This is a genomic window from Cupriavidus sp. 01L45 (genome assembly GCF_056399885.1).
This window is the reverse complement of record NZ_JBFTSG010000019.1, coordinates 57,672-114,857: the sequence shown is the minus strand read 5'-3', so window position 1 is coordinate 114,857 and position 57,186 is coordinate 57,672. Positions and strand designations below refer to the sequence as shown.

Genomic DNA, 57,186 nt, shown 5'->3' with positions numbered 1-57,186 from the left:
CAGCTGTCGCAGCAGATCCGCGCGGCCGAGGTAGACCTGGTAGCCGAATTTGCCCACGTGGAAAGCACCGTAGCCGATGTGCTGGCGCTGCGCGTCGGCGATGTACTCCCCATCGAGTTGCCCGAGCAGATCTTCGGCAAGGTCGATGGCGTGCCCGTGATGCAGGCTGGCTTTGGCACCATGAACGGCCAGTATGCGTTGCGGGTAGAACGGATGATCAATCACCAAGAAATCGATTCCAACAAGGAAACCGACCATGACTGACGGCAAAGAGGACATCCCGGCCGACCCGATGGACGACTGGGCCAGTGCCCTGGCGGAGCAGACCAGCGCCGAGGATCTCGCCGCTGCCGCCGCGCCTGCCCAGGCCGTCGCCACGCCAGCCACAGCAACGCCGGCCGCCTCCAAGGTCTTCCAGCCGCTGGAGAAGGACACGCCCAGCGCCTTCCACAACGATATCGAGATGATTCTCGATATCCCGGTCCAGCTCACGGTAGAGCTCGGTCGCACCAAGGTGCCGATCAAGACCCTGCTGCAGCTGGCCCAGGGCTCGGTGGTGGAACTCGACGGCCTGGCCGGCGAGCCGATGGACGTGCTGGTCAACGGCTACCTGATCGCCCAGGGCGAAGTGGTGGTGGTGAACGACAAGTTCGGCATCCGCCTGACAGACATCATCACRCMGTCCGAACGCATCCGGAAGCTCAACCGATGAACGCCAGCCCGCGCCGGACCGCCACCGCCGCGCTAGCCGCCGGCGTGGCCCTGGCGCATGCCGCGCCCGCGGCCGCGCAGGCCAGCGCGGTTGCCGCCAGCCCTGCCGGTACCGGCACGGTCGGCAGCGGCGTCGGCGCCGGCAGCCATGTCGGCGTTGGCGCCGCGTCGGGACTGGCGCAGGCCGGCCTCGGCCTGTTCGCCGTCATCGCGCTGATCCTGCTGCTGGCCTGGCTGGCGCGCCGCGCTGGCCTGGTGCGCCATGGCCAGGGCGGCCAGATGAAAGTGATAGGCAGCACCATGCTCGGGGCGCGCCAGCGCCTGGTCATGGTGGAAGTCGGCGACACCTGCCTGGTGCTGGGTGTCAGCGCCGGCGAGATTCGCACGCTCCACACTTTGCCCGCGCAAGCCGCGCACAAGCCGGACCAGAATCCCGGCGGCGCGGCAAGCCAGGTTCCGGCCGGCAGCTTTGGACAAAAGCTGCTGCGCGCCATGCAAGACAACCTGAAGTCATGAATTTCCTGCCTGACGCCCCCCGGCGCTCCCTGCAACACCACCTCCAGTCCTTCCGCGAATACCTCAGCCAGCCCGCCCGGCTTGCGCTCGCGGCCCTGCTGGCCTGCGCGTGCCTCGCGCTGGTGCTGTTGCCGGCCATGGCGCATGCGCAAGCGCTGCCGGGGCTGACCAGCAAGGCGGGTCCGGGCGGCAGCCAGACCTGGTCGCTGTCGGTGCAGACGCTGGTACTGCTGACCTCGCTGTCCTTCCTGCCGGCGGCCATGCTGATGATGACGGGCTTCACGCGCATCATCATCGTGCTGGGGCTGCTGCGCAATGCGCTGGGCACGGCCAGCTCGCCGCCCAACCAGGTGCTGGTGGGACTGTCGCTGTTCCTGACCTTCTTCGTCATGTCGCCGGTGTTCGACCGCATCTACACCGACGCCTACAAGCCGCTGTCCGAAAACAAGCTCAGCCTGGAAGACGCCGCCGCCAAGGCCGCCGCGCCGCTCAAGGCGTTCATGCTCAAGCAGACCCGCGAGAAGGACCTGGCGCTGTTCGCCCAGATGGCCAAGGCGCCCGAGATGCAAGGCCCGGAAGACGTGCAGATGCGTATCCTGGTGCCCGCCTTTGTCACCAGCGAACTCAAGACCGCGTTCCAGATCGGCTTTACTGTCTTTATCCCCTTCCTGATCATCGACCTGGTGGTCGCCAGCGTGCTGATGGCGATGGGCATGATGATGGTGCCGCCGGCCACCATCGCGCTGCCATTCAAGCTGATGCTGTTCGTGCTGGTGGACGGGTGGCAACTGCTGCTTGGCTCGCTGGCGCAGAGCTTCCTGAACTGATCACGGGGCGCCTGCCCCACCCTAGGCCTATTCGCCATGACTCCGGAAACCGTAATGACCATCGCCACCCAGGCGATGAAGATGACCCTGATGCTGTCGGCGCCGCTGCTGCTGGTGGCGCTCGTGGCCGGCCTGGTGGTGAGCCTGTTCCAGGCCGCCACGCAGATCAATGAAATGACGCTGTCCTTTATCCCGAAGCTGCTGGCGCTGTTCGCCACCATGGTGCTGGCCGGCCCGTGGATGATCAACACCTTCGTCGACTACATGCGCGAAGTGTTCCAGGGCATTCCCGCCCTGGTGCACTAAGCCCGGCGCCGCGACTGACCGCGCTTTAGCCAGGCCCGCCGCCGTGCTCTCCGTCACCTCCGCCCAGCTCTACGCCTGGATCGCCGCCTTCCTCTGGCCCATGTTCCGGATGCTGGCGCTGATCGGCACCGCGCCGCTGTTCGGGGAATCGACCATCCCGAGGCGGGCCAAGGTCGCGCTGGCGGCGCTGATGGCGGTGATCATCTCGCCCACCATCGACAAGCTGCCGCTGGTGCCGGTGTACTCGCTCGAGGGCCTGCTGATCATTCTCAACGAGGTCGGCATCGGGCTGGCGGTGGGATTCAGCATGCGGCTGGTGTTCGCCGCCGTGCAGTTCGCCGGCGAAACCATCGGCCTGCAGATGGGCCTGTCGTTCGCCTCCTTCTACGACCGCTCCTCCGGCGGCCAGACCATGGTGCTGTCGCGCTTTCTCAACGTGGTGGCCATGCTGATGTTCCTGGCGATGGACGGCCACCTGATGCTGCTGGCCACCGTCGCCGACAGCTTCGCCGCGCTGCCGATCGCCGCCCAGCCGCTCACCGGCGCGGGCTGGGCCGCGGTGGCGGGCGCCGGCGCCACGGTGTTCTCGTCCGGGCTGCTGCTGGCGCTGCCGCTGATCGCCGCGCTGCTCACCCTCAATCTCGCCATGGGCATCCTGAACCGCGCCTCGCCGCAACTGTCGATCTTCGCGGTCGGGTTCCCGGTCACGCTGGGCGGCGGCATCTTGATGATGATGCTGATCATGCCGCAGATAAGCACCTACATGGGGCGGCTGATCGAGGGCGGATTGAGTACGGTGGGGATGGTGCTGGGGCAGTTTGGACGCTGAGGGCCGGGGCCTCAGGACACCACCACGCGCGTACACCCGGCCAGGGTTTCAAACCCGATCTCCACCGGCAGGAACTTGCCAATCACTTCTGCATTGCTGCGCAGGTGATCGGTTACTTCGTCCACCGTAAAGCTCCCGCCACCCGCCAGCGCCATCGGCAACAGCAGTTGATCGGCCAGGTGCGGGCCCACCGCGCCCTTGCCGGCCAGGTAGGCGCGTGCCTGGCGGCAGGCGGCGCCCGCCACGCTCTCCGCCGTACGGCCCTTTTTGCCGGACTCGCAGAACACCTCGGTAACGTGCTGGTGCGGCAGCGTCAGCAGCACCGCATTGCCCGGCCCTTCCTCGTGCCGCAGGCCGCCCACGTGCAACTGGCTCGCCTCCCATCCCATCAACTCGCCCACCAGGTCAAGCTCGCGCCGCGCCACGTGAAGCGGCACGCCGGCGATCAGCGCACGCGCGTCGGCCACGCCGGGCGTGCCGCGCTCTTCCAGCGCAAGCGCGCACCATGCCGCGCCGGAGCATCCGCTCACTGTCAGTTGGCCCCCGCCCGCGGGATAAAAGCCGTGGCGGCGCAGCGTCAGGTCAGCCGCCGCGCCCATGCGCGCCATCAGCGGCAGCCACGCATCGCGCAGGAAGGTCGCCGAGGGTGCCATGGGGTTGTGGGTGCCGCCCGACAGGGTCAGGGTGAAGCTCTCATCGCCGGGCGCGCTCCACAGCGCGGGCAGCAGCGTCTGCAGCACCAGCGTGCAACTGCCGGCGGAGCCGATGGCGAAGTCGTAGTTGCCGGCGCGCACCGGCCCCGGCGCGAAAGTCAGCGCGGTCGAGCCGATCGCCGCGCCTTCGGTGCGCGCACCGCTGATCGCCTGCGCCGCGACCACGGCGGTCAGGTGCTGGCGCATCAGCCCCGGCTTGCTGCGCCGGGCGCGCACATTGGCGATATGCACCGGCGTGCCGGTCACCATGGCCAGCGACAGCGCGGTGCGCAGGATCTGCCCGCCGCCCTCGCCGTAGGAGCCGTCGATTTCCATCATTGCGTTTACTCGTCTGTTCTTGTTGTTATGCCGGCGCGGCCGGGGACGTTTCCCGTCCCGGTCCGCGCCGGTGGCTTCGGCATCGCTCAGCCCTTCACGCACACCACCTGCTTGAGCGTGTGGACGATTTCGACCAGATCTGACTGCGCCGCCATCACGGCGTCGATATCCTTGTACGCCATCGGGATCTCGTCGATCACCTCGGCGTCCTTGCGGCACTCCACGCCTTCCGTGGCGCGCCGCTGGTCGTCCACCGTAAAGTGGCGCTTGGCTTCGGTCCGGCTCATGGTGCGGCCCGCGCCGTGGCTGCAGGAGCAGAACGACTCTTCATTGCCCTTGCCGCGCACGATGTAGGAGCGCGCGCCCATCGAGCCCGGGATGATGCCGAGTTCGCCGGCCTTGGCGCTCACCGCGCCCTTGCGTGTCACCAGCACGTCTTCGCCGAAGTGGCGCTCCTTCTGCACGTAGTTGTGGTGACAGTTCACTGCTTCCATCTCCGCCGCGAAGGGCTTGCCGATCACGGCGCGGGCGGCGTCCAGCACATTGGCCATCATCAGTTCGCGGTTGCGCCGCGCATACTGCTGCGCCCACTCCACCGCGAACACGTAGTCCTCATAGTGCTGGCTACCTTCCACCAGATAGGCCAGGTCGCGGTCCGGCAGGTTGATGAAGTGGCGGCGCATATCCGCCTGTGCCAGCTCGATGAAGGTATTGCCGATGGCATTACCCACCCCGCGCGACCCCGAGTGCAGCATGAACCAGACCGACTGGCTCTCGTCCAGGCAGACTTCGATAAAGTGGTTGCCGGTACCCAGCGTACCCAGGTGGTTGCGGTTGTTGGTGCGCGTCAGCTTGGGGTACTTCTGCGTGATCCGTTCGAAGCCGCCGGCCAGGGCGGCCCAGCTGGCATCCACCGTATCCGGTACTTCGCCCCAGGCGCCCTTGTCGCGTCCGCCGCGGTTGTTCGAGCGCCCGTGCGGCACGGCTTTCTCGATGGCGCTGCGCAGCGGGCCCAGGTTATCGGGCAGGTCGCCGGCGCACAGCGTGGTCTTGACCGCAATCATGCCGCAACCGATATCCACGCCCACCGCCGCCGGGATGATGGCGCCCTGCGTCGGGATCACCGAACCGATGGTCGAGCCCTTGCCCAGGTGCACGTCCGGCATCACGGCCAGGTGCTTGAAGATGAACGGCATCTGGGCGGTGTTGGCGAGTTGCGCGCGGGCGCCCTCGTCGACCGGCACGCCGTGGGTCCACATCTTGACCGGACGGCCCTTGCCGGTCCGGAATACGTCGTAATTCTCCTTGGAGGTCATCTCTGCTTCTCTCTTTGCCTTGCGGCGGGACTACGCTGGCAGTGGCCAGCAAGATACCAAAATAAGTGGGCGACTAGTGGTTGTGGAACCGGCGCTCTATCGTTGAGCTACGCTGCCCCGGCCAATCCGGTTTAGCGGCGGGACTCGCACCCGCAACCTCCTCATTACCAGTGATGTAGTTCCACAGGCATTCGCCCGTCAACCTGAAAGAATGCGGCTCCGCCACGACGAGGATCGGCCGGATTGACGCTGCCGTCCTGCGCAGCAGCCGGAATCGAACCGGCAATCACCAGATGTAATCCTGGCCAGCATTCGTGGCAAGTCCGCATACCGCAGGCGCCGCGCGGGGCGCTTGGGGTATGCAGGCTCGGGGGCGGCAACCGGCGACAAGGGTCAGGACAGACAAGCCTTGGATGTAGTCTGCCCGGCATTCGCCGGCCACCGCCGAACTTCACAACCTCACAATTTCACAAGCTTTCGACTTCACAGGTTGAGCGCCGAGATCTCGCCCACCCAGTGCCCGGCATGCAACTGCCCGGCGGCGAAGGCGGCAACGATCGGGCGGCCACGCTGGCCCTGGAACAGATTGGTATTTGCCATTCGCATTCTCCCTGGAGACTAGTGTGTTGCCGGTGCGGGCGGTGGCGTCTTGCGCCTGGTTTGGCTGCCGTTGGCTTTCGGCCCGCACCGTATTCGATGGTCTCTATTCAGCAATCGGTGTGCCAGGGCACGGCCGGCTTGGGCACAAAGCCGGCAAGCCATTGATATAAATAGATTTTTCTTCGACAGATGGAAAATGAATGCCGGATTTTGGCTTGTTGAAGTGCCTCTATTTATATATATTTATCTAGCTATATATAAATTAAGAGAACATGAAAAAAGTCGTCATCGGCTTCATTGGCACGCAACTCGACCGCGGCAAGGGCTCCGCGCGCTGGGAGAAATGGCGGCCCACGGTCGCACTGTGCCAGCACGAAGACCTGCTGGTAGACCGCTTCGAGCTTCTCCATACGGCCCGCCACCGGACGCTGGCCGAACAGGTCGCGGCCGATATCGCCAAGGTTTCGCCGGAGACCGAGGTCAGGCTGAACCTGCTGGCGCTGGAGGATCCCTGGGATTTCAGCGAGGTCTATGCCTCGCTGCATGAGTTCGCGCGCGGCTACCGCTTCGATACGGAGCGCGAGGATTACTGGGTGCATATCACCACCGGCACGCACGTGGCGCAGATCTGCCTGTTCCTGCTGACCGAGGCGCGCTACCTGCCGGCCTGCCTGCTGCAAACCTCGCCACCCTTGCGGCAGGCCAGTGGCCAGCCGGGCAGCTATGCCGCCATCGACCTCGACCTGTCCCGCTACGACCAGCTCGCCGCGCGCTTCTCGCGCGAGCAGCAGGACGCGGTATCGCTGCTCAAGTCCGGCATCGCCACCCGTAATCCCGCCTTCAACCGCATGATCGACGAGATCGAGCGCGTGGTGCTGCGCTCGCGCGCGCCGGTGCTGCTGACCGGCCCCACCGGCGCCGGCAAGTCCTTCCTGGCGCGGCGGGTGTTTGAACTGAAGAAGGGCCGGCATCAACTGAGCGGCGGCTTCGTGGAGGTGAACTGCGCCACCATCCGCGGCGACGGCGCCATGTCCGCCTTGTTCGGCCACGTCAAGGGCGCCTTTACCGGCGCGCAGGGCGAGCGCACGGGCTGGCTGCGATCGGCCCACCAGGGCCTGCTTTTCCTGGACGAGATCGGCGAGCTGGGGCTGGATGAGCAGGCCATGCTGCTCAAGGCAATCGAGGAGAAACGGTTCTTTCCCGTGGGCGGCGACAAGGAGGTGCAGAGCGATTTCCAGCTGATCGCCGGCACCAACCGGGACTTGCGCGTGGAAGTGCGCGCGGGGCGTTTCCGCGAGGACTTGTTCGCCCGCATCAACTTGTGGACTTATCGCTTGCCGGGGCTGGCCGAGCGCCCCGAAGACGTGGAGCCCAACCTGGATTACGAGCTCGCGCGCCAGGCACGCGAGCTCGGCAGCCAGGTGCGCTTCAACAAGGAGGCGCGCCTGGCGTGGCTGGATTTCGCGGTGTCCCCGCAGGCCTGCTGGCGCGGCAACTTCCGCGACCTCGCGGCTTCAGTGACGCGCATGATGACGCTGGCCGACAGCGGCCGCATCAATGCGGCCGCCGTGGACGCGGAGATAACGCGCCTGAGCGAATCCTGGCAGGACGGCGGCGACGAACAAGAGAACGGCAAGGTGCCCGGCCAGCCCCTGGCACAAGCGCTGCTGGACCCCGCCGTGCTGGCCGCCACGGACCCTTTCGACCTGGTCCAGCTCGACTACGTGCTGGGTGTGTGCCAGCGCAGCCGTAGCCAGGCCGAGGCCGGGCGCCAACTGTTCGCGGTTTCGCGGCTGGGCAAGAGCAGCAGCAACGACAGCGACCGGCTGGCCAAGTACCTCGGCAAGTTCGGCCTGACGTTCGCCGCCGCCAGCCGGGCCTGAGGGGCGGCCCCCGTCCTCTGCGTGAGGAAACGAAGCACGAAGCCCGCTCAGGCCATGCCGGCCTGGCCAATCGCATCGGCCACGATCCGCGCGGCCGTTGCCAGCACGTCGTTCCGATATGCCGCGTCCTTGTCGCCTTGCGTGAAATAGATCGCCATCACGACAGGCGGCTTTCCGGGGGGCCACGCCACGGCAATATCATTGGCCGCGCCGTAGTCGCCGGAACCGGTCTTGTCCGCCACCTGCCAATCCGCCGGCACGCCGGCGCGGATGCGCGTCGCGCCGGTCGTGTTGCCGCGCATCCATGCCACCAGCCTGCCGCGTTCCGCCGCGCCCAGCGCATCGCCCAGCGCGAGCCGTTGCAGGCTCCGCGACATCGCCGCGGGTGTCGACGTGTCGCGCGGATCGCCCGGTATCGCCGTGTTGAGTTCGGTCTCCCAGCGGTCGAGCCGGAACGCGTCGTCGCCGATCGAGCGGGCAAACGCCGTCACGGCGGCGGGACCGCCAAGTATCTTCATCAGCAGGTTGGCAGCCGTGTTGTCGCTGTACTGGAGAGCGGCCGCGCAGAGCTCCGAAACCGTCATGCCTTCGCCTGCGTGCTTTCCGGTGACCGGTGAATACGCAACGAGTTCGTCTTTCGTGTAGGCGATGCGTCGTTGCAGCAGTCCGCTTTCCGCCGCGCTGCGCTGCAGGATGGCGGATGCCGCGAGCACCTTGAATGTGCTGCAGAGCGGAAAGCGTTCGCTGGCGCGGTGGCTGATCCGCGCGCCGTTGGCCGTATTCAGCGCCGCGACCCCAAGCCGCCCGCCCGCTGCGGACTCGAGAGCGGCAAGGCGGTCTTGCGCCGCGGCGCTCCCCCCGGCTCTGCCTGCCAACGAGGTACAGGCGCTGGTAAAAGGAACCGAAGCAGCGGCAAGCAGCAGCGTGCGGCGAACGGGTGAGTGTCTCATCTGTCTTTTCCTGTGATGTTGGAACGGATGCCATTTGCCATTCCGGCTGACATGGCATCCGTCGGATGCGGCGGCCTTAGCGGGAGGCCAATAGTCCCGGCAGCTCCTGCATGAACGCTTCCCGCGTGCGCAAGCCGGCGCCGACCGACTCCTTCTTTTCATCCTGGGTCAGGCGGGCAAACACCACGCTGCGGCCCGCCTTCGTCGCCCAGCCGACAAACCATCCATAGCCGTGGTTCCAGTCCTCGGACCCATTGGCCAGGATCGGAGCGCCGGTGCCCGTCTTGCCGTGCACGGCCCATCCGTCCGGCAGCACGCCGATCGCCATGATCCGGCTCGTCATGTCGTAAGCATGCGCGGAGACGGGCAATTTGCGATTGACCACCTTCGCCAGGAAGGCGACCTGCTCCAGCGGCGAGATCCTCAGCGACGAGCTGAGCCATGAGTGCGTCAGCCCATTGTGCTTCCCGGGGTCCCCCGACACATCGCCGTTTCCATATTGAAACTCGCCCACATAGCGCCGGAAGCGCGCTTCGCCAAGCTGTTGCGTCAACTGCTGCGAGTACCACACGACCGAAGTCTTCATCCAGCGTTCGGGATCCGTTGTGACGCGCTTGGCGGGATTGCTCTCGCGATACTCCGCACGAAACGGCATGGCCGGCGCATGCTCGTCCACCAGCAGCCCCGAGTCGAAGCCCATCAGGCTCAGGGGCACCTTGAACGTCGATGCGGCGGTCACGCGCTGGCCGCAGGTGCCCTCCTGTTTCAGGATCTTGCCGCTGGCGGCGTCCGCCATTACCGTGCAGAGCACTTCCGCACGGGCCGTTGAGACCGAGAGCGCCGCGCATAGCGCGGCCAGGATTGCGGTTTGCTTCAAGATTCTCTCCATTGTTCTTAGTAGTGATCGGAGCCACCCCGCGCCGCCGTCGCTGCGAAGAAGTGGCGGTCCCTGCAGCCGTGCCGGTGACGTGCCGGGGTACGAACATCGGCAAGGGAGCACGGGATTGCTGGCCAGGCCTGGCGAACGAAGCGGAGCATAGGAGTCCGGCGGCACGCCGCCAAGAGCATTTGCTGTAACCTGTGTAACCTGCGCGTTCCGGCGGTGCTCGCCGAAGGCGCCCACGGCCCTCCAATCGATCCGCGAACGCATGCCCCAGCCCTCCCTCACCATCGAGTTGTCCGCGCCCTTTCGCGTCAATGGCGAGCCCGCGCGCTACCAGAGCCTGTGGCTGCTCGCCGCGGTCTGCCTGGCCGCGCGCAAGGGCGCCACCGGCGTGCCAGCGGTTCTGTTGCGAACGCGCTTTCCCGACGCCGCCAATATCCGCATGCTGGTCTCCCGCGCCTTTGCCGATTTCGCGCGCTGGGACATCCCGGTGGGCTGGGGGCCGGATCGCAGCCAGTGCGCCGCCGGGCTCAACCCGGCGCACCGCAGCCGCGGGCCGTTCTGGATCACGCCGGCGGCCTGCAAGCGCCTGCGTTTCACCGTGGACGGCCGCCGGGCCGGCGATGCGGCGCTGGCGCGCTTCGTGGGACCGGCCACGGGCGCCGCGCAGCGCGCCGGCAAGGGGGGCGATGGAAATCCCGGCAGCCCCGGTAATCCTGCCGTCGACTACGTGATGCGCGACATCAGCTACTGGAGCCACCTCACGCAAGCCATGCGCGGCATGCAGGACGGCGTGGGCGTTGCGGGGGGTAGCGCCAGCAACGGCGTGGCCAACGCCCTGCGCGCGGCACAGCGCTGCGCCACCGACGATTTCCAGCACGCCTTCGCCCTGCTCAAGGAGAGCCTGGCGTGGCGGCGTGGCGACGACCTCGCGCGCAGCCGTGCGGCGCTGCAGCGCTTTGACCGCATCGTCGGCACCGGCACCGTGGATACCGCCCTGCCGACCTTCGCCGCCATGGCGCGCGTGGTGCGCGCCTGGGAGCGCTATGCCGGCAACCAGATGGAAGCGGCGCAGGCCGAGCTGGAGAGCCTTGCCGCCGACCCCGCGCTGCAGCCGGTGGTGCGCTACAACCCGCGCGTGCGCTTTGAAACCCTGAACCTGGGCGCGCTGATCCACAAGACCGTGGCGATCCGCGACATGGCCACGCAGCCGGAGGCAGCCCGGCAGGCCGCCGAAGCCGCCGTGGCAGGCTTCTCCGGCGCGCTGCAGGCCGCGTACGAAGCGGACTCGGTAGATGCCGCGCAGCACGTGGCCGCCAATCTCGGCCTGTGCCTGTGGCTGTTCTGGAACCATGCCCTGATCGACCCGGCGCGCCAGTGGCCCGCCGGCCAGGTGCAGCGCCAGTCGGTGCGCTGGCTGGGCTTGTCGGAGTGGATCTGCGACCGCTTCGGCGCAGGCGGCGGCTCGGCGTGGAACATCATCTTCCTGCTGCGTATCGCGCGCGGCAACTGCGCGCAGGACGGCGGCGGCACGCTCAAGGCGTTCCGCGCGCAGCGGCCGCTGCTGCTCGACGAAGCCGTGGACGCGCTGCGCCCCTTCCATGCGCCGTTTGCCCGCGCCAAGGGCTTTATCAGCTGGTCTTCGCTGGCCGGCTTCGCGCTGAACGAGCACGATGCCGGGCACGTGCATTACGGCGCCCTGCAACTCGCCAACCTGCTGCTTGAAGCCAGCTGGTTCCACACCTTCGAGCACGGCGACACCCCCGCCGCGTTTGCCACCGTGGAGCGCCTGGCCGGCCTGCTCGGCAAGCTGCGCCCGGCGGAGCGCCGCTTCTTCCATGCCGCCATCACCGCGCTGCCGCGCGAACTGCAGCTGGCCGCGGCTGAAGCCACGCGCGCCGCCCGCCGCGGGGGGCCAGGGCCGCGGCGCTGACACATAACGTTCATCGCGCCGAAACATCCCTTCCGTATATTTCCGCCTCGCTAACAAAGCGGACAGGGAGATATAACAATGGGCAACCCCAAAGCGAACCGGCGCGCCGGAGCCGCCACACGTGTCGGCATCGGCGCGATCCTGGCGGTGCTGGCCACGGCAGCGGTACTGCACGGCTGCGGCAGCGACAGCACCGACGCGGCAGCCGCGCCGGTGGCTCCGGCCGCCCCCGCCGCTCCCGCCGCGCCGGTCGTGCCGGCCGGCGATGCAGCCAGCACCAGCGCCAACATCCAGGCCGCGTGGGTAGAGATCGGCGACAGCAACCAGGCCATCGCCCGCGTCATCACCAGCTATGTCGCGCCGGCCGCCGCCGCGGGCAGCGCACTGCCGTCGAATGCGCTGTGCCCCTTGCTGACGGTAGATGGCGTGCAGCAGCGCATGGCGCTGCGCGTGGTCGCCGGCACCATGCCGCTGCGCACCACCGCCAGCGCCGCTGCCGACTCCAAGCCATCGGACTTCCCGGTCTCGGTGTGCGAAGCGACCCTGCCGGCCAATGCGGCCGCCGCCAGCGTGGCGGGCCAGACACTGCCGCTACCCAAGGCCCAGCCGCAGCGCGTGCTGGTGCTGGCCGACACCGGCTGCCGCCTGAAGAAGGCGGATAACGCCTACCAGCCTTGCAGCGACGGCACCGCGTGGCCGTTTGCCGCGCTCGCCGCCACCGCCGCCGGCATGAACCCCGACCTGGTCCTGCATATCGGCGACTACCACTATCGCGAAAACCTCTGCCCGCCCGATATCGCCGGCTGCCAGGGCACGCCGTGGGGCTATGGCTGGGATACCTGGCAGGCCGACCTCTTCAAGCCCGCCGCCGCGCTGATGGCCAAGGCACCGTGGGTGGTGGTGCGCGGCAACCATGAGGAATGCGCGCGCGCCGGCCAGGGCTGGTTCCGCTTCCTCGATCCACGCCCGTACTCGGACGCGCGCTCCTGCAACGACCCGGCCAACGACGGCAACGCCAACTACTCCGAGCCCTACGCCGTTGCGCTCGGCACCGGTTCGCAAGTCATCGTCTTTGACTCGGCCAAGGCCGGCAAGACCGCGCTGCCCACCAACGACCCGCAGTTCATCGCTTACCAGAAGCAGTTCCAGACGGTGGGCTGGCTCGCCGCCAGGCCGGGCATGAGCACCACCCTGTTCACCAACCACCATCCCATCCTGGCCTTTGCGCCGGTGGCGGGCAACAACCCCGCGCCGGGCAACCTGGCGCTGCAGTCGGTGATGAGCAACGCCAACGCCCAGGCTTATTACCCGGTCGGCGTGCACGTGGCGCTGCACGGCCACGTGCATGACTTCCAGGCCATCAATTTCGCCTCCGGCCACCCGGCCACCATCGTGTCCGGCAACGGCGGCGACAACCTGGACGTAGCGCTGCCCGATCCGCTGCCGCCCGGCACGATTCCCGCGCCCGGCACCGTCATCGACAAGATCACCCATCACAGCAGCTTCGGCTTCGTGATGATGGAGCGCAACGCATCGCCCGCCACCGGCTGGACCTTCAAGGCCTATAGCGTGGCCGGCAAGCTGATGGCTACCTGCGTGCAAACCTCCAATACGCTGGCTTGCGACAAGACCGGCTTCCTGGCGCCGTGAGCGCAGCCACGCGCGCCGCCATCGCCCTTCTGGCCTGCGTTGGCGGTGCCTGCCTGGCGGCGCCGCCGCCCGGCGTGGCGCTGACGCCGGGCGCCCCGCCCGCGGGCGTGGTGGCGACCATCGGCAACGGCACGCCAAAGGTCACCGCCAAGGTGGACCCCACCGCCGCCGTCTTCCGCCCCGATCCTGGCCTGGCCGCGCTGGGCAAGCGCATCTTCTTCGACGCCCGCCTGTCGGAGCCGCGCGGCACATCCTGCGCCGCCTGCCACGACCCGGCGCGCGCCTTCGCGCCAACACTGTCGCCCGCCGCTCTGGCCGGGCCGCACGTGCCCCAGGGCAGCCGGCCCGGCCGCTTCAGCCTGCGCAACGCGCCGTCGCTGCTTTACGTGCGCTACATTCCACGCCGGCACTTCTACCAGGACAACGACGCGCCCTACGCGTCGCCCTTCGGCGGCCTGTTCGCCGACGGCCGCGCCGACACACTCGCCGAGCAGGCGCGCGGCCCCTTGCTCGATCCCAACGAGATGAACAACGGCACCCCCGCCAGCCTGCTGCGCAAGGTCAAGGGGACCGGGCTGGCACCCGCGCTGGCCCGGCACTTCGGCGCCGCGGTACAGACCGATCCCGAGCAAATGGTGAGGGCGCTGGGCAAGGCGCTGGAGGCCTACCTGCAGAGCGATGAGATGGCGCCCTTCAGTTCCCGCTTCGATGACTACCTGCGCCACCGCACGCCGCTGGCACCGCAGGAAGCGCGCGGCCTGGCCTTGTTCAAGAACCCGGACAAGGGCAATTGCATGAGCTGCCACACGCTGGCGGACACCGCCAGCCGTCCCGAGCGCTCGCTGTTTACGGATTTCGGCTACGACGCCATTGCCGTTCCGCGCAACCGCGCGCTGGCCGCCAACCGCGACCCCGGCCATTTCGACAACGGCTTGTGCGACAGCGCCCGCCGCCTGCGCTGGCCCGAGCCGGAGCAATGGTGCGGCTATATCCGCACGCCCGGCCTGCGCAATGTGGCGGTGCGCCAGAGCTTCATGCACAACGGTGTGTTCACCACGCTGCGCGATGCGGTGGCGTTCTACAACACGCGCTCGACCGATCCGGGCAAGTGGTATCGCGGCGCCAGGACCTTCGACGACGTGCCGGCGGCCTACCGGGGAAACATCAACATCAACTCCACGCCGATGAACCGGCGCGCGGGAACAGCCCCGGCCATGACCGAAGCGGAGATCGACGATCTCGTGGCATTCCTGCGAACGCTGACCGATGCGCCTTATGCCGGCCTCATGCCGGGCGCGGCGGCGGCACAGCGCTGACCGGCCCGGCTACACGCTGCGCCGCGGCAGCGCCAGGCTGCCTCACGGCGCCGCGCAGACCGCGTCCGCTTCAAAGCCGCGAAAGACCTGTTGCGTAGGATCGGGCGTTGTTGCGATGGCGCCGCCCTCTGCCCGGACCAGCCGCAGCACCTGTCCGCCGCAACTCTTCGCGGCGGCATTGCGCTGAAAGCGGAACTCATACTCCCAACCTGGCAGCGGCACAAAGGAAATGCCCACCGCGCAGCGGTAAGGCTGGTCGTCGGCGGCCGATGCCGCCATCGCGGTCAGGTAGATCCGATGGCCTGCCAGCAACCACCGTTCGCGCGTGCGGCCGGGGGGCTCCGGCGAGATCCCCACCATCGCCAGGCCGGGTTCCCTCCCCATCGCCGTGATCTGGTTTCCCGTCGCGGCCAGCAAGAGCGGCTTGGGCGGCTTGGGACATTTACCCGCATCCACCACGCTGAAGGTCGTGTTGTCTTCCGTGTTGGTCAGCAACCGCACACGGGCGGCGGGTGCGCCGGTCTCGACCCGGTAGTGGGACACGCAGCCGGTCAGCGCGAGCGCCAGGAGCGATGCCGGGCCCAGAGGGATAACGGCTTTGCAGACTTTCGACATGGGAATGCGGGAAAGTTGGCTGTTGGCAGAGCATACGCGCATTGATTCGCCATGCGCGTCCACCGGATGCCCGATGGCGCCAGCCGCGATCCGCCAGGTACAGGCATGTTTGACTTAGCGCTTCCGCAGCGCGACGGCGTCCCGACGATCACGAACTGCGCGTCGCCGGGGATGCGGTCAATGGCGCCGCGATTGTCCGGTCCGGGGGCCCGGCCGCCATTCCGGGAGGACTTGCCGCAAGTAAAGACCTGGCGCAAAGTGAGCGACACGCACGGATGCCCGCGCCGCAAGCGCAGCATCGGTCACCGTGCGCAGCTCTCGCCAACGGAGGTTCCCATGGCCGGTTCAGCGCAATCCTTCCAGGAATTCGAACGGGCTGGCTGGGAGGACCCCGCCACCGTCTCCGGATACGACGAAAACCTTTCGGGCGTCACCATCCAATCCATCGGCGCACTGCTGGATGCGGCGGCCGTTGGCGACGGAACACAAGTGCTGGATGTCGCGACCGGCGCGGGCTATGTGGCCGACGCGGCGGCGCGGCGCGGCGCGCATCCGGTGGGCATCGACTTCGCGGCCGCGCAGGTCGGGATGGCACGCCAGCGCTATCCCGCGCTGCGCTTCGAACAGGCCGATGCACAGGCGCTTCCGTTCGAACCGGGCACCTTCGATGCGGTCGTCAACGCCTTCGGCATGTGCCACCTGCCCGATCCCGACCTGGCGCTGCGCGAGGCCTTGCGCGTGCTCAAGCCCGGCGGGCGCGTGGCATTCACCGTGTGGGACGTGCCGGAGCGCGCCGTGGGATTCGGGGCGCTCTATGCCGCCGTGCGCGCCCACGGCACATTGGATGTCGGCCTGCCGGCGGGACCGAACTTCTTCCTGTTCAGCGATCCGGATGCGTGCGCAAAGGCGCTGCTCGGCGCGGGCTTTGTCTCCCCCTCCTGCCGCCAGGTGCCGCAGAGCTGGCGCATGGCGACGCCCGACCAGCTCTTCCAGATGGTCGCGGCGGGAACGGTGCGCGCATCTGCCACCCTGCGTGCGCAAAGCCCGCAAGCCAGGGAAGCCATCCGCGCAGCGCTCCGGGACACCGTTGCCGCCTATGTCAGCGGCGACGCCTTCGACGTGCCGATGCCGGCCCTGCTGGCAACCGCAGTCAGGCCATAGCGCGAACGCCGGCGCCGCGCAAAGGGTCGCTTAAGCAGATCCAAATTGACTTCGATTTCGTTCGGAACTACCCTCGGTTGAGCCATTGACCCAGCCCTGAGCGGCTGTTCACGTGTGTTCGCATCTGTTCGCGGCTGCCCAGGGCGAGCCGGCATAAGAGAACAACAAGACAAAGACAACAATAGAGACAGCCCCACCGTGCCTCCCCGCCTGACCGACCTCCGCCCCGTCCTGCCGATCCTGCTCGGCRCCTCCGTGATGCTCAGCCTGGCCATGGGCCTGCGACAGAGCCTGGGCATCTTCATGCCGCCCCTGACCAGGGACATCGGCATCTCGGTGTCGGACTTCACGATTGCGATTGCGGTGCAGAACCTGGCCTGGGGCCTGCTCCAGCCGCTGGCCGGCGCGTGGGCCACGCGGGTAGGATTCCGGCCCCTGATGATGAGCGGCTCGCTGCTCTATGTGCTGGGCCTGGTGCTGCTGGCCACCGCCCACGGCATCGTGGGCGTGACGCTCGGCGCCGGCGTGGCGATCGGGGCGTCGATGGCCTGCACCGGCAGCGCCATTTCCATGGCGGTCGCGGCACGCCCGGTGCCGGCCGCCTTGCGCAGCACGGTGCTGGGCATCGTGTCGGGCGCCGGCTCGCTCGGGGCCCTGGTAGCCGCGCCGATCGGGCAAATGGTGGCGCAATCCTACGGCTGGCGCGTGGGCCTGGCGGCCTTTGTCGTGCTGGCGCTGGTGATGCTGCCGGCCGCCTGGTTTGCCGGCAAGGTGGATCGCCTGCCGCTGCCCACGCCGCCGGGCGGCGTGCAGCAAAACGCGCGCGAGGCGCTTGGCACGGCCTTGCGGCACAAGGCCTTCCTGGTCATGGGCGCCGCTTATTTCGTCTGCGGCATGCAGCTGGTTTTCCTCACCACGCACCTGCCCTCGTATCTCGACGTCTGCGGCATGGACCCCATGCTCAGCGCCAAGGCCCTGGGCGTGATCGGCGGCTTCAACGTGCTGGGCAGCCTGTTCTTCGGCTGGGCCGGCGGCCGGGTCAACAAGCTCATGCTGCTCGGCACCATCTACACCGTGCGCTCGCTTGCGCTGACCTGGTATTTCTCGTCCGCGCCCACGCCCGGCAGCACGCTGGTGTTCGCCGCGGTGATGGGTTTCCTGTGGCTGGGCGTGGCACCGCTGGTGGCAGGCTGGATCGCCGAAACCTTCGGCCTGCGCTGGCAGGCGATGCTTGGCGGCGTGGCATTCTTCAGCCACCAGATCGGCAGCTTCGTCGGCGCATTTGGCGGCGGGCTGGTCTACGATGCGCTGGGCTCTTATACTCTGGCGTGGCAAATCGGCGTGGCGCTGGGACTGTCCGCGGGACTGACGCAGATCGCCTTCGCGTTTGCCACCCGGCCGCGCCCGCCGCAGGTGGTCGCCACGTAAGCGGCCCCGCCCGGCAGCCCGCCACGGGCGCCGGCATCCCGGCTGCGGCCGGAACGACAAGGAGGCAACCATCATGGCCCTGACGCTCCATGCTCATCCGCTGTCCTCTTTTTGCCACAAGGTGCTGATCGCGCTTTACGAGAACGGCACGCCGTTTTCCACCCATCTGGTCAACCTTGGCGAGCCGGACTCCCGCGCCGCCTTCCTGGCGCTCTGGCCCATCGGCAAGATGCCGGTCCTGCGCGACGACAGCCGCGGCCTGACAATCCCGGAAAGCACGATCATCATCGAGTATCTCGACCGGCATTACCCCGGCGCGCGCCCGTTGCTGCCCGCCACGGACGACGAGCGCCGCGAGGTTCGGCTATGGGACCGCACCTTCGACCACTACGTGCACATCCCGGTGCAGAAGATCGTGGGCGACCGGCTGCGGGCCGATGGCGAGCGCGATCCGCGCGGCGTCGCGGACGCGCAGGCCACGCTGCGCACTGCCTATGACATGATCGAGCAGCACATGGCGGACAGGACCTGGGTGGCGGGCGAGCATTTCACCCTGGCGGACTGCTCGGCGGAGCCGGCGCTGTTCTATGCGGGCATGGTGATGCCGTTCGCGCAAACGCATCCGCGCCTGGCCGCCTATGCGGAGCGCCTGTGGGGCCGCCCGTCCGTGCAACGTGTCATCGCCGAAGCCCGCCCCTACTTCCACCTGTTCCCGGTCAAGGGCGCCATCCCGGCGCGCTTTCTCCGGGACGAGCCGCCGGTTGCCTGATCTTCCCTGGGGACGCCATTCGATGTCGGCTGCCGCAATAAGACGCGAGTCCGGGAGCCGCGGGCCGGGCAATGCGTCGGCGCGGCCGGCCGGCCGGAGCCGCCTCCCGAGACCGCAAGTGACGTGTGCGACAGGCAGGCCTGCCCAGCGCTAGGCCATGAGCACCGCCCTGGTGCCTAAAGCCGGGATAGGGCCGCAATGGCCCTGCTACTCCGGGCTTTGATCCGCTGCTGTGCTCCTTAATATGCGGGCACGTGTTCTGCGGCGCGTGATCCGTCCCGCTTGCTGACTCTCCGATTTTTCGATTTGCTGGGTGGCGGCGCCTCGTGGGTACCGCCAATTCGTCCTCATCGCCCCGAGTGCGCTCCCGCCGCCCGGGGCGTTTTTTTTTTCGGCGCGGCCTGGTCGGCGCGGCGAGCCGGTATTACGGACCAGGTGGTCTACAATCATGGTTTCCACTCCTGCCGCACGATTCCATGGCACGACCGCGCGAATTCGACGAAGACGAGGTTCTTGACCTGGCGCTCCGGGCATTCTGGGAAAACGGCTACGAGGGGACTTCGCTGGCCGACCTGCTCGAAGCCACCGGCCTGACAAAGTCGAGCCTTTATGGCGCGTTCGTCAACAAGGAGACGCTCTTCAGGAAAGTTCTCGAGCGCTACCATCAGCGCTATCTGGCCTTCCGGCAGGCTGCGCTGGCCGAGCCAACGCCGCGCCGGATCGCCGAGCGATTGCTGCATGGCATGGTCGAACTGCACACTGGCGCGGGCACGCCGCACGGCTGCCTCGAGACCAATGCCGCCCTGGCTTGCTCGCCCGGCAACGAAGCCATACGGGAGGCGCTTGCGTCGAACCGCAACGCCATTTGCGACCTGCTGCGCGATCGGTTCGAAGACGTCCTGGCCAGCGGGAATGGCCAGTTGCCGAAGGGGATGACGGCCGGCGGCGCCGCGCACTACATTGCCACCATCATCCAGGGCATGGCGGTGCGGGCCAAGAGCGGCGCGACGCGAGAGGACCTGCAGGCCGTCGTAGAGGCCACATTGCTGTCCTGGCCCAAGCGCTGAACGCACGCCAGCCTTGCCTGCCGTGGGCCGCGGCAGGCTTCTCGCTGGCCGCGCTTGCGATTGCCTGGATGGCGATGCAGCGCGGCCCGGCATGCATGCTTGCCGAGGAGACCGCCTGATTACACCGGGTCCCGCCAGTGAGCGGTCTCGGCAACGAGCGCATCGATCAGTGCCGCCATGGATGGCCGCTTGAGCGCCGACTGCCGGACCAGCACGCCGATCTCGCGAAAGACCGGTTCGCCCGGCAGCGGTATTTCCACGACGTTGCGCGCTGACTTGAGCGGGACCAGTTCCGCCGGAATGATCGCGCAGCCCAGCCCCTCGCCCACCATCTGCAGGATCACCGCTGGCTCGTCCAGCTCCATGCTCTCGTCCACCCACAGCCGGTGGCGCCGGAGATAGCGGTCCACCAGCTGGCCGCCCATGGAATGCCGGTTGTAGCGGATGAATGGCAACGCCGCCAGCGCCGCCTTCAGCTCGCGCGGCGAGCCGGAGGGCGCGATGCCGACAAAGCGCTCCCGCATCAGCGGCACCCATTTGAGTTCCTGGGGAATGCCAAGCCTGGGCCTGATCAGGACGGCTACGTCAAGCTCGCGGGCATCCACCTGGGTAAGCAACTGGGTGGACATGCCGGGAACGATATTGACGTGCGCCTTGGGAAAGCCGGCGCGCAGGCGCTTCATGGCCTTGGGCAGCAGCGTGGCCTGCACGGTCGAGACGGCGCCAAGATCCAGCGGCGTGGTATCCGGGGCCGAATGCACGCGGCCCTTCATCGACTCATAGAGCTCGACAAAGCGCATGGCCTCCGGAAGCAGCTTGCGGCCCTCCTCGCTCAGTGCGACCGACTTGCCGGCCCGGTCGAACAGGGCGCATCCCAGGTCTTCCTCCAGCCGGCGGATCTGCGTGCTCACAGCGGACTGCGTGAGGGCCAGGCGCGCGCCAGTGGCGGAAAAGGACGAGGTTTCGGCGGCGACCAGGAAGGTACGGAAATAGCGGATCATCCGGTGCGGCTCATGGTCCGATCATGGTTTTATATCGAAAATTTCTATGCTGAGCACAGAAATCATTCGTTTCATATTACGACTTCTGCTGATTACAATCAATGCGGACGCACTGCCGATACCCCCAACCCACAAGAGCCCCTCCCATGAGCGCAACGCCGTTGTTCCACCTGGCTTTTCCCGTCAACGACCTGGCGGAAGCCCGCCGCTTCTACGGCGGACTCCTCGGCTGCCCGGAAGGCCGCAGTTCCGATGCCTGGATCGATTTCAATTTCTACGGCCACCAGGTCGTCGCGCACCTCGCGCCGGAAGAATGCGGCCATCGCGCAACCAGTGCCGTCGATGGCGACGAGGTGCCGGTGCGGCACTTCGGCGCGATCCTGTCCATGGAAGCGTGGGAAGCACTGGCTGACAAGCTGCGCGCCGCTGACACCCGGTTCGTGATCGAGCCGCATGTACGCTTCAAGGGACAGGTTGGCGAGCAGGCCACGATGTTCTTCCTCGATCCGTCGGGCAATGCCCTTGAGTTCAAGGCCTTCGGCGACATCAGCCAGGTCTTTGCAAAGTAACCGCCTCCTCACATACGCCCCCAGGAACCCAGACATGACTGAATTCGTCATCCAGCCCGCCGGGCAGGCGAGCGTCGCCGTGGCCGGCAGCAGCGCCCGCTTCCCCATCCGCCGCGTGTTCTGCGTTGGCCGCAACTATGCGGCGCATGCGCGCGAGATGGGCAATGACCCGGACCGCGAACCGCCGTTCTTCTTCACCAAGCCGGCCGATGCGGTGGTAGCCGCGGAAGGAACCGTGCCCTATCCGCCGCTGACGGACAACCTCCATCATGAAATCGAACTGGTGGTGGCCATCGGCAAGGGTGGCGCCAACATCAAGCCGGAGCAGGCGCTCGAACTGGTGTGGGGCTACGGCGTTGGCGTGGACCTGACGCGCCGCGACCTGCAGGACACCGCCAAGAAGATGAGCCGCCCGTGGGACTGGTCGAAGGGCTTCGACGCCTCCGCCCCGTGCGGTCCGCTACAGCCCGCTGCCAGCATCGGGCACCCCGCCCACGGCCGCGTATGGCTCAAGGTCAATGGCGAGCCCCGCCAGGAAGGCAACCTGAACGAGCAGATCTGGCCCGTGGCGGACGTCATTGCCTACGTATCGCAAAGTGTGACCCTGGCGCCGGGTGACCTGATCTTCACTGGCACGCCGGCTGGCGTCGGCGCGCTGCAGCCGGGCGATGCGGTGACCGCGGGCATCGAAGGCGTCGGCGAGATCGCTTTCCGGATCGGCAAGCGCTGAGGCGAACGCCGCAAGGCCACTCATCGTATTTCCAGGTGCATCCGGGCCCGGTTTCCTGTTCGCGCCCGGCGGATTCCCCGCCGGGCCGTTTCAGCAGCAACAAAACGCTGCGACGGATCGCGGGGATATCCATCCAGGTGCGTCAATGTCGATTTCTTTTAGTAGGACATCCTACGACGAAAACGTCTAAAGCGGCAGGCGGGCGCTATCCGCCCCCAAGCCGGAGCGCCAGCCCCGAGCCGCCGCTAAATTGATAGAAGCAGACGATCATCGCCGACACTTCCCGCCGTCTCTTGACGAAGCGCGTGTAAAGCTTATACTTCCCTCCAAGTTGTACGATAACTTATAAGTTGGCGGCACAGGGCAACCAGCGCCGGACAAACCCATGCGAGGAGAGACAATGCGCGAGAACCGGATTCGGAAAATGTGGGCGGGGGGGCACGCTGTCATCAACGGCTGGCTGTCCATCCCCAGCGGCTTCGCCGCGGAGACCATGGCCCACCAGGGCTGGGATTCACTGACGGTGGACCTGCAGCATGGCGCCGTCGACTACCGCGACGCCATCACCCTGTTCACCGCGATCTCCACCACGGACACCGTGCCCGTGGTACGGGTGCCGTGGAACGAGCCGGGCATCCTGATGAAGGTGCTCGACGCCGGCGCGTACGGTGTCATCTGTCCGATGATCAATACCCGCGAAGACGCGGAACGGTTCGTCGCCGCCACCCACTACCCGCCGCTGGGCACGCGCAGCTTCGGACCGATCCGCGGCTTGCTTTATGGCGGCGCCGACTATCCGGAACACGCCAACGAGACCATCGTCACCTTCGCGATGATCGAGACCATGCAAGGGCTCAACAACCTGGACGACATCCTCTCGGTCCAGGGGCTCGATGCCGTCTATATCGGCCCGTCCGATTTGTCGCTGGCGCTCGGTTGCAGGCCCACCTTCGACGATGTCGACCCGCCCGTTGCGGACGCCATTGCGCATGTGCTTTCGCGCGCCAAGGCCCACGGCGTAGTCGCCGGCATCCACAACGGCGCGCCGGAGGCGGCATTGCGCCGGATCGAACAGGGCTTCCAGTTTGTCACGGTGGGCTCCGATGCGCGGCTGATGGCGGCCGGCGCCAGGCAGGTGGTCACGCAGATGCGTGCCGGGCAAGCCGCCCCGGGGCAGGCATCGGGCTATTGATATCTTTGATTTGCGGTTTGCGATTTGAAACACCGGCATCGCGGCGTACGCGATGCCAGTGCCATGCACTAACGGAGAACAAAAGTGAAGCTTGGATTTATCGGCCTTGGCATCATGGGCACCCCGATGGCGGCGAACCTCATCGCCGGCGGCCACGAAGTCAGCTTGTCCAGCCGCAGCGGCGTGCCGCAAAGCTTGCTGGACAGCGGCGGCGTGGCCTGCGGCAGCGGCAAGGAAGTGGCCGAACGGGCCGACGTGATCTTCCTGATGGTGCCGGACACGCCCCACGTGGAAGCGGCGCTGTTCAACGAGGGCGGCATTGCCGACGGACTGAGCGCCGGCAAGATCGTGGTCGACATGAGTTCGATCTCGCCTATCGCCACCAAGGCATTTGCCAAGCGTATCGACGCGCGCGGCTGCCAGTACCTGGATGCGCCGGTATCGGGCGGCGAGGTCGGCGCGCGCAATGCCACGCTGTCCATCATGGTGGGCGGGCCGGAGGCTACCTTCGAAACGGTACGGCCGCTGTTCGAACTGATGGGCAAGAACATCACGCTGGTGGGCGACAACGGCGCGGGGCAAACCGCCAAGGTCGCCAACCAGATCATCGTGGCGCTGAACATCGAGGCGGTCGCCGAAGCGCTGCTGTTCGCGTCCAAGGCGGGCGCGGACCCGGCGCGCGTGCGCCAGGCGCTGATGGGCGGCTTTGCCTCCTCCAAGGTGCTGGAAGTGCATGGCGAACGCATGATCAAGCGCACGTTCGAACCGGGTTTCCGCATCGGGCTGCACCAGAAGGACCTGAACCTTGCGCTGTCGAACGCCCGGGAGATGGGGCTGTCGCTGCCGAATACCGCCACCTGCCAGGAATTGTTCAATGCGTGCACAAGCCATGGTGGCGCGGGCTGGGATCATTCGGGGCTGGTCAGGGCGCTTGAGCTGATGGCCAACCATGAAGTCGCCCCCAAGCAAGGCTGAAGCCCCCGCAGCAACCATGCGATCCGGACCGGATTCCACGCCGACCGGATCGCAGGCATCGCGTTGCGGCAGGCGCAGGCAGCATCGGTGGTGAACGGTTGGTGCAAGGCAAAATGCGGTGCCGTGCAAATACGGAAATTTCCGAAGGGCGAGCGACCGCATACGCAGTATGCTTTTGCGAGCCCGCCACTCTCGCGTTGGAGCAGGCGGACCTCCACACTATGAGGAGCTTGCATTGCGTCCCACCGACCGAGCCGGTCCCAAGCCGATCGCCAGCGCCGGCAGTCCGACTGATCCGCCCTTCGTCTTCAGCACGCTAAGCGATCTCATCGCCGAAGTGCTCAGCCTGAGCCGTCCCGCCGAACCCGGGGATCCGCCCCGCGTAGCCGAACTGACCGCCCAGATCGATGCGCTGAACCGCAGCCTCGGCGAGCGCATGGCGAACGGCTGCGCCGAATTGCAGAGTGTCAGCGCCGGCCTGGACAGCGTGCTGCAGCTAGCGGAGTTGCAGAGCGAGAAAGCCGAAGAAGCCTATGGCTTGTACTGCCTGCTGAAGCTGCTGAAGCTGCAGCTGGATGACGCGGTGGAAGACATGCACCGGCTGCTTTGAGCGATGCATCGTACGCGCCCTTCCCGTCAGCGATCGACAATCGTGCCGAGATTGACCCGCACGCGCTGGAGCAAGCGGATCAACTGCTCCCGCTCCTGCGCGCTGAGCCCTGCCAGCGCTTCCTCGGCAACCTCATCCCCGACCCGGCGCGCCTTGTCCAGTGCCTTCTCCGCCTTGGGCGTCATGCGCACCACCCGTTCCCTGCGGTCCGCGGGGTTCGGCAGCCGTTCGATCCAGCCGCCCTCTTCCATCCGGTCCAGCAGGCGGCCAGCCGAGATCGGCGCGACTTCAAGCAAGTCGGCCAGCCGCACCTGGTTGACTTCACCGTAGTGCGACAGGTAGGCGAGCGCGCGGCATTGCGCCCTGGTGAGATCAAGGGACGACTTCGCCAGGTCGTCGAAGCGCTTGCCGCTGAGCCGGCCGACGTCCGAGACCAGGAAGCCAAAGCGTTTTTCCAGTTTCGTTTCCATGGCGCGATTGTACAAACATCTACCTCCGTGGACGCGGTACCGCCAGCGAAAACCGCCTTGCCATGCCTTGTGGCGTCCGTATAATAAGCATGCTTATCATATCCCCGTCCACCAGCCTGCCTTATCCATGTCATCCGAAGCGGTAGCAGGGCGCGTAGCGATGCCGCTCAACCGGCCCATGATCACCATCTCGATCATGGCCGCCACCCTGATCCAGACACTAGACAGCACCATCGCCAATGTGGCGCTGCCGCATATGCAAGGCAGCCTGTCGGCATCGCAGGATGAAATCACATGGGTGCTGACCTCGTACATCGTCGCTGCCGCGATCGCCACGCCGCTGACCGGCTGGCTGTCCGACCGGCTCAGTGTGAAGCGCCTGCTGGCCGTCTCGATCACGGGCTTCACCATCGCTTCCGCGTTCTGCGGGCTCTCGGACACACTCGCGCAGATCGTGGCCTCCCGGCTGCTGCAAGGCATCTTCGGGGCGTCGCTGGTACCGCTGTCGCAATCGATCCTGCTGGACATCAATCCCCGCGAAAAGCAGGGACAGGCGATGGCGGTCTGGGGAATGGGGGTGATGGTGGGCCCGATCCTCGGCCCGACGCTGGGTGGCTGGCTCACCGACAGCTATAACTGGCGATGGGTGTTCTTCATCAACGTGCCGATTGGCGCCTTCGCGCTGTTTGGCGTGCTGTCGTTCCTGCCCGCCAGGGCGGCGGAGCGGGCGGTGAAGTTCGATGCCTTCGGCTTTATCACGCTTGGCCTGGCGATCGGCGCGCTGCAGGCCATGCTGGACCGCGGCGAGCAGCTGGACTGGTTTGGCTCGCTGGAGATCCGGATCGAAGCCATCCTGGCCGGAGTGAGTTTCCTCTACTTCCTCGCGCACACCGCCACCGCCGGGCCAAAGTCGTTTTTCCGCTACCAGTTGCTGAAGGACCGCAACTTCGCCACCGGCGCCTGCTTTATCTTCGTGATCGGCGCGGTCATGTACGCCACCCGTGCGCTGCTGCCGCCGATGTTGCAGAACCTGATGGGCTATCCCGTCGCCACCACCGGACTGGTCACCGCGCCAAGCGGCGCGGGCACCATGCTTTCAATGCTGCTGGCCGGACGCCTGCTCAAGCGCATCGACGCGCGCGTGCTGCTGCTGTCGGGCTTCCTGATCTCCGCCTTCGCGCTGTGGCAGATGATGCAATATACCGTCGTGCTGTCGGTCTCCGACATCGTCTGGCCCGGCATCATCCAGGGCTTCGGGCTGGGGCTGGTGTTCGTGCCGCTCAGCGCGCTGACATTCTCCACGCTCGCCCCGGAGCTGCGCGCGGACGGCACCGCCACCTACAGCCTGATGCGCAATATCGGCAGCAGTATCGGCATCTCCGTCATCCAGACCTTGATGACGCGCAACACACAGGTTGCCCACGCCGACCTGGCTGCCAATGTGAGCGTGTACAACCCGGCCATGCAGGCGCTGCTGGCAAGCGGCTCGCGCTACGACCTGGCCATGCTCAACCAGTCGATCAACCAGCAGGCTTCGATGATCGCCTACCTCAACGATTTCAAGGTCATGTTCCTCGCGACCCTGCTGGTGGTGCCGCTGATCCTGCTGATCAGGCCCACGCACCATGCCGGCGGCGACGCGGTCGCGCATGCGGCCATGGACTGACGCACGGCTAGCCGGCCGCCCTGCCCAGCCTCTGCCGGTGGTCCAGGTACTCCGCCACGGCGCGCTGGAACACGGGCAGCTTGCCGGTGAAGAAGTGGTTGGCGCCGGGCACCACCACAACGGGCAACTCCTGCGGGCGCGCCCAGTCGAACACGGCTTGCAGCGGTACGTTGGTGTCCAGTTCGCCGTGGATGACGAAGGTATCGGCAGGCACCGCGGGGGTGTCGTAATTGCGGCCGCCGGCGGCCGGGCCTGCCGGCATGCCGGCCAGGATCAGGTGTGCGATCTGTTCGCCGTCCTCCAGCAACTGCTTTGCCACGCGCGTCTGCACATAGGCGCCGAATGAGAAGCCGGCCAGCGCCAGCGGCAGGTCCGGGTGCGCCTGCCTGAGATGCCGGACGGCCAGAAGCATGTCATCCGTCTCGCCCTGCCCTGCGTCGTGACTGCCCTGCGTACCGCCCACGCCCCGGAAGTTGGGCCGCACGGCCAGATAGCCGCGCGCCTGGAAGATCCTGGCCAGCGCCACCGGAATCTTGTGCTCGGCGCTGCCGCCAAGCAGAGGATGCGGGTGCGCGATCACCGCGATGCCGGCAGGAGGCCCTTGCGGCGAATCCGCCAGGGCCTCGATGCGGCCGGCGGCGCCATCGAACCAGATGCGATTGTCTGAGGGAGAAAGCGAAGACATAGGGTATGGGAGGTAAGGCACAGGCAGTGGCAAGGCGAGCCGGTCAGCGCTGACGCCAGGGCTGCGGCCGCGAAGCCGCATTGTAATGCCGGGGGAGCGCGCGTGACAGACGGCGGCATGGAGGAGGATTCACCCACGGCCGCCGGTGCCTATACTCGTTGCACCACATCTGCGGCCGTCCGGCACCGCTCAGGAGGACATCTCATGGCTGCCCCTGCCCCCGATCCCGCGCCAGCCGCAAAGGCGGCAAGCGTGGCGCCCCAGGTCGTGCCGGCGGGCTACCGGCAAGGCATCATCACCGCCATCACGGTATTGCTTGGCTTCTCGCTGGCGTTCTGGCGCTTCTGGGGCTTCGAGAGCCCCGGCCGCTGGAGCACCCAGGCACTGCTCGCCGCCGCCTCGCTGCTGGCCGCCGTGTGCCTGCAGATCGTTGCCCTGTTCCGCTCGCTGCGGGTGGAGGATGACCAGGTGCCGGAATACCGCAAGACGGTGCGCTGGTTCATCGCCTCGGCGGTCGTGCTGCTGATCGGATTGTTCGGCGCCATGCTTGACGCGGCCATCACGGGATGACCGCGCGCCGGCGCCAGGCAGCCCGGCCCGGCGCCAAGTAGAATGCTCCTCGTCATTCAAAAGACAGGAGACAATGCCCATGACAATCCCCGCTACGTTGGAGTGCCTTTGCGGCCAGGTCCAGCTTCGTATTAGCGGAGCGCCGGTGGCCAGGGCCAATTGCCATTGCCAGGCTTGCCGGGATTTCTATGCGACGCCGGTATTTGCCGCCACGGCCTGGGAGCCGGCGCAAGTACTGGTGGAACGCGGCGCCGAGCACCTGGCCACGTACCACCACAGAACGCGGCAACTCGAGCGCCAGTTCTGCCGGCAGTGCGGCGAGACGCTGGTCGGCACCAACCGGCTTGGCATGTCGGTCATTCCCAACAGCCTCTTCGCGCGGGCAAGTGGCGGCGCGCTGCCGGAGGCCCTGCAACCGGCCATGCACCTGTTCTACCGGCATCGCGTGGTGGACGTGGAGGATCAGTTGCCGAAGTTCCTGGACGGATGGGATGGCCCGCTGCACAAGGCAGGGTTCTGAGCCGCCCGGCAAGCTCGCTCTCACTGAGGCTGCAGATGTACGACGGGTTGGTCACGCGCGGCCCGTCGGCGTTGCAGGCTTTGCGCCGGCGGGGCGCTCCCGCGCGGGCATCGTCATGGCAGCGACGCCGGCAACCACGCACGCCAGGCCGGCCCATGCCCCGGCCGTAAGCGACTCGCCGAGAAACACGATGCCGATGGCGACGCCGATCGGCACGCGCAGATAGGCTTGCGCCGTGGTTCCCACAGGACCCAGTGTGCGCACCAGGCGAAAGTAGATGACAAAAGCCAGCGCGGTGGAAAAAACCGATAGCGCCAGCAAGGCGGCCAGCGACGACATTGACGGATGCAGCGTCCAGGGCCGGTCCATGACCAGGCTTGCCGGCACCAGCAATGCCGCCCCCACGATCATCGAACCGGCCGCGGGCGCCGCCGGCGCCAGGTCCCTGAACGAGCGGCCGTAGATGGCCGCGCCGGCATAGCAGGCGGTGGCGGCAACAATGGCGAGTTGCGGCAACAACTGTTGCCCGAGGCCGCCCAGCACGCTGGTGCCGACGATCATGCAAATGCCCGCGAGCCCGGCGATCACGCCGAACAGCTTGCGCGCCGCGATGCGTTCGTGGCGGGTGACCAGCCAGGTTCCCAGCACGGCCATCACCGGCGAGGCGGCGTTCAGGATCGTCGCCAGGCCGGCCGGAACCGACTGCTCGGCCCAGGCGATGAGCGTAAAGGGCACCACGCTGTTCAGCATGGCCTGCACGGCAAAGCGGCGCCAGGTTCCAGCATCACGCGGCATCGGCATGCCCCTGGCGGCCATCCAGGCCACCAGCAGCGCGCCGGCGATCAGTGTTCTTGCCGCGATCAGCGTCACCGGGGGAATCGTGGCAACGCCGAGCCGGATAAAGGTGTAGGACGCGCCCCATAGCGTGGACAAGGCCAGCAGCAGCGCCAGGTCCGGCGCGGGCCCGCTGGCGTGGGCCGCGCGCGCATCCGCGGTGGGGTTGGCTGGCATGCGGTTCTCCCGGGGAAGGCATCGCAACCATTGTGGGCATGCGACGCGGGCGAACGTTTCAGCGTGTGCTGAACAATGGATTGCAAGCCATGCACCGGCGCGGTCATCGGGCAGCCCTTGGCGAAGTTACGCTATCACCACAAATCCATCCAGAGCCAGTATCAGCGAGCGCGCGGATCGCATATGCGCGGGGCGGATATCTCGCGGCTGGACCTCACTGCGCAATCGGCGGGGCTATATGCCATCTCGCGGGGCCTGTCGCACGTGTTCGCCGACGATCACGAGATGCTCGCGCACGGCATGGTGATGTATGACGCCCTTTTCGCCTGGTGCCTGCACTGCCAGGCGGAAGAACATCGCTGGTCGCCGGTCATGCCTGCCCAGGACACGCCCTGACGCGGCCTGGCCGGGCGACAATACGTTAACAACCAACCAGCCAGTGCCATACGCCCATGTCCCTGCGCACCGCCGCCCCCGCCCTGGCCTCCGCGCTGCTGTTCGGGGCAAGCACGCCACTTGCCAAAGCCCTGGCCGGATCCGTCCCGCCCTTGCTGTTGGCGGGCTTGCTTTACCTGGGCAGCGGCCTGGGTCTTGGCCTGCTGCTGGTGCTGCGGCGCATCGGGATGGGCTCCGGCAATGCCGGTACCCAGATGCCTGGCATTCCGCGCCGGGAAATGCCGTGGCTGCTGGGCGCCATCCTCGCCGGCGGCATGGCCGGGCCGGCCTTGCTGATGAGCGGCCTGGCCGGAACTAGCGCGGCGTCGGCTTCCCTGCTGCTGAACGTGGAAGGCGTGTTCACCGCGCTGATCGCCTGGGTGGTCTTCAGGGAGAATGCCAGCCGCCCGATCGTGATCGGCATGGCCGCCATCGTTGCCGGCGGCTTGCTGCTGTCCTGGCAGCCGGGCCGCCTGCCATTGTCAGCCGGCGCCTTGCTCATCATCGGTGCGTGTCTGTGCTGGGCCATCGACAATAACCTCACGCGCAAGGTGTCGAGCAACGACGCCGTGTTGATCGCCTGCATCAAGGGCTTGGCGGCCGGTCTCTGCAACACGGGGCTGGCCCTTGCCACCGGCGCCCGGTTGCCGGCGCTGCCCGCGCTGGGCGCGGCCATGGCCATCGGGTTCCTCGGGTACGGCGTCAGCCTGGCGCTCTTTGTCATCGCGTTGCGGCTGCTGGGTACCGCCCGCACAGGTGCCTATTTTTCCGTGGCGCCGCTGTTCGGCGTGGCGATTTCACTGGCCATGTGGCCCGAGCCGCCACATGTGGTGTTCTACGCGGCGGCCTTGCTGATGGCGCTGGGTGTCTGGCTGCACCTGCGCGAGCATCACGAGCACGAGCACACCCACGAGCCGCTCGAACACAGCCACACGCATCGCCACGATGCGCATCACCAGCATGAACACGACTTCCCCTGGGACGGGCGGGAGCCGCACCGGCACCTGCACCGGCATGCCCCCCTGGTCCACAGGCATCCGCACTATCCGGATATCCATCACAGGCATTCGCACTGACGCCGCCTGCGCGAACGCGCGGCACCGCGAGATCTGGCTGCGCGCCGCCGATGGCTATGTCGTGGCGATCGCGAGCCAGTATGGCAATCCCGGCCCGGCGGCCTAGCCGCCAAGGGTTTCCAGTGCCCCCTGATAGTCGTAGCAATCCAGTTGCGCCTGCAGGCGCTTGCACGCGTCGGCAGACAGGCCGCGGGCAATGACGTCGCGGTAGCGGGCGAACGTGTTGTTGGCCTCGCTATCGGCCCCCTCCAGTTGTCCGCGTAGTGCTTCCAGGACGGCAGCCAGCGCGGCATCCTGGCGATCGGGGCCGGCCGCCGGCACGGCGCCGGGCTGGGGTGAAGCGTCCTGAGCCGGCAAGTGCGCGCGCAGGACATCGAGCAACGGCAGCAAGGCCGCGCGCAGGACAGCCAGCAGTTTGACGGAATCCGGGCGCCCGGGCGCGGTCGGCAGCAACAAGCTCGCCTCCAGCGTAGCCGCGGCGGAGGAAAGCGCCATGGCGCCAAGATTGGCGGCCAGTCCCTTGAGCGAATGGGCCAGCGACAAGGCGCCGTCACGGTCGCCCCGGGCCATGCGCTCGCCGATGCGGTCCGGCATGTCGGCATAGCCCGCGGCGAAGCGTTCGAGCAACTGGCCATAGACCTCCACGCGGCCACTCACACGCCCCAGGCCGCCGTTCACGTCCAGGTGCGGGGAGGCCGCCAGCGCGTCGACCCAGGCCGGCCGGGCAACGGCTTGCGGCGCCGGATCTCCGCCACCGGGAACCGACAGCCATTGGCGCAGGGTGGCATAGAAGGCCGCCGGAATGATCGGCTTGGCGATATGGTCGTTCATGCCCGCCGCCAGGCAACGCGCCCGGTCTTCCGGCAGCGCATTGGCCGTCATGGCGATCACCGGCAAGCTCGCGAAACCCGGCAGCCCCCGGATGCGCCTGGTGGCTTCGAACCCGTCCATCACGGGCATCTGCACATCCATCAGGACAAGATCGTAGGCACCGGCCTGGACCTGGTTCAGCGCAATGGCACCGTTCTCCGCCACGTCCGGGTAGATCCCCGCGGCCTGCAGCAAGTGAACCGCAACCTCCCGGTTGATGTCGTTGTCCTCCACCAGCAACACCCGTGCGCTGGGCAAGGAGAGCATCGCGTCCGGCGCGCTCTCCCGCGCCTCGGCGGCGTCCTCCGGGGCATCCTCGTCGGCGGCCAGCGTGCGCACGGTCGCCTCCAGCAAGATCGAGGCGCTCACCGGCTTGATCAGGGTCGCATCGAAGCCGGAGCGCTCGCCTTCGCGCAAGACTTCCTCGCGGCCGTGCGCGGTGATCATGACCCGGCGGGGACGCGGGTGGCGCAGGCGCATGGCATCGATATGGCGGGCGGTCTCGATGCCGTCGAGACCAGGCATCTTCCAGTCGATGAACACGGCCTGGTACGGGTCGGCGGCCTCGTCAGCCAACGCGATTTTCGCCAGCGCGGCCCGGCCGGAGGCGGCCTCGTCCACGCGGAAGCCAAAGTTGCGCAGCATGGAGATGACGACCTGGCGCGCGTAGTCGTGATCGTCCGCCACCAGCAGACGGCAGCCGGCAAGCTGCGGTGCGACCATGGCACGGGCAGGCCGCTTCTTTCCTGCCTGCAGGTCGAGTTCGAACCAGAAGGTGCTGCCCTGGCCAGGGGTGCTGTCCACCCCCAGCGTGCCGCCCATCAGTTCCACCAGGCGGCGGCAGATGGCCAGGCCGAGGCCGCTGCCGCCGTAGCGGCGCGTGGTCGAGGCATCGGCCTGCTCGAAGCTCTGGAACAGGCGGGAGTGCGTGGCCGCATCGATGCCGATGCCGGTGTCGCGCACTTCGAAGCGCAGGCGGATGCGGGGCTGGGATTCGCCGGCGCCGCGGCGTTCGACGCGGATGACAATTTCGCCCTGATGGGTGAACTTGACCGCGTTGTTGGCGAAATTGATCAGGATCTGCCTGAGCCGAAGCGGATCGCCGCGCAACGAGTCCGGCACGTCCGGGGCGACTTCGACGATCAGTTCGAGATGCTTGGCGACGGCGCGCTCGGCCACCAGGTCGCTCACCGTGCGCAACATCCGTTCCAGCGAAAAATCGATCCGCTCGATTTCCAGCTTGCCGGCTTCGATCTTCGACAGGTCGAGAATGTCATCGATGATCTCCAGCAGATGCTGCCCGGAATGCTGGATCTTTTCCAGGTAGCCGCGTTGCTTCTCATCGAGCCGCGTGCGCAGCGCCAGGTGCGCCATGCCGATCACCGCGTTCATCGGGGTACGGATTTCATGGCTCATATTGGCCAGGAAGCTGGCCTTGGCATGGGCGGCGCTCTCGGCGGCCTGCTTGGCGACGACCAGCTCGGCATTGGCCTGGGCCAGTTCCCAGGTCCGCTCTTCGACCCGGCCTTCCAGCGTCTGGGACAGCGATTTCAGGCGGTGATTGGCCTCCACCTGCTCCGTGATATCGATGCCCACGGCACCGACCCCCACCACTTCGCCGGTGTGCGGGTCACGCACGGGAAAGCGCATCATCTGCAGCTGGCGCTCGCCAAGCGGTGTCTGCATGGCGTAGATGTGCTCCTCTGCCTTGCCCGAGGACATCACGCGCTCTTCCATCTCCCAGCGCGCCCGGGCTTCGTCCGCTGCCGTGTTGAACTCCCAGGTAGCCTTGCCCAGCACGTCGGCCTCGCTCGCTCCCAACAGGGCTTGCGTGGTCGGATTGGCGGCAAGCATGACGTGCTGGCGGTCCTTGAGCGACATGATCGCGGGCGAATGCTCGAGCATGGCGCGCATCCTCTCCTCGCTTTGGGCCAGGAGCCGGCCCTCCCGCCGCAGGATCCAGGTGGCGATGGCGATCAGCAGCAGGATGATGGCGGTCAGCGCCACCACGACATTTCGCGTGAACAGATAGGAGGAGAACGCCTCGCCCATCTCCTGCTCCACGATCAGCCCCACCTCCAGGCCGGGGATCCACCTGGCCGCGCCCGCGACCCGTTCGCCGCGGAAGTCCGGATAGTCGAAGGCAAGCACCGGCGCGCGGTCGCGCAGCACGCTCCCGGCGACCAGGGTCAGCGGGCCGTCCTGCTGGCCGCTCCCCCCGGCCTTGCCTGGCTGCAGAGGCACCCGGGCAGCGATATTGAGCATGGACGACGTATTCCGTGCCAGCCTGCCCGTTGCCGCCAGCTCGCGCGTGAAGCGGCTGGGAGAGGCCAGCCTGGCCTGGCTGTCGATGGCGTACAACTCGCCGGTACGGGCAAAGCGACCCGCTTCGATGATCGGCAGCATCACAGCGCGGGGATCCACCCGCAGGCACAACACGCCGATGTTGTGTCCCGCGTCGGACAGGCGGGCGCACACCACCTGGAACGGCAAGTCGGCCAGCGCGCCCGATGCGTCACGGGTTGGCTCCGGGGCCGGATAAGGGGGCGAGACCGCGCTGCCCTCCTCCAGCGCCCGCCTGGCGGTCCTGGCGGATTCCGGCAACAACGGGAGGCCGATGCGGCTGGGCAGTTCCGATGCGACGATCTGGAGTGCCGGCGTGGCCAGGGCAAAGCCCAGGTAGCCATTGCTCTGGTAGAGCGGCGTCGCCCATCGCTCAAACCTGGCCGCCGCCTCGCGGTCCGGCGACGGCTGGCCTTGCGCGGATAGCAACGGCCGCGCGAGCCTGAGCCCCTCCGCCATGCGCGCTATCGTTCCCGCCCGCCGCTGCTGTTCTCCGCTCCACAGCCCCAGCAGGCGCGCGTTGGCCGCCAGGGTCGACTCCATGCGCGCGCCCAGGATGGCGCGGTTATTCTCGTACACCAGGTGGATGGCGCCGCCGGAAAGCAGGCAGACCGCCAGCATGAGGAGCACGGGGCACACATAGCGCCAGGCACCGGGACGCATCCCCCGCTTGCGCCAGCCAGGCAGGGAATCAGAGACAGCCATGGCGATCATTCTCCAGGGGTCGCGGCTGAATAACCGTTGGCGGCCAGCAGCTCCGCCTCGCGCGCATGGTCCGCGTCGGTATCGGCGTAGCGTTGCGAAATGGCGTGGAACTCATGGGCGATCGCCAGGAACGCATCGACCATGTCCGGATCGAAATGACGGCCGCGGCCTTCGCCGATCATGCGCACCGCCTGCTCGTGCGGGAACGCCGGCTTGTAGACCCTCCGGCTGATCAGCGCATCGTATACGTCGGCAACCGCCATGAGGCGCGCGGACACCGGAATCGCATCTCCCGACAACCCTTCCGGGTAGCCGCTGCCATCCCACTTCTCCTGGTGATAGTGCGCAATCTCCCGCGCGTAGCGCAGGAAGGAGTTGGGAGCGCCGCACTGGGCCTCGGCTTGCGCGATGGCATCCCGCCCGAGGATGGTGTGGGTCTTCATGATCTCGAACTCTTCGGCGRTCAGCTTGCCTGGCTTGAGCAGGATGCGGTCCGGGATGCCCACCTTGCCGATGTCGTGGAGCGGTGCCGACTTGAACAGCAACGCGATGGTCTCGTCGTTGAGTTCCTCGCTGAAACGCGGGTGGTGCTGCAACGCCTGCGCCAGCCGCCGCACATAGTGCTGGGTACGCCGCAGATGGTTGCCGGTTTCGTTGTCGCGCGTCTCCGCCAGCGATGCCATGGCCATGATGGTGACATCCTGGATCATGGATATCTCCCGCATCCGCCGCTGTACCTCCTGCTCCAGGTAGGCCGACTTGTCCCGCAGGAAATCCCTGGCGTTCTTGAGCGTGAGATGGGTGGCGATCCTGGCGTGCATCACCAGCGGGCTGAGCGGCTTCATGATGTAGTCCACGGCGCCAACCTGGAACCCGCGCGTCTCGTCGTGCTCGCCGGTGCGGGAAGTGAGGAAGATCACCGGCACGTCCATGGTGGCCGGATTCGCCTTGAGCTGCCGGCACACCTCGTAGCCGTCCATGTCGGGCATCATCACATCGAGCAGGATCAGGCTTGGCGGCGCTGCCGACGCGATGCGCACCGCCACGCCGCCGGAAGTCGCCACCTTCACCCGATAGCGATCCTGCAGCAACGCGGCCATCATCGCGATGTTCTCCGGAACATCGTCCACCACCAGAATCGTGGGCTGTGCGTCGGGATTGTCTGGGCGCATGGGAGAGTCAGATAGGGATATTTGCCGGGCAGGCGATGTCCGCGCGCGCCCGGCCCGGGACGCAACAAAGCAAGGGGCATCCCAGCCCCTGCTTGCCATAACGGTTGTATTGCGCCGCAATTCAGCCCCACTTGCGGAGGGCTCAAGTATTGGCCCTGCCGGCCGTTAACCCGAGCCCGCACCGAGCCCGCGCCGAGCCCRCGCGCACGGCGACCTGCCGGCGCCGCGCGCCAGCGACAAGAAAAAAAGCCCACCGAAGTGGGCTTTCCAAGAGGGACGGACAACGGTCGCATGGCATTGACGCTGACACCCCGCAATCATTTCAATGCTCGCCGGCTACGTCGGAAGACGTGTCCGCATTGCCGGCGCCGCCAGACGGCGCGCCGGCATGGTGCCCGACCAACAGCGAATTCCCGCAGACATCAAGGTCCGTCTTTCGCTGGATCGAAGCACCGGCGGCATTGTCATCGGGTCTCGCAGAATCGAAAAGAGTAAAAATACTCCCCCTCTCCGCTACTCCCCCGACGCCCCCGGCAACGGATGCGAATACAGGCTCGGCGATCTGAGTACTTCTACTCTTTCGCGGCAGCCGTCGCCGAGCCATCATGAGGCATGGAATCTCATCAGCAATCTGCTCGCCATACCTTGCGCATCGACCAGTGGACGATGGCGGTGGGCAGCGGGGAAACCGCGCTGGAATACGACGACTGGTTAAGCCGCATTCTCAACAGTCTGGCGCCCGACGTGCCGGGGCATGCCATATCGAGAGTGATCCGCGAAGGCCGGAGCGAGTTCCGGCTTGAACATCGCGCGCGCTATGAGGTCCGGCATCCCGACATCGGCGTCCGGCGCTTCGTGTGCGCAATCGACAGCGATGCGACGTTGATCGCTTTCGAGCATACGGTGTCTGGTGTCCGCTACCCATGGGTGACGATCAACGGCGTATTCACCCAGATTGAACTGCGCACGCTCAGGTTCCTGTCCGCCGGACTCGACCTGTGTGCTGCCCCGGTCGGCGCGGAACGCCGCTGAATCGTTGGCAGTTCCAGCGACTGATGTGATGGCCGGCACCACGCTTTCCGGTCCAGAGCCCGCCTTGCGCGTGAGGATTAGCAGCATGGCCGATTCTTGCAGGGAAACAGCACTCCCCGTGTCCCCCCCCTTGCAGATGAAGTGCCAGATTCATGCACCGGGCTGGCTCTGGATTTTTTTATACCGCGCCCACGGCACACGCCGAGCGCATGTTGGCGATCAGCGCCGGGAAGTCCAGGCCCAGCGTGGAGAGCGCCACGGCATCCGCCTTGCCATCCCGCAAGGCACGGTCCAGCTCCATGCATGCCCGCGCGAGCTCCGCCGCCCCAAGCATGCCGAGGATGGCCTGCATGCCATGGGCATGCAGGCATGCCCGGCCAAAATCGCCGCCCCCGATGGCCTCATGGATCCGCGTTACCACGTCCGAGCGTTCGGCGCATACGCGCCTGGCCAGATTGACATAGAGATCCTCGCGACCGAACAAGAGCTTGATCCCCGCAGCGGCGTCCAGGCCCGGTACGCCCTTCAGGGCTTTCACCACCGCTGACGCAGGGGGACTCGTCTGCGCCGCCACATCCATCCTTGTCCCCGCGCCTGCCTGACCGCGATCCGCGCCCCCTGGTTTAGCCACGGGCGGTAGCCATGCCGCAATGGTGCGGAACATCGCCTCTGCGTCGATCGGCTTTGAAATATGATCGTTCATCCCGCCCTCGATGCAGCGGATGCGGTCAGCCGACATCGCGTCGGCCGTCAGCGCCAGCACCGGCAGGGCCTGCAGCCCCAGGCCGTGGCGAATCGCGCCGGTGGTCTCTATGCCGTCCATGCCCGGCATATGGATGTCCATCAGCACGATATCGAATGCGTGCTCCTTGAGCGTCRCCAGCGCCCGCGGACCGTCGCAGGCAACATGCACGTCCATGCCCACCAGTTCGAGAAGACCGCGCGCAACCTCCTGATTGATCGGGTTGTCCTCGACCAGCAAGACCGTGCGCCCGTGCAATGCCTGCCACGCCGGCCCGGCGAGCGAGCGGCCATCCGATGGCGCCGTATCCGTATGCGAACGCCCGGAGCCCGCACCGGCCGCCCGGTCCGCTCCCGCAATCTCCAGCGATACCTCGAACGAGAAGGTACTTCCCACGCCGGCCTGGCTCCGCGCAAGGACACGCCCGCCCATGAGTTCCGCCAGCTTCTTGCAGATCGCAAGCCCTAGCCCCGTGCCTTCAAAGCGGCGGTTCATCGCGCTATCCAGTTGCTGGAACGGCGTGAACAGCTGCGGCAACTGTTCCGGCGCGATGCCTACGCCCGTGTCCTCGACCTCGAAACACAAGCCGATATGGCTGTCGCGGACGAGCGTCTCCCTGACTCGCAGGGAGACCTCGCCGCGATCCGTGAACTTCAACGCATTGCTCAGGAAATTGATCAGGATCTGCCCGACCCGCAATGGATCGCCGACAAGCCGAAGCGGAATCGCGGGGGACGTGGAAATGGACATCATGACGCCTTTCGCTTCCGCCGTTTCCCAGAACAGGCCAGTGACACGGTCCAGCAGTTCGGACAGGTAGAACTCGCGCGCGTCGACGGTGAGCATTTCCGCCTCGATCTTCGAGAAATCCAGGATATCGTTGACGATCCCCAGCAAGTGCCCGGCGGATGCGCTGATGCGCGCCAGATAGCGATCCAGCTTGTCGTCGCACTCCCTGTTCAGCGCCAGATGCGACATACCGATGATGGCATTCAGCGGCGTCCTGATCTCGTGGCTCATATTGGCCAGGAACTTCGCCTTGACCCGCGCAGCCGATTCAGCCGCCTCGCGGGCTACCGTCAGCTGCAGAGTTCGCTCCTCGACGCGAGCTTCCAGCGTGTTGGTAAGCAGTTCCAGGGCCTGCCGGGTGCGCTCCTGCTCGGTGATATCCGCGACCACGGTACCGACGCCGATGATGCCCGCATCGTCCGGCGCGCGCACCGGGAACTTGACCACGCGGAAGATACGTTCATACCCGTAACGAGGACTGGTCGTATGCACCTGGCTTTGGGAGGTTCCGCTGGCCAGTACCAGTTCGTGCATATCGCGGCTGATCTCCGCGATACGGCGATTCGGGATGATGTCCCAGTCGCAGCATCCCACGGCAGCGCCGTGCGGCACCCCGATGGCTTGCTCGTAAGCGCGATTGGCCATGATGCCCACGCCCTTGAGGTTCTTGTAGGCCAGCCCGGTCGGCACGTTCTCGCGGAATGCGCGCATGCGCTCCTCGTTCTCGCACACACTGCGGCGCGCGCGCCACTGGAACGCCGCCAGCGCGAGGATCAGCCCGATCGCAATCGCGGTAAGGCTCACGATCGCCGTCCGGACCAGGAAGTACGATTGATAGGCTTCGTCAACGTGTAGCTCGACGACCAGCCCCATGTCCTGGCTATCCAGCCATCGACCAGCCCCGATGACCTTGTGCCCGTCATAGCCGTCATAGCCATCGGCGGCCACCGCTTCCTCGCCTCTATTCGCCAGCAGCTGCGACGCAAGTTTGGTCGGAGCGTCGCCAGCGCCGCCCCGCGCCAGCGCATCGCCGGCAGGCTGCTTGCCGGGCACTCTCGCCCACAGCGGCCCGGCGACATCTTGCCGCGGACGATCCGGCGCCGCCTGGCGCTCCGAGGCGCGGGTCGGGGAGAGAATGCGCGCGGAGGAATCGATCGCGTAAGCCTCGCCCGTTTCGCCTATCCGGCCCGCCTTGAGAATCTTGAATAGTCCCACGTAGGGATCGACGCGCAGGCACAGGTAGCCGACGATCCGTCCATCCGCATTGATGCGTGCGCACGCAAGCTGATAGAACATCCCGGCCGGCTTCTCGACGCCCTGGACCATGAGCGGCAGCGTCGAGACAGTGGGCCGCGAGATGGCAAATCCAAGTTCCTGCGCCCCCCGCAACGTGCGTTTTGTCTGCTCGGTCAGATTCGAGAAGTTGACATAGTACGGGCTGCTCGCCGCGACAATGGTTTGGTCCGGCCTGATCAGGGCATAGCCGTCGAAGCCCCGGCTCCTGTAGATCGGCAGAATCCACTGATCGAATTCAGTCAGCAAATCCGCGCTGCCGGGATTGGCCAGGATACGTTTCACCAGTTTTATCAGGGCAGGGTTCTCGGCAATGGTCCCGACCCGCCCCGCCGAATCCTCTCCCATGGTCCGGTTCAGGTCCGATATCGCCTGAAGCACGCCTTTCAGGCGGCTTTCGGCGCTCCGATGAAATTGCTTTTCAAGGCCCCCGAGCACCTCGTGGCTCAAGACCAGCAGCAATACGACGGCGACCGCCGTCATGATGAAATTCAGGCGGGTTTCCCTACCGCCCGTCCCTCGCAGACTCCTGAAGTAGCGCTTCATCATGATTTCCTGCGACGGTTCGCGGCTTGTAAAACGACGGCGGCGTTCCGGCCCGGTGGCGGCAGATAACGCGACCTTGATTTCTGGTCTTCGTCACTTTTTATTGGCGTCCCGGCAGGATGGATCAATCAAGAAACAGCGTTGTCAATTCAATTGCGGATTTGACTTGCAGTTTCTCCATCAGGCGCGCCCGGTGATTTTCCACGGTACGGGCGCTGATCCCCAGTTCCGTGGCAATCGCTTTGCTGGTCTTGCCGGTCGTGACGTGCCAGGCAACGACTCGCTCCTTCGGGGTCAGGAGTGCAAGCCGCGTGCGTTTGTCGGCCGAAGCCAGCCTCTGTTCGTACATCTGGCGGCTGCGCTCCAGCGCGCCGCGCACTTTTTGTACCAGCATTGCGCCATCGACCGGCTTCTCCAGGAAATCGAGCGCGCCCGCCTTGATCGCCTTGACCACCGAAGCGACCTCGGAGTAAGCGGAGACAAAGATGGTTGGCGGAAAAACGCCCATGCCTGCCAGCGCGCCCTGCACCTGCAGGCCGCACATCCCCGGCATGCGCAGATCGCAAACCAGGCATTCAACCGGAGCCGGTCGGTACGATTCGACAAACTCGCGAGAGGAAACAAACTGCCTTATGTCTGCGCCAAGACCACGGAGCAACTCATGGTATGTCCAGAGCACAATTTCATCGTCGTCGACTAGATAGATTACGGATCGCTCAGCTGACACAGCCTACGCCTCCATTTCCTGGTGCCTGGCTACCGGATGCCGGCCGGTCCGCAAGTTCACCGCGCTGCGACCGATAGGCCGCGTGACACGCACTCCCCGTCGGCACAGTAGGCCAGCATTATTCTGAAGTGGAAATTGGGTAATCCCCGAGTCGCGGGCAAGCCGCGAAACCGAAAATTGGCTCAACCGAGTGATCATCTCGGTACGAATTCCTATTAAAAAACTCAGTCGTCTCATCCACCATGCATACCGGGAAGAAAGGTGTGCTTTTTTCGTCTCCCGGCATATTAATTACTTTAAACCTTATTAAAAAATATTATAAGAACCAACGATTAAAGCCATATACCTTTTAAGTCGCAATCGATGCCATGATGATGACGGAGGCGACGACCCACGACCTGGGCTGGCATCCTCCGCGGGCACGAGCCTGGGATCATGCCGCGGCGATGGAACCCGATGGAACCATGACCATGCCTGCCGCGCACCAGTGCATGAAGCAGCCCGGCGCTGCCGGCGCCAGCCAGGCGGAAAAACCGACAGGCTACCGCCCGGGGCTTATGAAAATGCCGCATCCAGCACTGTGGTGCCACTGAGCGAGGATGGTGGGGTGCGAACCAATGCTGCGACCGTATCCAGACAGGACATGGCCTGTCTGATAACGCCCATTTCCTGACCGGGGTCGCGCGCGGCCTGAACCACCAGCCTGGCACTCATGCACAGTCGCAAGGCGCTGACAGGGATACCCGCCCTGTGACCACAGTCGACCGGCTGACCGATGTGATAGGCCAGAGCGTCGGCGCCGCGCCCCGGCCCTTGCAGCCGATGATAGATTCCAGCCGTTTCGTCGCGGCTGAGCGCAGTCTTGCCGCCATGCGAAGCCGACCGATACAGCAGGAAGGGGTAAATGGTCTGAATATCGTCCCAGTTCGACAGGATGTTCAGCGCCGTGCGGTCCAGCGCCGGTACATCCAGGATGGAAAAAGCCGGATCGCGGCTCAGCCTTTGCCGGATGGCATTGGCGAAGCGCCGCAGAATGCCCTCGACTTGCGGGGCTGGCACCGCGCGGAACTCGCGCAACTCATGGACCGCGGCCTGCCAGCGCAGCAGCAAGCCAAAATTCGCATGCGATCCAAGGGATTGCGCGCATGGCCAGTCGCGGGGCCACTCCTCGCGAGCAGAGTAGAGGCGGAGTTCCGCAGGGATGCCCCGCTGGCGCAGCGTCTCGCCGGCCACTGCCGGCAGCAGCAGGGCGCCGGAAAACGATGGCCCTGCCACGAACTTGGAACCGGTCAGCGCAATCATGAAGCCGTTGCGCAGATACGCCTGGATGGTGCCCGGCTCGATGCGGAACTGGCAGGCGTCGACGAGAACCTGCACCGCCGATGGCCAGCGGCGGTGCAGGCGCATCACGCACGAGATGCYTGGCGCAAYGCATCCGGTCTTGGAGACATCGATCAGCACCAACAGCACATGACGTCCGTCATGCACGGCCTGGCTGACGAGCGCTTCGATTTCCACGTCGACCACGTCGGCATCCCGGAGACTGCCATCGGCGTGACGAATCGGCACATTGAGGATGTCGCTGGCGCAGGCCCGGCCAAGGGATTCGCCCGGGATGGTGATACGGCCCAGCGCGTTATACGTGCTGAAGTGCCGCCCGGTCAGCGCCGCGGGCACGCCGCTGCCGCTCTCGGCCTCGCCGGCCAGGATCACCAGGGGCCGGACCGGGACGCCACTGGCGCCGCCATCCCCCGACAATCTCGCCGCCACCTGCGCCGCAAGCAAATGCACATCGGTGCCCGACGCCGAGAAGACGAGCCCGGGGTCAAGGGCATGATCGATGCCGCACAATGCCAGCAACTCGCCGCGCAACCGCTCCAACTCGCGGCGATACAACTCGGCTGCGGGCTGGTGCGCCAGCCCGCCGGCCAGCCGGCCGCGAAGTCCGTCCGCCACGGCGAACGCCGCCGGCGAGATCCCCGAGGAAGTGGACGAGCCAAAGGCAACCAGCCCCGGTGAAGCGCATGGCTGGCAACCATACTTGTTCCGGCCAGTGACGGGGTCCAGCGCGATGCGATGATCCCCGCCGCTCACCAGCAGGTCAGCCGTCGATGGCAGCGGCATCGGGAGCGTGCGGTCGGTCGGCATGGTCGGCATGGCTGGCGTTGATCAGCATGGTCCTGAACGCAGCGAAGATCTTGTGCATCTGCGGCTGCTTGTAGGGAAAAAGATCGACCGGATCGATATCGTGCACGACCATGGCCGTGTCCGCCTCGAACACCAGCAACTCGCCATCCGGCGTCTCGGCGCAATCCAGGCCGACATAGTCAAGGCCCAGCCGCTCCTGAATCAGCGCGAGTGCATCCTTGTGACGCAGCGCGAAGGTGTGGTCGAAGTCGCGCATGATCGCCGCTTCTTCATCCCGCTTGGCCGCGCTCTCCGCCATGCCGGCATTGAGATAGTGAATCATCCAGTGCTCGGAGATGCCGACGTGGCAGACGTACGGGCGCCCTTCGATCAGTACAAGCCGGTATTTCCGGTACTGGCCGTCCGCGTTCCGGTAGTCGATGAAGTAAGAGACGTAGAACGCAGGCTCCTGGCTGTGCGCCAGGTAGCCGGCGAGTTCGGCCGCGTCGGCTATTTTCTCCAGTCCCTTGCCGGCATGCGAACCAAGGGGCCTGACGATGATCGGGAAACTGCCCTCGCCCAGCACCGACGAGATCGCTGCCTGCCCACTGGCGACACTCGCCAGTACCTGGCGATCCACGCGCCGGGTCGGCGGCATGCAGATGCCCGGAGCCGACGCCAGTATCGACGCAGCCGTGTCCCGCGACAGCAGTTGCAGGCGATCCGGCATGTTCAGCACTGGGCGCGGCCAGATGGCCGCGAGTGCGCGCAACTGCTCCAGCACGGGCTGGGTACGGTCGGATTCGCCAACTCCGATAAAGAGCACATCGTGCTCCGGCACGGCCTGCGGCAGCGGGTTTTCCGGTGTGACATACAGTGCGTCGACCGCCACGTCGGAGTTGCCCAGCAGGCATTCGATCGGGGTGTTGGCCATCAGATCGCCCGACACCATGACGGCCAGCACGCGCAGGCCAACGCCATCACCGCGCAAGGTCGGCAGATGATAAAGCTGCCGCGTCTGCAGCGCCTCGGCCTGGACAGTCATGGCGAGCGCATGATCGCCAATCAGTTGCAGGACCAGCGAGAGATCCATCAGTGCGTTCGCGTCGTCCGGATGCGACTCCAGATGCTTGATCAGTTCCGCGCCAAGCGGGCGCAGATCCTCATTCTGGTGGGCCGCCCGCAGCAGGTAGCGCAGACCGATCAGGGTATCCGGGCCCGGCGCCTGGGTCACGCGGTCATGGATTGCATTCATTGTGGCAAGTCGCTGGCTTCGGGAATGGATAACGGTGCACTCAGCGACCGGCCGAGCGCAAGGGTGGCACCGAGCAGGACATCAATGTCCTGCTCGGTGCTGCGATGATTGAAAAGGGCAACCCGGATCGCGAAGCGGCCATCGAGCACGGTCGATGACGGCGCGGCCACGCCGGATTCCTGCAGGGCGACGACGAGATCGCGGTTGACCTGTTCGATGGCGCCGTGCGCAAGCCCGGTGCCGATGAAGCGGAAGCAAACGATATTGAGGGATAGCGGCGCCAGCATTTCCAGTTCCGGCTCGGCATCGATGCGCCGCGCGAGTTCTTGCGCGAGCGCGCAGGTATGGGCGATCATGCCGCCCAGGCGCTCGGTACCGTAGACCTTGATCGTGAACCAGGTCTTCAACGCGCGAAAGCCGCGCGAGAGGTCCGGCCCGAAATCGCAAGGCCAGGGCGAACCGGCCGCCATGCCGCGCTCGCCGCGGCTGAGATAGGTGCCTTCGTGCGTCGCAAAGGTGCGCAAGTGCAATTGCCGGTCCCGGACCACAAGGAAGCCGGCGTCATAGGGGACTTGCAGCCATTTGTGGAAATCAAAGGCGATCGAGTCTGCCTGCTCGATTCCGCGCAGGCGCGGGGCCAATTGCGGGCACAGCATGGCCAGGGCGCCGAAGGCACCGTCGACATGAAAATGCAGTTGCTCCCGGCGGGCAATGCGCGCGATCGCTGCCAGGTCGTCGATGGCACCCGTATCCACGGTGCCGGCAGTGCCGACGACGAGAAATGGCGTAAAGCCGGCAGCGCGATCGACGGCAATGGCCGCCTCGAGACATGCCATATCCATGCGCCCCAGATCGTCAACGGGAATCGATCGCAGGTTGTCTTTTCCCAGGCCGGCGAGGTCCATGCCCTGCGCGATGCAGCCATGCGCCCTGGCCGAGGTATAAGCACTCAGGCGGCGCGAAGCTTGCGCCACGCCGCCCGACCGGACGCCACTGCCGAGCGCCCGGGTCCTGGCGACCAGCACGCCGGACAGATTGGCCATGGAGGAGCCGGTCAGGAACAGGCCGCTCGCATCCTGCGGGAAGCCGAACAGCTCGATCACCCAGCGCAGCACCTGCCACTCGACCTCGACCGGGATATGGTCGCGGCCACCCAGGTTGGCATTGAGCCCCGCCGCGAGCATTTCCGCCAGCATCCCGACGGGCGTTCCCCCGCCATGCACCCAGCCCATGAAGCCGGGATGCGCATTGCCGACGGCAAACGGCAGGATACTGTCCATGAAGGTCCGGTGAACCTGGTCCAGCCCGCTTCCTTGCCGGGGCAAGGGCTCGCGAAAGCGCCCGCGCACCGCGTCGGGAATCGGCTGCCAGACCGGCCGCTCGCGAATGCCCTGGAGATAATCCAGCATATCGTCGAGCATGCTGTGACCCTGCGCCCTGAGCCCGCTCCAGTCGACGGGGTCGAGACTGGCGGGGACTGGCTGCCGGCGGCCCTCGTTGGTTGGTGTTGACATGGCTATTGGCTGTCCGGAAAACGCATGCATCCCCTGCCGAGGGGCATCTCGCGACCTCGGTTCCGGGACATCGTGCAGGGGATCATAGCGTCGGGCCGCTGGCGCGTTTTGAAGAGGATGGCGGGTTTTTTGCCTTATTTCTCAGGGAAACGCTGAACATCGCCCACGCCCCGCTTCCACGCAAAGCGGCGGGCCAGGCCCTCGACCGCCGCGGGCACCAAAAAAACAACACCACCGCGCCCGCCTTAACACAATCCGATAGTTTGCGAGCGCCGCCGCACGCGACGATAATTGTGTCGTCAAGCATCTTAAGCAACGCTCCCGCCTCTCCTCACCCCCCGCCCTCCTCCCATGCAGCCACACCAAGGCCTACCCCATCCCCAACGAAACTGGGCCATCCTCACCGTGTTCTGCGGCCTCATCATGGCTGTGCTCGACGGCTCGATCGCCAATATCGCGTTGCCGTCGATCTCGCGCGAGCTAGCGTCGGACCCATCCAGCACCATCTGGGTGGTCAACGCCTACCAGCTCACCGTCACGGTGTGCCTGCTGCCGCTGTCCTCGCTGGGCGACATCCTTGGCTACAAGCGCGTGTACCGCATCGGCCTGGCGGTCTTCCTGGTGGGTTCGCTGTTGTGTGCGCTCTCGCCAAGCCTGCCGGTGCTGGTGGCTGCGCGGGTGGTGCAGGGCATCGGCGGGGCCGGCATCATGAGCGTAAATACGGCGCTGGTGCGCTTTATCTACCCGCCCACCAAACTCGGCCGTGGCATTGGCCTGAATGCGCTCGTGGTGGGTATCACCATCGCCGTGGGCCCTTCGGTGGGCGCGCTGATCCTGTCCTTCGCCAGCTGGCCGTGGCTGTTCGCCGTCAATGTGCCGGTGGCGATCTTCGCGCTGGCGCTGGCGCGCACGGCGCTGCCCGCAACGCCGCCCCAGCCGCATGGCTTCGACTATCGCAGCGCGCTGCTATCGGCCGTGGTGTTCGCCTTGTTCATCCTGGGTGTGGACGGCGCAGGCCATGCCGCCTGGCGGCCTGCCGCGGCGGCCGCGCTGGTGGTGGCTGCCACGCTGGGTTGGTGGCTGGTGCGCATGCAACGCGGCAAGCCGGCGCCGCTGGTGCCGGTGGACCTGTTCGCCAGCCGCTCATTCACGCTGGCGGTGGGTACGTCCTTCTGCTCCTTCATGGCGCAGATGCTGTCCTTTGTCGCACTGCCCTTCTACCTGGAATACCAGCTTGGCCGCTCGCTGCATGAAACCGGGCTGCTGATCACGCCGTGGCCGTTGATGGTGGCCATCATGGCGCCGCTGTCGGGGCGCTTGTCCGACCGGTATCCCGCCAGCGTTCTGGCTGGCATCGGGCTGACGTTGCTGGGCTCGGGGCTGGTGGGGCTGGCGCTGCTCGGGCCGGATGCTTCAAGCTTTGCCGTGTGCTGGCGCATGGCGATGTGCGGGCTGGGGTTCGGTTTGTTCCAGTCGCCTAACAACCGGGCCATGATCGGGGCGACGCCGCCCGCACGCAGCGGTGGCGCCAGCGGTGCGCAGGCGACTACTCGGTTGCTTGGGCAGACTACGGGGACTGCCGTGCTGGCGTTGTTGTTCAGCATCGATCAGGGTGGCGCTGCGCGGGTGGCGCTTTGTGTGGCGGCGGTTGTTGCGGGGATTGGGGCGGGGGTTAGTTTTAGTCGGTTGCGGGGGGGTACGGGGACTGCGGCGCCGGTGCGGGGGGCGGTTGATGCGGATCTTTGAGTTTTGAATTGGGACATTGCTTGAGGGGTCTTGTTTTCGGCGTTGGTTTTTGGACCCAACAGCGTTCGGGAAGAATGCCGACCCTGCCGGGGGCAGAGCCATCAGGCTCTTCAACGGCGTTGATTGCGTCGTGCGGCCCAGGTGTCGGCTGGCGTGCCTTACCGGCTCAAAGGGTAGCGTAATGCCATTGCCCGGTGGTTTCGTGGTTTTGGCTCTGGCGGCACGCGCGGTGATTGTTCGGTCCCTGCCGTTCGCAGGGAGCGGCGCCGCGTAACTTCGCAATGATGGGTTTCGTGGTGGGCACGGTGGCCCGCGCTCAATCGCCCGTGGCCTCGTTTTTCGGCGTTGGTTTTTGGACCCAACAGCGTACGACATCCCCCTGCGGGGGACGCCGGTCACTCTTCTTTGCTTCGGCAAAGAAGACTAACGAGAAGAAAGCCGACCCTGCCGGGGGCAGAGCAATCAGGCTATTGCGCGTTGGTGGTTTCGTCGTCAGGCACAAGGTCTTGGCTGGCCTGCCTTACCGACTCGAAGGGCAGCGCAATAGCATTACCCAGTGCTTTCGTGGTGCGGCCCCTGATAGTGAGCGCCCTGCCCATTCGGCCATCTGCCGTTCGCGGGGCAACGGGCCACGGCATTTCGTACCTTGCTGGTTTCGTGGTTTTGTCTCTGACGGCAAATACCCTGCCAATTGACACCCTGCCGTACCGGCGCTAGCCGTGACTGCATACGGCCGTCTTCGTTTCGTGGTGGCGCCGTGGCCCGGTCAGCGAACACGGAAGGATCTGGCGACGGTGTTGTGCGGTTCTCGACCAATCCATGAACGAGGCCGCAGGGGACTGAGCGTGGGCCACCGCGCCCACCACGAAACGCATCATTGCGAAGTTGCGCGGCGCCGCCCCCTGCGAACGGCAGGGATCGAACAATCACCGCGCGTTCCGCCAGAGACAAAACCACGAAACCAGTTGGGCTCGAAGAATCGTGGCCCGTTGCATCGCGAACGGCAGATGGCCGAATGGGCGCGGCGCCCGCCACTAGGGGCCGCACCACGAAACCCGTGTGGTACGCAGGGGAGCAGCCGTTGAAGCCGGTAGGACATGCCAGCCGAAGCCACCACCCGCACGACGCAATCAACGCAGTTGAAGAGTCTGATGGCTCTGCTCCCGGCAGGGTCGGCTTTCTTCTCGTTAGTCTTCTTTGCCGAAGCAAAGAAGAGTGACCGGCGTCCCCCCGCAGGGGGAATGTCGTACGCTGTTGGGTCCAAAAACCAACGCCGAAAACACTCCCCCCAAGAAGAACTCAATCCGCCTTAGCCCCCGAATCCCTCACCACCTTCGCCCACTTAGCAATCTCCGCCCGCTGAAAACCAGCCAATTTCTCCGGAGTCCCAAGAATAGGATCCAACCCAAGCGTCTTCAACTTGGCCTGCACATCCGGCAACTGATAAATCCGATTCAACTCGGCATTCAGCTTGGCAACCACATCCTTAGGCGTATTCGCCGGCGCGAAAATCGCAAACCACGAATCCGCGTCAAACCCCTGCAACCCCTGCTCCGCCAGCGTAGGAATATCCGGTGCCGACGGCGAGCGCTTGGCACTGGTCACCCCTAACGCCCGCACCTTGCCTTCCTTGATCACCGGCAGCGCCGAAGGCAGGTTGTCGAACATCATGGAGATATGGCCGCCGAGCAGATCAGGAATCGCCATGGCACGGCCTTTATAGGGAACATGGGTGAGCTTCACCCCGGCCAGCGAGTTGAACATTTCGCCCGCCACGTGCGGCGAGGTGCCGACACCCGGCGTGCCGAAGGTGAGGCTGCCCGGCTTGGCCTTCGCCAGCGCGATCAGCTCGGCCACGTTCTTGGCCGGCACGGAGGGGTTGACCACCAGCACGTTCGGCGTCGACGCGACCAGGATCACCGGCGCGAAATCCTTGACCATGTCATATGGCATCTTGCTGTAGAGCGCACCGTTGATGGAGTGCGTGCCCACGGTGCCGAGCGCCAGCGTGTAGCCATCGGGCGCGGCATGCGCCACGGCTTCGGCGCCGATGTTGCCGCCGGCGCCGGGCTTGTTGTCCACCACCACCGGTTGCCCCCAGGATGGGGAAATCTTCTCCGAGAAGATGCGCGCCAGGATGTCGGGCGCGCCGCCGCTAGGGAAACCCACCACCATCCGGATCGGCTTGGAGGGATAGGTGTCGGCCTGGGCCGATGGCACGGCGAATGCGGCGCAGGTGGCCAGCACGGCCGCTGCGAAAGAGGTGATGCGCATGGTATGTCTCCCGATGACTTGATTTGTTTTTTTGGTACCAGAGATTGTCCCGCAAGCCGCCGCCGGACGGGCGCGACAACTCGTGCCTGTCCGGCGGCGGCGTTGGCTCAGCATGATGCTATGGCGCGGATTTCACGCCACACTCACACCACCGTGCCACCGAACTCCGCCATCACTTTATCGTGCAGGCGGCGCATTCCCTTTAGCCACCGATCGTAATCCTGTCCCTTGCGCTGGTAGTACTCGAGCACTTCCGGATGCGGCAAGATGAGGAAGCGTTCGTCCTTCACCCCTTCCAGCGTGACCTGCGCCACATGCTCGGGCGTGACCGAGCCCGCCTGCAGGAAGCCCTTGCGATCGCCGTCCTCGCCGAACAGCATGCGCGTCTGCACGCCCTGCGGGCAGATGCAGCTGACCTTGATGCCGCGATCGCCATAAGTGATCGACAGCCATTCGGCAAAGCCGATGGCAGCGTGCTTGGTCACGGCATACGGCGCCGAGCCGATCTGCGACAGCAGCCCGGCGGCCGATACGGTGTTGACGAAATAGCCATCGCCACGCGCCAGCATCTGCGGCAGCACCGCGCGCGCGGCGTGGATGTGGGCCATCACGTTGATCTCCCAGATGCGCTGCCACTCCTCGGCGCTGGCCTCGAGACCCTTGCGCAGGATGATGCCGGCGTTGGAGCAGAACACGTCGATCTGGCCGAAGCGCTGCGTGGCTTCGTCGGCCAGCGCCTGCACCGCGGCAGCATCGGCCACGTCGACCTGTTGCGCGAACACCTGGCAATCAGGGCTGGCCTTGGCCAGCTCGGCGGCCACCTCTTGCGCGCCCTTCGCATCCAGGTCGGCCACGGCCACGCCACGCGCGCCGCCGGCGGCAAAGGCCAGTGCCAGCGCGCGTCCGATACCGGTCGCCGCGCCGGTCACCACCACGGTCTTGTTGCGAATCTCCATCTTTGTCTCCTTTGTTTGCTATGTCTGCATTGCCAGCTAGATGTGCGGCCCTTGGGCCGCGAGAATGCGATACGCGACGGTGGTGGCGATGCTATCCGCGCCCCTGCCACAAGCGAGCCTGCAGCGCATCCGCCAGTTCGCGGATGCGCGGGCCCAGGTTGCCGTCGAGGATTTCCGGCGTGAGCCGGGTAGCCGCGCCGCCGATATTGATGGCCAGCACTTCCGCGCCGTCTTCGAGCACCACCGGCGCCGCCGCGCCGCTCACGGTGCGGTCCCACTCGGCATGCGCCAGACAGAAACCACGCCTGGCGTAATCTCGCAGCGCGCGCTCAAGCTTGATGCGGATGGCTGGCCAGCGCGCTCCATAGTGGCGCTCCAGGTCAGCCATCACGGCGGCGCGCCGCGCCGGCTCAAGCCCGGCGAGCCAGGCCCGCCCGATGGCGGAAGTGGCGGTGGGCAAGCGCGAGCCCGGCGCCAGCCGCATGACCAGCGCGCCGCGCGGCTGGCATACCTCGAGGTAGACCATCTCGTGGCGGTCCGATGTCGCCAGCGCGACCGTGCAATCGGTGGCAAACGCAAGCGACTGCATCAGCGGCTGCGCGATCTCGCGGATGCCCGAGCCGGCCAGGTAGCGCTGCCCGAGCACCATCGCGCCCTGGCCGAGCCGGTACTTCTCCAGCGAGGCGGAATAGATCAGGTAGCCCAGGCTGGTGAGCGTGTAGGTCAGGCGCGAAACGGTGGGACGTGGAATGCCGGCGCGGCGTGCCAGTTCGGCATTGCCCAGGTAATCGTCGTGCGGGCCGAAGGCGCGCAGCAGGTCAAGCCCGCGCGCCAGCGCGGTGACGAAATTGCGGTCGTCTCGGTCGGTGTCCTGCGCCGCCGCACGGGGCGGCGCATCGACGGCGGCGACGGCAGCAAGCGGCGCGTCGGCGGGCAAATGCGGAATCGACGAGGTGCGTTTCATACGTGGCGAGGACGCTGGGCAACGGCTGGTGAAGAACGTGCCTGTGGCCGCCATGAAAGGCTGTGGACAGAGGCGCGCCGGCTATTTCGCTGTGCGGAAGACAATTCCGTATTTCTTGACTGTGCCTCAGGCCGTATGCAACAGTCAATGAAAACGAACGATCGTGCTGGAACGTGACTACAGCGACATGCGTGGCACGCTTCACGGTACACGACGACACCGGCACCCGGGGCCTGCCTGAGCAGGCCATTCCGCATCGCACAGGAGACAACGCATGCAGCACGCCTTTCAACAAGCCGCACCGCCTCGCGGCTGATTCCCGCCCCAGCTTGATCAAGCGGCCCCGGCTTTAGCGCGCGGCGCCGCCACTTCCACGCAGCCCGCGCCGCGGCTTGCGTGCCTTCGTTCGTGTTTGCAAAAGTCGCATGAGGTAAGCCCGTGACATTGTTTCTTCAACAAGTCCTGAACGGCCTGACGCTGGGCGGCGTGTACAGCCTGGTGGCGCTGGGCCTGACGCTGGTCTACGGCATCCTGCACGTGCCCAATTTCGCGCATGGCGCCTTCTACATGGCAGGCGCCTACGTCTCGTACTACATGATGACGTCGCTTGGCGTGAACTACTGGCTGGCGATGGGCGCTGCCGCCATCGCGGTGGCGGCGCTGTCGATGCTGGCCGACCGGCTGGTGTTCCATCCGCTGCGCAACGCGCCCGAGCTGCACGACATGATCGCCGCCATCGGCATCATGCTGTTCCTGGAGGCCGGCGCGCAGGCACTGTGGGGCGCGGACTTCCATCGCATGCCCACGCCCTACGGCCAGATGGTGGAGGTGCTGGGCCTGACCGCGCCGGCGCAACGGCTGCTGATCATCGCCGCGGCATTCGGGCTGATGGTGCTGCTGCACCTGTTCCTGACGCGTACCGTGACCGGCTCCACCATCGTGGCGATGGCGCAGAACCGCGAAGGCGCGGCGCTGGTCGGCATCGACGCCACCCGCGTCACGCTGCTGGTGTTCGCCATCTCCGGCGCGCTCGCCGCGATTGCCGCCACGCTGTACGCGCCAATCAACCTGGTCTATCCGAGCATGGGCAACCTGGTCATCACCAAGGCCTTCGTCATCATCATCCTCGGCGGCATGGGCAGCATTCCCGGCGCCATCGTCGGCGGGCTGATCATCGGCATGGCCGAGAGCTTCGGCGGCTTCTATGTCTCGACCGACTACAAGGACATCATCGCCTTCGTGCTGCTGGTGGCCATCCTGTCGATCCGGCCCCAAGGCCTGTTTGCAAGCAAGGCCGCATAAGGAGCGCACCATGAGCAAAGCATTGCAAGGCAAGACCGGCTGGGCGCTATTGCTGGCGCTGGCCATCGTGTTCCCGCTGGTTACGCCCAACAGTTACTACCTGACGGTGATGACGCTGGCCTTCATCTACGCCATCGCCACGCTGGGGCTGAACCTGATCACGGGCTATACCGGCCAGCTCAACCTGGCGCACGGCGGCTTCATGGCGATCGGCGCCTATACGCTGGGCATTCTCACCGTGGACCACCAGGTGCCGTTCTGGGGCGCGTTCGTGCTGTCCGGCGTGGTGTGCATGGCGGTGGGCTACCTGGTCGGCGTGGTGTCGCTGCGCCTGAAGGGGCATTACTTCTCGATCTTCACGCTGTGCATCGGCTACATCATCTACCTGCTGATCGAAAAATGGGAAAGCCTCACGCATGGCACCGTTGGCCTGATCGGCATCCCGGTGCCGGCGTCGGTGGGGCCGCTGGTATTCGACAACGTGCAGGCGCAGTACTACCTGGTGCTGTTCTTCCTGGTGGCGGGCACTTTCCTGATGCACCGCATCGTGACCTCGCTGCTGGGCCGCAGCTTCATGGCGGTGCGCAACAGCGACGCGCTGGCCGAGGCGCTCGGCATCAACCTGATGCGCACCAAGGTGCTTTCCTTCGTGCTGTCGGTGGGCTATGCCGGCTTTGCCGGCGCGCTGTACGCGGGCCAGGTGCGCTTTCTCGGACCCGATATCGCGCGCACCGACCTCACCTTCGACATGGTAATGGCGATGCTGGTGGGCGGCACCGGCACGCTGCTGGGGCCGCTGCTGGGCGCGGTGCTGGTACCGTGGGTCACGCAGACGCTGCAGTTCCTGCAGGACTACCGCATGCTGGTGTTCGGGCCGGTGCTGATCCTGCTGATCATCTTCGTGCCGGACGGCATCGTGGGCTCGTGGGCGAAACGCCAGGCGCGCCGCGCCGCCGCCGCGCGGCGCGGCGGCAAGAGCCGCGCGCAACCAGCCGGCGCGCCCGTCGTCGCCAACCCGAATGCCAACGCCGCAAATGCCGCCAACGCAGGGGCCGACCATGCTTGAGATTCGCAACCTGACCAGGAAATTCGGCGGACTGACCGCCGTGCACGATGTTTCGATCACCTTCGAGACCGGCCATATCAACGCCATCATCGGCCCCAACGGCGCCGGCAAGACCACCTTCTTCAACCTGATCGCCGGCACCCACGCGCCCAGCTCCGGGCAAATCCTGCTCAAGGGGCAGGACGTGGCGGGCCTGCGCGCCGACCAGATCGCCCGGCTCGGCGTGGCGCGCACCTTCCAGGCCACGCACCTGTTCGACCGCGCCACCGTGCTGGACAACCTGATCGTGGGCCACCGGCTGCGCACGCACTCGGGCCTTGCCGACGTGATCTTCAACACGCGCCGGCTGCGCGAGGAAGAACGCCTGTGCCGCGCCAAGGCCGAGGAGGCACTGGACTTCGTCGGCCTCACGCACCTCGCGCATGAAGTGGCCGCGGACATCACGCAGGAGGAACGCAAGCGCGTGGCCTTTGCGCTGGCGCTGGCCACCGATGCCGAACTGCTGCTGCTCGACGAGCCCGCCGGCGGCGTCAATCCGGAGGAGACCGTAGGCCTGGCCGAGCTGATCCGAAAGATGGTCCGCCACGGCAAGACGGTCTGCCTGATCGAACACAAGATGGACATGATCATGCGGCTGGCCGACAAGATCATGGTGCTCAATTACGGCGAGAAAGTCGCCGAAGGCACGCCGGCGCAGATCCAGCGCGATCCGCAGGTCATCGAAGCCTACCTGGGAGCCGACCATGTTGCAGCTTGAACGCGTTTCGCTTTCCTACGGCAGTTTCCGCGCCCTGGACAACATCACGCTGAACGCCAGTGCCGGCGAGCTGGTGGTGCTGCTGGGCGCCAACGGCGCCGGCAAAAGCTCGATCTTCCTGGCGCTCAGCGGCATTCAGCGCACCCATGGCGGCAGCATGCGCTTCGACGGCCGCGAACTTGCCGGCATGAAGCCCTCGCAGATCGTGCAGGCCGGGCTGGTGCATTGCCCGGAAGGCCGCAAGCTGTTTCCCGCCATGAGCGTGCAGAAGAACCTGACACTGGGCGCCTACGTGCACCGGCGCGACCCGGCAGGCATCAAACGCTCGCTGGAAGAAGTGTTCGAGATGTTCCCCATCCTGCGGCAGAAAAAGGACGACCCGGCCGGCTCCCTCTCAGGCGGCCAGCAGCAGATGGTGGCGCTCGGCCGCGCGCTGATGGGCCGGCCGCGCACGCTGCTGCTCGATGAGCCCTCGCTCGGCCTTGCGCCGCTGGTGGTCAAGCAGATGTTCGAGGTGATCCAGCGCATCAACCGCGCCGGCACCACGGTGCTGCTGGCCGAACAGAACGCCTACGCCGCGCTGGGCATCGCCCACCGCGCCTACGTGATCGAAAGCGGCCGCATTGTGATGGAAGGCGACCGCGACACGCTGCTAAAGGATGAAGGAATCCGGAAGGCGTACATCGGCGGATAGCGCCTGCCGGCTTTCGTGGCCCAACCGGGCCACCCCCCAAGCGATGCGAAGCGAGCCGTCAAGGTGTACCAGGCCGTATGGGGCGCCTTCTTTGCCTACTTTCTTGGCAAGACAAGAAAGTAGGTCGCCCCCCCGCAGGGGGGTGAAACCGCCTTTGACTTTAAGCCTTTGAAGTTGAATTTGAAGTCAAGCCGTTCCACGTTCCAGTCAGACCCAATACAAACACATCAGGAGACAGCCAAATGCAGACCAAAATGATCCGCCGCTTCTTCCCCCTCGCCGCCACCGCCGTGGCCACCCTGATGGCATCCGGCACCACCTTCGCCCAGGAAGTCGTCAAACTCGGCTACACCGGCCCACTGTCCGGCGGCGCCGCCCTGTACGGCAAGAACGTCCTGTCCGGCATCCAGATGGCAGTAGACGAAATCAACGCCTCGGGCCTGGAAGTCAAGGGCAAGAAGGTCAAGCTGGAAGTCGTCTCGCTGGACGACAAATACGCCCCCGCCGAAGCCGCCATCAACGCGCGCCGCCTGGTGCAGCAATACAAGACGCCCGCCGTGTTCGTGCCGCACTCCGGCGGCATCTTCGCCCTGCAAGCCTTCAACGAGCAGGAGAAATTCCTGGTGATGGCCTACTCCAGCGTGCCGCGCATCACCGACGCCGGCAACAAGCTGACCATCCGCATCCCGCCGGCATACACCGGCTATATCGACCCCTTCATCAAGGCGCAGATGAAGCGCTACGGCAAGAACGTGGCGCTGGCGCCGGCCGACCACGACTACGCCAAGGCCTGGGTGCAAGCCTTCGTGCCGGCATGGGAAGGCGCCGGCGGCAAGGTGGTGGCCAACAACCCGATGTCCTATACCAAGGCCACCGACTTCTACAGCGGCGTGTCGCGCGTGCTGGCCGACAAACCCGATGTGATGTTTGTCGGCGGCCCGTCCGAGCCGACCGCGCTGGTGGTCAAGCAGGCGCGCGAACTGGGCTTCAAGGGTGGCTTTATCGTGATGG

49 protein-coding genes and 1 pseudogene (2 of these 50 running past the window's edge) are annotated in these 57,186 nt (G+C 66.2%); 31 read left to right on the top strand and 19 right to left on the bottom strand.

What is annotated here, in order from left to right; translation table 11 throughout:
* From fliM to fliR, 6 genes are all read left to right on the top strand, one after another.
* Positions 1-264 carry the 3' end of a flagellar motor switch protein FliM gene (gene fliM / locus AC1DT6_RS15305; protein WP_045241242.1) on the top strand. It extends 744 nt beyond the left edge of the window, so the window shows 264 of its 1,008 coding nt (coding positions 745-1,008); its start codon lies beyond the left edge, outside the window; it ends in the stop codon at positions 262-264.
* Positions 257-712, top strand: a complete 456-nt coding sequence (gene fliN / locus AC1DT6_RS15300; RefSeq protein ID WP_477114760.1) for a flagellar motor switch protein FliN — start codon at positions 257-259, stop codon at positions 710-712. Before fliM ends, fliN begins: the two co-directional genes overlap by 8 nt.
* Entirely contained in the window at positions 709-1,227 is a 519-nt protein-coding gene (gene fliO, locus AC1DT6_RS15295) for a flagellar biosynthetic protein FliO (RefSeq protein WP_477111309.1), read from the top strand. The genes fliN and fliO overlap by 4 nt, the downstream gene beginning before the upstream one ends.
* A gap of 137 nt (positions 1,228-1,364) precedes the next feature.
* Entirely contained in the window at positions 1,365-2,054 is a 690-nt protein-coding gene (gene fliP / locus AC1DT6_RS15290; RefSeq protein ID WP_200876802.1) for a flagellar type III secretion system pore protein FliP, read from the top strand.
* A gap of 36 nt (positions 2,055-2,090) precedes the next feature.
* Positions 2,091-2,360, top strand: a complete 270-nt coding sequence (gene fliQ, locus AC1DT6_RS15285; protein WP_035870540.1) for a flagellar biosynthesis protein FliQ — start codon at positions 2,091-2,093, stop codon at positions 2,358-2,360.
* Between the two features lie 43 nt (positions 2,361-2,403).
* A complete protein-coding gene (gene fliR / locus AC1DT6_RS15280) occupies positions 2,404-3,189 on the top strand; it encodes a flagellar biosynthetic protein FliR (RefSeq protein WP_441636688.1) in 786 nt (261 codons plus the stop codon).
* A gap of 11 nt (positions 3,190-3,200) precedes the next feature.
* On the opposite strand, the gene rtcA is transcribed toward fliR, so the two are convergent.
* Positions 3,201-4,220, bottom strand: coding sequence for an RNA 3'-terminal phosphate cyclase (rtcA, locus tag AC1DT6_RS15275; RefSeq protein ID WP_441636686.1), 1,020 nt, complete (start codon positions 4,218-4,220; stop codon positions 3,201-3,203).
* Positions 4,221-4,306: 86 nt separating this feature from the next.
* On the bottom strand, positions 4,307-5,536 hold the full coding sequence (locus AC1DT6_RS15270) for an RtcB family protein (protein WP_441636684.1): 1,230 nt from the start codon (positions 5,534-5,536) through the stop codon (positions 4,307-4,309).
* 872 nt (positions 5,537-6,408) lie between these two features.
* On the opposite strand from AC1DT6_RS15270, the gene rtcR reads away from it, so the two are divergent.
* The gene (gene rtcR / locus AC1DT6_RS15265; protein ID WP_441636682.1) at positions 6,409-8,019 is read left to right on the top strand and encodes an RNA repair transcriptional activator RtcR; all 1,611 of its coding nucleotides are present in this window, start codon (positions 6,409-6,411) and stop codon (positions 8,017-8,019) included.
* A gap of 47 nt (positions 8,020-8,066) precedes the next feature.
* Here the strand turns inward: rtcR and bla are convergent, their stop codons facing one another.
* The gene (gene bla, locus AC1DT6_RS15260) at positions 8,067-8,969 is read right to left on the bottom strand and encodes a class A beta-lactamase (RefSeq protein WP_441636680.1); all 903 of its coding nucleotides are present in this window, start codon (positions 8,967-8,969) and stop codon (positions 8,067-8,069) included.
* A 76-nt stretch (positions 8,970-9,045) separates the two neighbouring features.
* Positions 9,046-9,858 (bottom strand): class D beta-lactamase, encoded by an 813-nt coding sequence (gene blaOXA / locus AC1DT6_RS15255; protein ID WP_441636678.1) that lies wholly within the window; start codon positions 9,856-9,858, stop codon positions 9,046-9,048.
* A 259-nt stretch (positions 9,859-10,117) separates the two neighbouring features.
* Here blaOXA and AC1DT6_RS15250 point away from each other — a divergent pair, with 259 nt between their 5' ends.
* From AC1DT6_RS15250 to AC1DT6_RS15240, 3 genes are all read left to right on the top strand, one after another.
* Positions 10,118-11,785, top strand: a complete 1,668-nt coding sequence (locus AC1DT6_RS15250) for a hypothetical protein (RefSeq protein ID WP_441636676.1) — start codon at positions 10,118-10,120, stop codon at positions 11,783-11,785.
* 78 nt (positions 11,786-11,863) lie between these two features.
* Positions 11,864-13,435 (top strand): metallophosphoesterase, encoded by a 1,572-nt coding sequence (locus AC1DT6_RS15245; RefSeq protein WP_441636674.1) that lies wholly within the window; start codon positions 11,864-11,866, stop codon positions 13,433-13,435.
* Complete coding sequence (locus AC1DT6_RS15240; RefSeq protein WP_477111307.1) at positions 13,432-14,751, top strand: cytochrome-c peroxidase; 1,320 nt, start codon at positions 13,432-13,434, stop codon at positions 14,749-14,751. The genes AC1DT6_RS15245 and AC1DT6_RS15240 overlap by 4 nt, the downstream gene beginning before the upstream one ends.
* A gap of 42 nt (positions 14,752-14,793) precedes the next feature.
* On the opposite strand, the gene AC1DT6_RS15235 is transcribed toward AC1DT6_RS15240, so the two are convergent.
* Positions 14,794-15,366 (bottom strand): hypothetical protein, encoded by a 573-nt coding sequence (locus AC1DT6_RS15235; RefSeq protein WP_477102833.1) that lies wholly within the window; start codon positions 15,364-15,366, stop codon positions 14,794-14,796.
* A gap of 336 nt (positions 15,367-15,702) precedes the next feature.
* Here AC1DT6_RS15235 and AC1DT6_RS15230 point away from each other — a divergent pair, with 336 nt between their 5' ends.
* The 4 genes from AC1DT6_RS15230 (at position 15,703) to AC1DT6_RS15215 (ending at position 19,791) form a co-directional block, all read left to right on the top strand.
* Positions 15,703-16,527, top strand: coding sequence for a class I SAM-dependent methyltransferase (locus AC1DT6_RS15230; protein WP_441633378.1), 825 nt, complete (start codon positions 15,703-15,705; stop codon positions 16,525-16,527).
* 258 nt (positions 16,528-16,785) lie between these two features.
* Entirely contained in the window at positions 16,786-17,955 is a 1,170-nt protein-coding gene (locus tag AC1DT6_RS15225) for an MFS transporter (RefSeq protein WP_045241227.1), read from the top strand.
* Between the two features lie 73 nt (positions 17,956-18,028).
* Positions 18,029-18,724, top strand: a complete 696-nt coding sequence (locus AC1DT6_RS15220) for a glutathione S-transferase family protein (RefSeq protein ID WP_441633376.1) — start codon at positions 18,029-18,031, stop codon at positions 18,722-18,724.
* 476 nt (positions 18,725-19,200) lie between these two features.
* Complete coding sequence (locus AC1DT6_RS15215; RefSeq protein ID WP_477102834.1) at positions 19,201-19,791, top strand: TetR/AcrR family transcriptional regulator; 591 nt, start codon at positions 19,201-19,203, stop codon at positions 19,789-19,791.
* Between the two features lie 119 nt (positions 19,792-19,910).
* Here the strand turns inward: AC1DT6_RS15215 and AC1DT6_RS15210 are convergent, their stop codons facing one another.
* Positions 19,911-20,792, bottom strand: coding sequence for a LysR family transcriptional regulator (locus AC1DT6_RS15210; RefSeq protein WP_441633372.1), 882 nt, complete (start codon positions 20,790-20,792; stop codon positions 19,911-19,913).
* A 146-nt stretch (positions 20,793-20,938) separates the two neighbouring features.
* Between AC1DT6_RS15210 and AC1DT6_RS15205 the strand changes: the two genes are divergently transcribed.
* The 5 genes from AC1DT6_RS15205 (at position 20,939) to AC1DT6_RS15185 (ending at position 24,868) form a co-directional block, all read left to right on the top strand.
* Complete coding sequence (locus tag AC1DT6_RS15205) at positions 20,939-21,361, top strand: VOC family protein (RefSeq protein WP_441633370.1); 423 nt, start codon at positions 20,939-20,941, stop codon at positions 21,359-21,361.
* 34 nt (positions 21,362-21,395) lie between these two features.
* A complete protein-coding gene (locus AC1DT6_RS15200; RefSeq protein ID WP_441633368.1) occupies positions 21,396-22,091 on the top strand; it encodes a fumarylacetoacetate hydrolase family protein in 696 nt (231 codons plus the stop codon).
* A gap of 400 nt (positions 22,092-22,491) precedes the next feature.
* Positions 22,492-23,283, top strand: a complete 792-nt coding sequence (locus AC1DT6_RS15195; protein ID WP_441633366.1) for an HpcH/HpaI aldolase family protein — start codon at positions 22,492-22,494, stop codon at positions 23,281-23,283.
* An 84-nt stretch (positions 23,284-23,367) separates the two neighbouring features.
* Complete coding sequence (gene glxR / locus AC1DT6_RS15190) at positions 23,368-24,258, top strand: 2-hydroxy-3-oxopropionate reductase (protein ID WP_441633364.1); 891 nt, start codon at positions 23,368-23,370, stop codon at positions 24,256-24,258.
* A 235-nt stretch (positions 24,259-24,493) separates the two neighbouring features.
* Positions 24,494-24,868: a hypothetical protein gene (locus AC1DT6_RS15185; protein WP_441633362.1), complete on the top strand. Its 375-nt coding sequence runs from the start codon at positions 24,494-24,496 to the stop codon at positions 24,866-24,868.
* 26 nt (positions 24,869-24,894) lie between these two features.
* Here AC1DT6_RS15185 and AC1DT6_RS15180 read toward each other — a convergent pair whose 3' ends face one another.
* Positions 24,895-25,338: a MarR family winged helix-turn-helix transcriptional regulator gene (locus AC1DT6_RS15180; protein ID WP_441633360.1), complete on the bottom strand. Its 444-nt coding sequence runs from the start codon at positions 25,336-25,338 to the stop codon at positions 24,895-24,897.
* Positions 25,339-25,465: 127 nt separating this feature from the next.
* On the opposite strand from AC1DT6_RS15180, the gene AC1DT6_RS15175 reads away from it, so the two are divergent.
* Entirely contained in the window at positions 25,466-27,004 is a 1,539-nt protein-coding gene (locus AC1DT6_RS15175) for a DHA2 family efflux MFS transporter permease subunit (RefSeq protein ID WP_441633358.1), read from the top strand.
* Between the two features lie 7 nt (positions 27,005-27,011).
* On the opposite strand, the gene AC1DT6_RS15170 is transcribed toward AC1DT6_RS15175, so the two are convergent.
* A complete protein-coding gene (locus AC1DT6_RS15170; RefSeq protein WP_441633356.1) occupies positions 27,012-27,689 on the bottom strand; it encodes an alpha/beta hydrolase in 678 nt (225 codons plus the stop codon).
* Positions 27,690-27,893: 204 nt separating this feature from the next.
* Here AC1DT6_RS15170 and AC1DT6_RS15165 point away from each other — a divergent pair, with 204 nt between their 5' ends.
* A complete protein-coding gene (locus tag AC1DT6_RS15165) occupies positions 27,894-28,259 on the top strand; it encodes a hypothetical protein (RefSeq protein WP_441633354.1) in 366 nt (121 codons plus the stop codon).
* 79 nt (positions 28,260-28,338) lie between these two features.
* Positions 28,339-28,779 (top strand): GFA family protein, encoded by a 441-nt coding sequence (locus AC1DT6_RS15160; RefSeq protein WP_441633352.1) that lies wholly within the window; start codon positions 28,339-28,341, stop codon positions 28,777-28,779.
* Positions 28,780-28,830: 51 nt separating this feature from the next.
* Here the strand turns inward: AC1DT6_RS15160 and AC1DT6_RS15155 are convergent, their stop codons facing one another.
* Positions 28,831-29,790 (bottom strand): DMT family transporter, encoded by a 960-nt coding sequence (locus tag AC1DT6_RS15155; RefSeq protein WP_441633350.1) that lies wholly within the window; start codon positions 29,788-29,790, stop codon positions 28,831-28,833.
* Positions 29,791-29,973: 183 nt separating this feature from the next.
* Here AC1DT6_RS15155 and AC1DT6_RS15150 point away from each other — a divergent pair.
* Together AC1DT6_RS15150 and AC1DT6_RS15145 are read left to right on the top strand one after the other, a co-directional pair.
* Positions 29,974-30,186: pseudogene (locus tag AC1DT6_RS15150) on the top strand (chromate resistance protein ChrB domain-containing protein); the annotation flags it as partial.
* A gap of 56 nt (positions 30,187-30,242) precedes the next feature.
* Complete coding sequence (locus AC1DT6_RS15145; protein ID WP_441633348.1) at positions 30,243-31,301, top strand: DMT family transporter; 1,059 nt, start codon at positions 30,243-30,245, stop codon at positions 31,299-31,301.
* A gap of 102 nt (positions 31,302-31,403) precedes the next feature.
* On the opposite strand, the gene AC1DT6_RS15140 is transcribed toward AC1DT6_RS15145, so the two are convergent.
* Both AC1DT6_RS15140 and AC1DT6_RS15135 read right to left on the bottom strand, forming a co-directional pair.
* A complete protein-coding gene (locus AC1DT6_RS15140) occupies positions 31,404-35,219 on the bottom strand; it encodes a hybrid sensor histidine kinase/response regulator (RefSeq protein ID WP_477111306.1) in 3,816 nt (1,271 codons plus the stop codon).
* A 5-nt stretch (positions 35,220-35,224) separates the two neighbouring features.
* On the bottom strand, positions 35,225-36,391 hold the full coding sequence (locus AC1DT6_RS15135) for a response regulator (RefSeq protein ID WP_477114759.1): 1,167 nt from the start codon (positions 36,389-36,391) through the stop codon (positions 35,225-35,227).
* A gap of 612 nt (positions 36,392-37,003) precedes the next feature.
* On the opposite strand from AC1DT6_RS15135, the gene AC1DT6_RS15130 reads away from it, so the two are divergent.
* A complete protein-coding gene (locus AC1DT6_RS15130) occupies positions 37,004-37,423 on the top strand; it encodes a hypothetical protein (protein WP_441633342.1) in 420 nt (139 codons plus the stop codon).
* 178 nt (positions 37,424-37,601) lie between these two features.
* Here the strand turns inward: AC1DT6_RS15130 and AC1DT6_RS15125 are convergent, their stop codons facing one another.
* The 5 genes from AC1DT6_RS15125 to AC1DT6_RS15105 form a co-directional block, all read right to left on the bottom strand.
* Positions 37,602-40,796, bottom strand: coding sequence for an ATP-binding protein (locus AC1DT6_RS15125; protein WP_477114758.1), 3,195 nt, complete (start codon positions 40,794-40,796; stop codon positions 37,602-37,604).
* Positions 40,797-40,917: 121 nt separating this feature from the next.
* A complete protein-coding gene (locus AC1DT6_RS15120; protein WP_441633339.1) occupies positions 40,918-41,520 on the bottom strand; it encodes a response regulator transcription factor in 603 nt (200 codons plus the stop codon).
* Between the two features lie 555 nt (positions 41,521-42,075).
* Positions 42,076-43,677, bottom strand: coding sequence for a hypothetical protein (locus tag AC1DT6_RS15115; protein ID WP_477114757.1), 1,602 nt, complete (start codon positions 43,675-43,677; stop codon positions 42,076-42,078).
* Entirely contained in the window at positions 43,622-44,902 is a 1,281-nt protein-coding gene (locus tag AC1DT6_RS15110) for an ATP-grasp domain-containing protein (protein WP_441633335.1), read from the bottom strand. Before AC1DT6_RS15110 ends, AC1DT6_RS15115 begins: the two co-directional genes overlap by 56 nt.
* Positions 44,899-46,416, bottom strand: coding sequence for a pyridoxal phosphate-dependent decarboxylase family protein (locus AC1DT6_RS15105; RefSeq protein WP_441633333.1), 1,518 nt, complete (start codon positions 46,414-46,416; stop codon positions 44,899-44,901). The genes AC1DT6_RS15110 and AC1DT6_RS15105 overlap by 4 nt, the downstream gene beginning before the upstream one ends.
* A 351-nt stretch (positions 46,417-46,767) precedes the next feature.
* Between AC1DT6_RS15105 and AC1DT6_RS15100 the strand changes: the two genes are divergently transcribed.
* Entirely contained in the window at positions 46,768-48,162 is a 1,395-nt protein-coding gene (locus AC1DT6_RS15100; RefSeq protein ID WP_441633331.1) for an MFS transporter, read from the top strand.
* Between the two features lie 1,299 nt (positions 48,163-49,461).
* Here AC1DT6_RS15100 and AC1DT6_RS15095 read toward each other — a convergent pair.
* From AC1DT6_RS15095 to AC1DT6_RS15085, 3 genes are all read right to left on the bottom strand, one after another.
* The gene (locus tag AC1DT6_RS15095; RefSeq protein WP_441633382.1) at positions 49,462-50,436 is read right to left on the bottom strand and encodes a Bug family tripartite tricarboxylate transporter substrate binding protein; all 975 of its coding nucleotides are present in this window, start codon (positions 50,434-50,436) and stop codon (positions 49,462-49,464) included.
* A gap of 143 nt (positions 50,437-50,579) precedes the next feature.
* Entirely contained in the window at positions 50,580-51,392 is an 813-nt protein-coding gene (locus tag AC1DT6_RS15090; protein WP_441633329.1) for an SDR family oxidoreductase, read from the bottom strand.
* Between the two features lie 91 nt (positions 51,393-51,483).
* Positions 51,484-52,356 carry an IclR family transcriptional regulator gene (locus AC1DT6_RS15085; protein ID WP_441633327.1) on the bottom strand — a complete coding sequence of 291 codons (873 nt, stop codon included), beginning with the start codon at positions 52,354-52,356 and terminating at the stop codon, positions 51,484-51,486.
* A 438-nt stretch (positions 52,357-52,794) separates the two neighbouring features.
* Here AC1DT6_RS15085 and AC1DT6_RS15080 point away from each other — a divergent pair, with 438 nt between their 5' ends.
* The 5 genes from AC1DT6_RS15080 to AC1DT6_RS15060 all read left to right on the top strand — a co-directional run.
* On the top strand, positions 52,795-53,658 hold the full coding sequence (locus tag AC1DT6_RS15080; RefSeq protein ID WP_035864592.1) for a branched-chain amino acid ABC transporter permease: 864 nt from the start codon (positions 52,795-52,797) through the stop codon (positions 53,656-53,658).
* A gap of 10 nt (positions 53,659-53,668) precedes the next feature.
* On the top strand, positions 53,669-54,724 hold the full coding sequence (locus tag AC1DT6_RS15075) for a branched-chain amino acid ABC transporter permease (RefSeq protein WP_477103352.1): 1,056 nt from the start codon (positions 53,669-53,671) through the stop codon (positions 54,722-54,724).
* The gene (locus AC1DT6_RS15070) at positions 54,717-55,481 is read left to right on the top strand and encodes an ABC transporter ATP-binding protein (RefSeq protein WP_441637552.1); all 765 of its coding nucleotides are present in this window, start codon (positions 54,717-54,719) and stop codon (positions 55,479-55,481) included. The genes AC1DT6_RS15075 and AC1DT6_RS15070 overlap by 8 nt, the downstream gene beginning before the upstream one ends.
* Entirely contained in the window at positions 55,468-56,175 is a 708-nt protein-coding gene (locus AC1DT6_RS15065; protein ID WP_441637550.1) for an ABC transporter ATP-binding protein, read from the top strand. The genes AC1DT6_RS15070 and AC1DT6_RS15065 overlap by 14 nt, the downstream gene beginning before the upstream one ends.
* 242 nt (positions 56,176-56,417) lie before the next feature.
* Positions 56,418-57,186: the 5' portion of an ABC transporter substrate-binding protein gene (locus AC1DT6_RS15060; RefSeq protein ID WP_441637548.1), read on the top strand. Its footprint extends 404 nt past the window's final position; 769 of the gene's 1,173 nt are visible here — the first part of the coding sequence; its start codon is at positions 56,418-56,420; its stop codon lies beyond the right edge, outside the window.

Bases quoted from the DNA above. Each gene is read 5' to 3' on its own strand.
- fliO (WP_477111309.1), top strand. From the start codon at position 709: ATGAACGCCAGCCCGCGCCGGACCGCCACCGCCGCGCTAGCCGCCGGC.
- fliP (WP_200876802.1), top strand. From the start codon at position 1,365: ATGGCGCATGCGCAAGCGCTGCCGGGGCTGACCAGCAAGGCGGGTCCG.
- fliQ (WP_035870540.1), top strand. From the start codon at position 2,091: ATGACTCCGGAAACCGTAATGACCATCGCCACCCAGGCGATGAAGATG.
- rtcA (WP_441636686.1), bottom strand. From the start codon at position 4,220: ATGATGGAAATCGACGGCTCCTACGGCGAGGGCGGCGGGCAGATCCTG.
- AC1DT6_RS15270 (WP_441636684.1), bottom strand. From the start codon at position 5,536: ATGACCTCCAAGGAGAATTACGACGTATTCCGGACCGGCAAGGGCCGT.
- rtcR (WP_441636682.1), top strand. From the start codon at position 6,409: ATGAAAAAAGTCGTCATCGGCTTCATTGGCACGCAACTCGACCGCGGC.
- bla (WP_441636680.1), bottom strand. From the start codon at position 8,969: ATGAGACACTCACCCGTTCGCCGCACGCTGCTGCTTGCCGCTGCTTCG.
- blaOXA (WP_441636678.1), bottom strand. From the start codon at position 9,858: ATGGAGAGAATCTTGAAGCAAACCGCAATCCTGGCCGCGCTATGCGCG.
- AC1DT6_RS15250 (WP_441636676.1), top strand. From the start codon at position 10,118: ATGCCCCAGCCCTCCCTCACCATCGAGTTGTCCGCGCCCTTTCGCGTC.
- AC1DT6_RS15245 (WP_441636674.1), top strand. From the start codon at position 11,864: ATGGGCAACCCCAAAGCGAACCGGCGCGCCGGAGCCGCCACACGTGTC.
- AC1DT6_RS15235 (WP_477102833.1), bottom strand. From the start codon at position 15,366: ATGTCGAAAGTCTGCAAAGCCGTTATCCCTCTGGGCCCGGCATCGCTC.
- AC1DT6_RS15230 (WP_441633378.1), top strand. From the start codon at position 15,703: ATGGCCGGTTCAGCGCAATCCTTCCAGGAATTCGAACGGGCTGGCTGG.
- AC1DT6_RS15225 (WP_045241227.1), top strand. From the start codon at position 16,786: ATGCTCAGCCTGGCCATGGGCCTGCGACAGAGCCTGGGCATCTTCATG.
- AC1DT6_RS15220 (WP_441633376.1), top strand. From the start codon at position 18,029: ATGGCCCTGACGCTCCATGCTCATCCGCTGTCCTCTTTTTGCCACAAG.
- AC1DT6_RS15215 (WP_477102834.1), top strand. From the start codon at position 19,201: ATGGCACGACCGCGCGAATTCGACGAAGACGAGGTTCTTGACCTGGCG.
- AC1DT6_RS15210 (WP_441633372.1), bottom strand. From the start codon at position 20,792: ATGATCCGCTATTTCCGTACCTTCCTGGTCGCCGCCGAAACCTCGTCC.
- AC1DT6_RS15205 (WP_441633370.1), top strand. From the start codon at position 20,939: ATGAGCGCAACGCCGTTGTTCCACCTGGCTTTTCCCGTCAACGACCTG.
- AC1DT6_RS15200 (WP_441633368.1), top strand. From the start codon at position 21,396: ATGACTGAATTCGTCATCCAGCCCGCCGGGCAGGCGAGCGTCGCCGTG.
- AC1DT6_RS15195 (WP_441633366.1), top strand. From the start codon at position 22,492: ATGCGCGAGAACCGGATTCGGAAAATGTGGGCGGGGGGGCACGCTGTC.
- AC1DT6_RS15180 (WP_441633360.1), bottom strand. From the start codon at position 25,338: ATGGAAACGAAACTGGAAAAACGCTTTGGCTTCCTGGTCTCGGACGTC.
- AC1DT6_RS15175 (WP_441633358.1), top strand. From the start codon at position 25,466: ATGTCATCCGAAGCGGTAGCAGGGCGCGTAGCGATGCCGCTCAACCGG.
- AC1DT6_RS15170 (WP_441633356.1), bottom strand. From the start codon at position 27,689: ATGTCTTCGCTTTCTCCCTCAGACAATCGCATCTGGTTCGATGGCGCC.
- AC1DT6_RS15165 (WP_441633354.1), top strand. From the start codon at position 27,894: ATGGCTGCCCCTGCCCCCGATCCCGCGCCAGCCGCAAAGGCGGCAAGC.
- AC1DT6_RS15160 (WP_441633352.1), top strand. From the start codon at position 28,339: ATGACAATCCCCGCTACGTTGGAGTGCCTTTGCGGCCAGGTCCAGCTT.
- AC1DT6_RS15155 (WP_441633350.1), bottom strand. From the start codon at position 29,790: ATGCCAGCCAACCCCACCGCGGATGCGCGCGCGGCCCACGCCAGCGGG.
- AC1DT6_RS15145 (WP_441633348.1), top strand. From the start codon at position 30,243: ATGTCCCTGCGCACCGCCGCCCCCGCCCTGGCCTCCGCGCTGCTGTTC.
- AC1DT6_RS15140 (WP_477111306.1), bottom strand. From the start codon at position 35,219: ATGGCTGTCTCTGATTCCCTGCCTGGCTGGCGCAAGCGGGGGATGCGT.
- AC1DT6_RS15130 (WP_441633342.1), top strand. From the start codon at position 37,004: ATGGAATCTCATCAGCAATCTGCTCGCCATACCTTGCGCATCGACCAG.
- AC1DT6_RS15110 (WP_441633335.1), bottom strand. From the start codon at position 44,902: ATGAATGCAATCCATGACCGCGTGACCCAGGCGCCGGGCCCGGATACC.
- AC1DT6_RS15105 (WP_441633333.1), bottom strand. From the start codon at position 46,416: ATGTCAACACCAACCAACGAGGGCCGCCGGCAGCCAGTCCCCGCCAGT.
- AC1DT6_RS15100 (WP_441633331.1), top strand. From the start codon at position 46,768: ATGCAGCCACACCAAGGCCTACCCCATCCCCAACGAAACTGGGCCATC.
- AC1DT6_RS15095 (WP_441633382.1), bottom strand. From the start codon at position 50,436: ATGCGCATCACCTCTTTCGCAGCGGCCGTGCTGGCCACCTGCGCCGCA.
- AC1DT6_RS15090 (WP_441633329.1), bottom strand. From the start codon at position 51,392: ATGGAGATTCGCAACAAGACCGTGGTGGTGACCGGCGCGGCGACCGGT.
- AC1DT6_RS15085 (WP_441633327.1), bottom strand. From the start codon at position 52,356: ATGAAACGCACCTCGTCGATTCCGCATTTGCCCGCCGACGCGCCGCTT.
- AC1DT6_RS15075 (WP_477103352.1), top strand. From the start codon at position 53,669: ATGAGCAAAGCATTGCAAGGCAAGACCGGCTGGGCGCTATTGCTGGCG.
- AC1DT6_RS15070 (WP_441637552.1), top strand. From the start codon at position 54,717: ATGCTTGAGATTCGCAACCTGACCAGGAAATTCGGCGGACTGACCGCC.
- AC1DT6_RS15065 (WP_441637550.1), top strand. From the start codon at position 55,468: ATGTTGCAGCTTGAACGCGTTTCGCTTTCCTACGGCAGTTTCCGCGCC.